The sequence below is a fragment of the Cognatishimia sp. 1_MG-2023 genome, assembly GCF_030548175.1.
GTDB lineage: Bacteria > Pseudomonadota > Alphaproteobacteria > Rhodobacterales > Rhodobacteraceae > Cognatishimia.
In genome coordinates this window covers 1-57,671 of the sequence record NZ_JAUORX010000012.1, presented here as the reverse complement: position 1 = coordinate 57,671, position 57,671 = coordinate 1, and the positions used below count along the sequence as shown (strand labels likewise).

The window sequence follows — 57,671 nt, the reverse complement described above, 5'->3', positions numbered from 1 at the left end:
GCCTTGACCCGCGACGTGCAAAAAGCTGCCGCGACCGGTATGTGCCCAACGCAATGCGCCCGGGCGGGCTTTGATATCTTCGGCTAATTCATTGGCCGTTTGATATGGGCTATTCGCAGGAACAAAGAGCCCCGGTACCAGATTGCCGATTTGGCTAACCGTTTGAAAGCTATCGAATGGATTCACATCTGCTTTGCGCAAAGTCGACGCCATAAGGAATGAGCCGGCAGAGGTGATCATGATTGTATTGCCGTCTGGGCGCGCCGATGCGGCCTCTTGTGCGCCAACCAAGCCTGCAGAGCCGGGGCGATTTACAATAACGACAGGTACAGGAAGCAGTTTTTCTGCTGCAGCCGCAAAGGCACGCGCAAAGGAATCAACCCCACCGCCCGCGCTGTATGGAACGATGACATTTAGAGGGCGACGTGGCTTCCAATCAGCCAGAGCCGCAGTACCAAGCGACAGCGATGCTGTTGCAACCGCAAACGTATTAAGAAAAGTCCGTCTATGCATTGTGTCCTCCCAACATAGGTTCACAAGCCTCGCCGCTTGCTGATGTCACGCTACTCGACAACCACAAATAAAAAAAATAGAATTAATCTATCACAGTATCAGGATTTTCAAAGATGAACCTCAAAAGTTTACGCGCGTTTCTTTTTGTGATGGATGAGGGATCGTTGATTGCCGCTTCCCAGAAGATGAACTTAAGCCAACCAGCGGTTAGTCGTTTGATCCAACTGCTGGAGGAGGAGTTTAAGGTCCAACTGTTCTACAGAGACCGCAAAAGTTTGCAGCCCACTCCCGAGGCCGAGCGGTTTTACTCCGAAGCATTTCGCGTTGTCTCTGCCGTTAATGAATTTCCAAATGTCTTTGCACAGCTCAAAACCAATGCTGACTATCCGTTGCGCATTATCTGCCATCCGCGCATGGTGAATGGCCTTGTTGTCCCAGCCATCAATCGCCTGCTCGAAAAGACACCAGATATTCAAATTAAACTCGATGTGCACCCGCGCCGCGAACTAGGGCGGCGGATTGTGAATGACGGGTTTGATGTAGGCGTTTTCACCGTTCCGATTCATGTTGATCAGGTTGAACTGGTGTCTATGCACCGCACAAAGTTATGCGCCTTTGTGTCTAAACAACATCCGTTGGCCAGCCAAGATGTAGTGCGCGCCGATGATTTGCGACAGTTCCCTTATATTGCGCTGAATCGTGAGCTGATTATTCGGCAATCCATTGATCGACTCTTGATGCAACATGGTGATCATCTGAATGTGTCACACGAAGTGTCATCAGCCAGCGCGGCGCACCGTATGGCCCTAAGTGGTATGGGATTTACGCTGACAGATACCTTAGCAATGGAAGTTGAATTGCTGGATCAAGGACGATTGATCCCATTATCCCCCGTCGCCGAAATTGATGCCGGTTTTTATGTGCCGCAAAATGCGACCAAAGATGAACGTGCAGTGGCTTACCTTGAAGCACTGCGGGAAATCTGTGAGGAAAAAATTTAACACATCATCAGATTTTCCGAACTTACGATCTATTAATTCTATTTTCATTAATACATCGACGCAAGCTAATGTGCCTTTAGCTGCGTATTCGCGGCATCTGGAGGCATAGATGACACGAAATTCGATCAACCAACTTTTGATCATGACTGACGAACACACCCGTAAGGTCTTGGGTTGTTATGGAAATCATCTTGTCAAAACACCAAACTTGGATCGACTCGCAGCGCGAGGCACATTGTTTACTGATGCCTACTGTAACGTCCCGATCTGCGTGCCCTCACGTGCAAGTTTTGCGACAGGCCGATACGGCCACCAAACGCGGCATTGGGATAATGCAACGCCATATTGCGGCACGCCCAATTCATGGGCACATGAATTGCAAGGTGCCGGAATTTCGGTTGGTTCGATTGGAAAACTTCATTATCGAAATGAAAGCGACTCTGTTGGTTTAGATTTTCAACAAATCCCAATGCACATAGTAAACGGCGTTGGTGACGTGTTGGGCTGCGTAAGAGAACCGCTTCCCAAACGCTGGAAATCCCGAAACATGGCCGAAAAAATTGGCCCAGGAGAAACCAGCTATACGTCATACGATCGTGACATTTCCACCCGAGCTGCGGAATGGATCACATCTCAACAAGATGAGACAGACCCTTGGGTTTTATTCGTCTCTATGATTGCGCCGCATTTCCCATTGATCGCCCCACAAGAATTCTACGATCAATATGCCGAGGCTGGACTGATGCCGACAAAGGCACGTCCTAATCCAGAGCACCCGTGGCATGCGGCGATGCGCGAGTGCATCGTGATGGACAATTTCACCCCAGAACGCACCCGCATCGCATTGGCATCCTATTACGCCTTGGTCACGTTTATCGACAGTCGCATCGGCCTGATCTTAGATGCGTTGGATGACGCCGGCCTACAAGATCGGACACAGGTCATCTACGTGAGTGACCATGGGGATCAAGTAGGTGAACGGGACCTATGGGGAAAGTCCAATATGTTTGAAGAATCCGTTGGTATTCCCTGCATCATTGCAGGACCCAATGTGCCAAAAGGCAAGGTTTGCCGTACACCTGTCAGCCTAGTTGATGTGGCCCCGACAGTGTTGCAAACAGCTGGTATTGCGGGAACTATCGGAGATCGCCCTGGCCAGTCTTTGGTTGATATGGCCAATGCCGAAGATGATCTCGACCGGGTGGTTTTTGCCGAGTACCAAGCCATGGGCGCCATCGCAGGCGCCTTTATGATCCGCAAAGGACGTTGGAAATACGTGCATTATTTGGGCATGAACCCAGAACTGTATGACCTGTATGCTGACCCAGATGAATTGAACAATTTGGGGGTAGACCCCGCCTATTCCAAAATTTGCTTGGAACTAGAACAAGAGTTGCGCCAGATCTGCACACCAGAGCAAGTGGATCAACATGCCCGCGAAGATCAGGCGCGAATTATTGCGACGCACGGCGGACAAGAATTTATTGTGTCAAAGGGGGGGTTTGGTGCAACCCCGCCACCGGGCGAAGCCGTTCAATATGGAAAATCCTAATACGCTTGTATGAACGTATTAGGAAATTCGGAAAATCTTGGGTTTGCTAAGGTGTTCAATCAAAATCAAATTGATCATCTTTTCGGACCAACTTTAGTTAAGCAAGTTAGGTTAACGCATATCTTTTTTCGATCTGCCTGAAGGCCAAACTGATAACAGCGACAATCGCCATGTATAGAAACGCGACCGTGATAAAGCCTTCAAAGGTTACGTAGTATTGTGAGTTTAGACGACGCCCTGCCCCCAATAAATCAACAATTGTGATTGTAGAGGCGATCACGCTCCCATGGAGCATAAAGATAACTTCGTTGCTATAGGCAAAAATCGATCTACGACATGCAATCGGTAAAGCAATACGACGAATGACTTTCCACCGCGTCATACCGCAAGCATATGCGGTTTCAATCAACCCCTTCGGCAAATTAACGATTGCACCGCGCAGAATTTCACTCGCGTATGCAGCGCTGTTCAAAGAGAAACCCAGAAGCGCGCAGAAATAGGGGTCTTTTAGCAAAACCCAAAATACAGAATTCCGTACACTTTCGAACTGCCCAAGGCCGTAATAAATAATGTAAACTTGGACAAGCAGGGGTGTGCCGCGCAAGGCATAAGAATACCACAACGATAGCTTGCCAAAATATGGAACATTGTAAGCTTGGCTTAGTGCGAGTGGGACTGCCAGAATACCGCCAATAATCAACGCAAGACTCACCAACCAGACAGTGTTTCCTAGGCCTGTTAGGAACAATTCCCAGTTGTCGAAAATGAGAGAAAAATCCATGTTTTAGTTCTCCCGAATGGCGTAGACACGCCCAATTTTGCGCAGCCCGATGTCTGAAAGTAGGGTTAGGCCCAAGAAGATAAAAAATGTGAGCACCAGAAAAGTAAGCGGTTCCTGAGACGTCCGCCCAGCCTGGTTTGCATTGTACACAACATCTTGGAGGCCAATAATTGAAACCAACGCCGTGGTCTTCATCAGGACAAGCCAGTTATTTGTAAAGTTTGGAAGCGCGTGAGGGACCATTTGTGGCCAAACGACGCGGAGAAGATAACGACGCGGAGCAAGGCCAACAGCCTTTGCAGCTTCGATTTGGCCATTTGGCACTGCCAAAAAGGCGCCCCGAAAGGTTTCAGTCATATAAGCGCCGAAAATGAAGCCGATGGATAAGCTACCAGCCCAAAACGGGCTAACCTCGACGTATGTCCAGAGACCGGTTTTATCGCCAATGGAATTGATTAGAATTTGACCTCCGAAGAACACCAACAGCATTAAGACGAGATCAGGAATACCGCGGACAACAGTTGTATATGTCCCTCCCAAAATGCGTAGGATGCCTACCGAAGAGAGCTTCATTGCTGCGCCGATAAGACCGCAAACAATTGCAACGACAACTGACGTAAGCGCCAAGCTAATTGTCAGAGTGACCCCACTTAAAACAAGCGGCAAAAATTCTAGCATGGTTTCCAAGTGCTGCCTCCCCGGCAAAGTTTGCGGATTAGAGCCTCAGCCCTAATCCGCGGTTCTATTATTCCATGCCGATGTAGAACGGGACGTACTTCTCATTGAGCGCTCTAAACGTGCCATTTTCATAAATTGCTTTGATGGCACCGTTCACCTTTTCACGCAGCTCAACATCCGCCTTGCGGAAGCCGACACCAATGCCTGAACCTGTGACAGCTGGATCAATGTAAGACTTACCGAATAAACCAAAACCTTCGCCGTTCTCAGTTCCCAAGAAACCTTCTTGAGCGGCGATTTGGTTCACAAAGCTTGCATCAATACGACCAGCTGTAAGGTCCAACCAGACTTCATCCTGTGTCGGGTATTCCCGTACAGTCACATCCGGGCGCTCGTTGATGATAAAGCTAGCGTGGGTGCTACCACGTAGAACACCAATGGTCTTACCTGCAAGGGTCTCGTCGTCGTTCAGTCCCATATCAAGCTTGCCAACAAAACCAGCAGGTGTTGCATAATATGGGTCAGAGAATTCAATCACACGACGACGTTCTTCTGTGATCGTCATAGAGGACAGAATACCGTCATAACGCTTGCCTAGAAGGCCTGGGATAATGCCGTCCCAGTCTTGCTCAACCCATTCGCACTTTGCTTGTAGCTCTTCACAAATTGCGTTGCCGATTTCGACATCAAGGCCAGTCAATTCGCCTTCAGATGTTTTATAGATAAAGGGACGGTACCCTGCTTCAGTACCCCACCGAATAACAAGATCCTCTGCCGCCGCGCTTGTCGCTGTCGCGAGCACCAATGCGCTGATGACCATTTTTACACTTTTCATAACTCTCTCCCAAGGTTGGTATATTTTAGTCGCGTGTGTTCGAAAGAAACTCTGCCCAACGATCTGAGTATTCATTGGGGTTCTTGAAGATTGGGTCAGGGGCGCTATCGACTTCAATTTCGCCTTTATTCAGGAAAATCACCCGAGAGCTGACATCACGTGCAAAACCCATCTCGTGCGTTACTACGAGCATCGTTCGACCCTCTTCAGCCAAGCCTTTCATAACTTTCAAAACTTCGCCTACCAGTTCTGGGTCCAATGCAGACGTTGGTTCGTCAAATAGCATGACCTCAGGTTCCATTGCCAAAGTACGAGCAATCGCTGCCCGTTGCTGTTGGCCGCCGGATAACTGGGAGGGGGTGTAATCTTTGCGTTCGAACATGCCTACACGATGGAGGTATGCCTCTGCGCGTTCGATGGCTTCTTTCTTAGAGATACCACTGACGTGAATGGGCGCTTCGATCACGTTTTCTAAAACAGTCAAATGGGGCCAAAGGTTGAAACCTTGAAAGACCATGCCAATTTTTGACCTAAAGCGTGTCAGCTGTTTGGAATCTGCGGAATGCAGCTGCCCATCTTTCTTGCGCTTAAGAAGAAGCTCTTCTCCGTCTAGGGCAATCGAACCTTCGGTTGGTGCTTCAAGTAAATTGATGCAACGCAGAAAAGTGCTTTTCCCAGAACCTGAAGACCCTAGTAGCGCCACGACCTCTCCCGCATTTGCTTCAAGTGAAATGCCTTTAAGCACTTCGAGCGAACCGAAAGATTTATGAATATCTGTCACGTTGAGTAACGCGTTTGAATGTTTCAAGCGTTTATCCCCCTTACCTCAAGTTTATTAATCTGAAATGGGGGCAAACAGCATTTCGAATTTAAGAAGTGCGGTTTAGATAAATTTAATCTTGGAAGCGCCTTAGCCACGTTTCCTGACTTAGCGGTGATCAACATAATATAGGCCGCTGCTTATTAGATACCTTCAAAGCAGCGGCAGTCGCACGATAAGAATATGGCCTCAGGGAATCCCCCAAACTATTTAGCTTTGTGATATCTCGCGTCGTTTTTTCCAGATACCGTATAGACTAATAAAGACCCAAAAAATCTCGATCAGGAACGCGGACAAATTGAATTTGAAGTAAAGGGAAAACAGAATTAGCGACGCGCCAATAAAGTTTAAAATTGAATACCAAATTTGATCACTGCGGACCCGGTCCATTTGCAGCAACATGTAAGTGGCGACAATAATCGCAGCGCCGAGTGATCCTAAGATGTCAGGGGTAGTGATGCTGTTCATTTTTCATCCTTGATGAGATCCCGATTTTCAGAAAGCGCCCCATTAGGGGCATTTAAGGCAGTCATTCTGCGTTGCGGTATAGTGAGAGCAGATTGACGAGAGCCGACAAAGGCCTCGACCGATGTTTTTCCCGGCGCAGCGCGAGTAAAAATTTCCCGGTTCTAATTGTACCGGGTGCGTTAATTTCAGTAAGTAGCCCCCGCTCGATCCAAGGACGGGCGGTATGATCCGGAAGGTATCCAAAGTACTTTTGGGTTCTTAAGAGTAAAATCAACCCTTCCATGTGGCGTGCTGTTGCACCAACGTCAAAGCCCTCGGGTGGCTCCAGCCCCTCGATAAGATCAACATATTCTCGTCCAACGTAGGGATGCTTTTTGAGGTCTTCAATACTGACACTTCCGTCTGCCAGCGGGTGTTTAACAGAGCAATAAAGCCGGTGTTCCTCCTCAAAGAGCGGTAGGTACTCTAAGCTGTCAATGCGATGTGGAAACAGGCCAACAGCCCCGTCCAAACGCCCATCCAAGACCCTGATTTCCAGCTCTAATGCGCCCGCTGTATACACCGACAATCCAACACCCGGTGCGAGCTCCTGTAACTCAGACAAAGCGCGAATAAGACGTTGATCTGGGTGTGTTACGCTGTTTTCCAGAATACCAATGGACAACTGACCCGAGATTTCTGCCTTTTTGCTCGCCAGATTTGTGGAGAATTTCTCCATTGCGGCAAACAAGATGGAAATTTCGGAAAATAGGCTTTCGCCATCTTCAGTTAGACTAAAGCCAGCATGGCCGCGATTGCACAAGCGCATGCCAACACGTGTTTCAAGTTGGGAAATAGAGGTGCTCAAACTTGACTGGCTGATGTTCAGACTCACTTGAGCCTGCTGAAAACCGCCCGCCCGCGTAAGTTCGAAAAATACACGAAACAGTTTGATGTCTTTATCTTGGACCCAAGATCTAACCATTTTACTTTCCTACCTACCCGGTGAATCTGCACTAAACTCTATCTTCACATTGAGTCAGCACGCGATACGAAATCATTTGAAGCTTTGCTCTACAAGAAGACCATCACTTCTCAAAGACGCCACCGAGCTCCCCTTGAAAATCACTACCAGCCTAAACTCTAGCAGCATATTTCAAAGTACTGATGCTAACTTTGGCGAATGAAAATGGACGGACGGGCCTCTCTCAGCAAAATAGGCGCGATACAGATACAAAAGCGCAAATAGAAAAGCTTGGAGGGAACTGTGAAAACAACAATACCTGAGGGGGCACGTGCGCCCCATTTTTGGGAAGCGATGATCTCGCTTATGTCACTGGTGATAGGGATTTCGATTTCTATCGTATTTTACGGACTGGATCCGCACATTCCCATGTTGCTGGGCGTTTTCGTCGCCTCACTTGTAGCAATGCGATGCGGCTTTACCTGGCAGAACATTCAAAACGGAATGGTTAGAGGCATTACCAACGCCCTGCCCGCAACCATTATTTTGATTGTCGTTGGTATCTTGATCGGCGTGTGGATTTTGGCCGGTGTTGTTCCGACGCTTATCTATTATGGCTTATCGTTCATTTCGACATCTGTTTTCCTACCGGCAACATTGCTGATTTGCGCAGTAACGTCACTTGCGACAGGCACAAGCTGGGGAACCACCGGGACCATTGGTGTCGCTCTGATGGGTGTCGGTGCAGGCCTGGGCTTTCCTCTTCCAATCGTTGCAGGCGCCGTAATTTCTGGCGCCTATTTCGGTGATAAGATGTCACCTTTGTCGGATACAACAAACATGGCACCAGCTCTTGCTGGCACGGATTTGTTTACACACATCCGCCACATGTCATACACAACTGGCGTCTCCTTCGGCCTGACACTGATCATCGAAATTGTACTGGGTTTACAATATGGTGGCGGTGAAGGCGATATTGAGCGGATTGCGACAATGCTTAAAATCCTAGACGAGAACTTTACGATTAACATCGTAATGTTGATGCCACCACTTGTGGTTCTATTCGTTTCTTATCGCAAGATGCCTGCGATTCCCGGGATCACTCTGGGCGTTGTCGCCGCTGCTTTGATTGCAGTCGGTTTGCAGGGCGCTGATTATGATGCTTTGGCAAACGTTGCCTTTGGTGGCTATGCCGCTGAAACTGGCAATGCTGACGTTGACGACCTGCTGTCTCGTGGTGGCATGGACTCCATGATGTACACGATCTCGCTTGTGATCGTCGCGATGATGTTTGGTGGGGTAATGGAGCGCACGAACCAGCTCAAGGCTCTAGCCGATAAAATCCTGTCCATGGTTAAATCTGACGGCGGCCTTATCGCAGCGACTGCCTTTACGGGTATCGGTTCGAATATGGTTCTTTGCGATCAGTACATGTCGATTGTTATGGGCGCTCGCACATATTCTGCAGCGTATCGTGAACGTGGCCTCGCCCCGGAAAACCTATCTCGTGCAGTTGAAGATTCCGCAACGGTTACCGCGAATTTGGTTCCATGGAACTCAGGTGGTGCATATCAGACAGCGACATTAGGTGTTATGACGCTAGCGTATTTGCCATTCGCGTTCTTCTGCTGGCTGTCCCCGATTGTTACAATCCTATTTGGCTATATGGGATGGACAATCAACCGCATTGAGCCACAGACAGAACAGCAAACGGCTGCGACGGCTCCGGCTGAATAAATAAAACTCTAGGGCTTTTGAAACCATAGCGTGTTCTATAGCGACTGCATTTCAGAGGCCCTAGAAACAACAAGACGATACAACAAAAATGGAGACCCCACGATGGCGGGTGAAAAGAATTTAGATATCCTACTGTCCTCGATGACAGGTGCGTTGGTAGACGGAGTATATGTCTTTGCCACTTTAAAGGATCAATCATTGCCGAGCGATATTCGGCCCCGCATGATGTTCGAAGAGGCCGAAGGCACGACTTATATCCTACTTAAAGAAGATGCGGATGCCGCAGGCATTTCGTATGAATTTCCCAGCCGTATGATCACCTTAGAAATCCATTCCTCACTAGATGCGGTTGGATTCATGGCACGTATTGCAACGGATCTGGCCAAAGAAAACATGGGTGTTAACCCTGTTTCAGCGTTCTTTCACGATCACATCTTTATTCCAGACGGTCGTGAAGATGATGCATTGCGTGTTCTTAAAGAAATCGCAGCCTCAGTTTCAGCACAAGTTTAAGGTTGGCCGGCAAGCCACTTAGAAACAAGCCTCAAGCCGTTTCTGAGGACATCTGGGGAATTGGCAAAACCAATCCGGATGTAACCTTCCATGTCAAATGCAGAGCCTGGCGTGAACATCACGCCAGTCTCTTCAATGAGCTTTACACAAAGATCTCGTGAAGCCATCGGTAGATCATATTTCAGCAACGTTGTTGTGCCTGATAGAGACCAGAAATTGCGTTCAACAACCGTTTCGAACCGCGGATTTCGCCGTAGGTTAGCTTCATCTCGGTCAGATCCGAGATATAGCCGGTGTCCTTCTCTGCAAGCTGTAACAGCTCACCAATTGTCAGACTTTCAACACAGGTTTCTGCAAGATTTGATTCACACTTTAACTCCCATTCATTCATCCAAATTTCGACGGCGAATGGGTGGATATGCATGAGACGTCCCTTACAAGGTTTGGTGTTGCGTATGGCGACCCCCTGTTCAGGGATCGCCAAAGCTGACCTTTATGCGATCAGACAGTGCATGCTACGGGGTGCATGCTGGTATTCACAAGATGTTATTCGCTTGTGTTATCCGGAAGCATAGAAGGATAACGATAATCCGTTGCCGGATCATATGTTTCCTTAATAGTCCGCGGTGTGACCCAACGAATAAGATTCCACATGCTGCCGGCTTTATCGTTTGTACCGCTAGCACGCCCGCCGCCAAAAGGCTGCTGACCAACCACCGCACCTGTCGGCTTGTCGTTTACATAGAAATTTCCAGCGGAATGCTTCAAGCGCTCAGTAAGCTCACAAATCGTGGTCCGATCTGTCGCAAAAATCGCCCCTGTTAGGCCGTATGGCGTCGCAGTATCACACGCAGTTAACGCTTCATCCAACTTATCATCATCATATTTATGAATTGTCAGAACTGGCCCGAAAATTTCTTCGGTCATTAGCTTTGTGTTCGGTTTATGCGCAATCACGACTGTAGGCTGAACAAAATAACCCTCTGAGTCATCGTATGTCCCACCTACCAGAATGTCATGATCTTCTGAATTCTTCGCATGGTCGATATATGAGGCGATGTTGGCAAATGAACGGTCATCAATAACCGCCGACATAAAGTTGGAAAAGTCAGTGACAGCGCCGATTTTTATCGATTCAACCTGAGACTTTAACTTAGTAACGACTTCGTCCCACAAGCTTGCGGGAACATATGCACGGCTCGCTGCCGAACATTTCTGCCCCTGATATTCAAACGCGCCACGCACCATAGATGTAACCAACGCATCAACATGTGCCGAGGAATGGGCAAATATGAAATCTTTCCCACCTGTTTCCCCAACAATGCGTGGATAGTTGCGGTAGTTTCCGATGTTTTCGCTGATTTGCTGCCACAACAGTTGGAAAACACGGGTACTACCTGTGAAATGCAGACCAGCAAAGTCAGGATGAGAGAGCAGCACATTACTGATAGGCTCTGGAACATCAGAAGGGATCATATTGATCACCCCCGGTGGAAGACCTGCCTCTTCGAAGAGATCCATAAGGAGGTTTGCACTGTACACCGCACGTTCAGACGGCTTCCAAACGATTGTATTTCCCATAATCGCAGGCGCGACACAGAGGTTCCCGGCAATTGCTGTAAAATTGAACGGTGTTAGGGCAAAAATGAACCCTTCAAGAGCGCGATATTCTGAGCGGTTTTGACAACCCGGACCTGAGATCGGCTGATTTGCGTAGATATCCCGCGCGAATTGAACATTGAAGCGCAGAAAATCAATCAGTTCACAGGCGGAGTCGATCTCTGCCTGATGCGCTGTTTTACCCTGCCCCAACATTGTTGCTGCATTTAGCTTTGCCCGCCAAGGTCCGGCGAGTAGATCAGCGGCTTTCAGAAACACACGAGCGCGATCTTCTAGCGGCATCTTGCTCCAGATAGGATGGGCCTTTGCAGCGGCTTCAACTGCGGAAGTCGCATGTTCCGCGTCTGCGCAATGAAACTGCCCCAGGACATGAGAATGGTTGTGGGGCATCACGCAATTATATGTGCGCTTTGAACTAACACGCTCTCCGCCGATGCGAAGTGGGATGTCCACTTTAAGTTGTTTCAGTTCCTCAATCGCGCGCTGCAAGTCTTGGCGTTCAGGAGAGCCTGGCCGGTATTCAAATATAGGTTCATTTATAACAGGCTGCATCTTGTGTCCTTTTGGGCATACAAAGTTCTGAGTTCCGGTGTTGCCGCAAACTCTTTCGCATGATCATCGGACCCCATGGGCCTGCTGTAAATTTAGAAGCTATGATGTGAACTTTTGTATAAACAAAAGCCACCTGTGGTGAACGCGCTCAAGCCTGGCTAAACGCAAAGCCAATGCGCCAGTTTCTTAATCCTGAGTTTCGCCGGTTCTCGCCAAATCAATAAACGCGCGTAAACGCCGTGCCATCAGTTTTTTGCTGCGATAATTGAGGGAATACCGCGGCAGCGCCATCAAATGCTCTGCCAATACTTCGGTTACGCTACCATTCTGGATATAAGGCGCTGCGATTTCTGCATACACATATGCAAGCCCTAGCCCATGCTGTGCGTAATTAAGCAACGAGCGCATGTCATTTGCGACCATCCGCGGCTTGGGCTGAATGGTGAATGCCCCTTCTGCACCCGTAAATCCCCAAGGCGCGATTTTGTCACCACGACCAAAGGCATAGCAAATCGTATCATGATGTAAGATGTCGCGGGGTACCAAAGGTGTTCCCTTAGCCTGAAGATAGTCCTGAGATGCGACAACGCACATATTCAGTTCAGGGCCCACAGGAATGGCATGCGTGTCTGGTTCAAGAAAAGAGCTAGACCGAATTGCAGCATCAATACCAGAGTTCAGTAAATCCACTTTTTTGTCGTCGAAAATCACTTCGACATCCACGTTGGTATGTTGCGATGCAAATCGTGCCACCAGTTCATCAAGAAAAAATGGGCCAGCGCTATAAGGTGCGGACAGTCTTAAAACGCCAGACACTTGATCTTTCTGATCATCGATATCGCGCATGGCCAACTCTAAATCTTTGACAGCCGGTAAGCTCTTTTCAAAGAAGGATTCACCAAGGGGTGTTAGGACGACAGAGCGTGTAGAGCGTTCAAATAACCTAACATCTAAACGATCTTCAAACCGCTGAACCGCCTCACTGACAGAGGCCGGCGCCATTTTCAAATGCTCCGCGGCCGCGCGAAATCCACCCAAGCGGGCGACTTCAACAAAGATCTTAATGTCTCCGAAGTGGTTGCGACTCATTGTTCGTGTTTTCGATCAGTGTGAACGGAATTTGTTGGCTTATCCTTACGATAGCATTGCCATATTGTTAAGGCAAGCCGCAACCGAGGAAATGCCAATGTCCAAAATCTCAGAAATATTCGTCCTGAAAATGAAAGATACTGATCAACTTGATGCCATCCGCGAGACGGCGCGCAAAGATTTCGTCAGCATCGAAGGCGTGTCCTCTTGGGAAACCCTGGTTTCCACGGATACGTCACGCCCAACACTATATACGGAAATCTTTACTTTCCCGGACCACGCCACGGCCAAGAAAGTAACGCCAATGTTTGCAGAACGACCTGCAACACAAGCCTTCCTAGGCCAGATTGATGAAATCATCGTCGGCCAGTTTTTTACCACTCACACTCCAAAAGTAGAGGAATAAGATCATGACAGAACGTGCAGAAATTGAAGCAATTATTCAAGCTTGGACCAGCGGCCTAGACGGTGGCGACATCGAACAGATGGTCAGCACTTGCCACGCTGATGTGGTCACAGTGAACGAACGTCAGCCTGTAACAGTCGGCGCGCAGTCCATTCGCGATAAATACATCCCACGGATTGCAGCTGCCGAAATTACATCTGGCTTCGACATTGAACAACTACAGTTCTTTGGCGACACCGCCGTGGTCTGTGGCCGTTTTTATGGCACCATGAAAATGCGCGACACAGGCGATGTACGCACACCAGAGGGTCGATTGGTTCTCGTTTACAAGCGCGATGAAAACGGTGCTTGGAAGATGATCCTAGACATGGACAACAACGGCCCTGCCTAAGGCCTGAATGGCCGTGTATTTTGCACGGCCACCCACCTTGCTGGCAAAGCATCCCAGAAATTGGAGACCGACATGACGACCTTGGAACGTGTCACGAACGAAATCGTGGATCTGCACGACTTTTTCACCGAATGGTTTAATGGAAGCGTTAATCGCGATCAGTTGGAGCCGCGCTTTTTATCCCGATTGCACAAAGATCTTCAGTTTATTCCGCCAGAAGGCTTTGTCATGTCTGGCAGCGCACTAAAGAACGGCTTTGAACAAGGTTATGGGTCAAATCCAGATTTTCGCATCCAAATCCGCGATGTCGATATCCGGCACGAACGGGACGGCTTGGTGCTTGCCACCTATACGGAATGGCAGACCGGAGCAGCCCTGTCAGCACATGCCAACAACGCGCGCGTGACCACCGTGTTGATGGAAATGACCTCGCCTATCACCTGGCTGCACCTTCAAGAAACATGGTTACCAGAAGCGGTCCGCGCAGCCGGTTCCTTCGATTTCTAAAACTCTAAAACCCCTAATCTAAGACGAGGCTGAAATGACCAAACGAATAGCTCACCAACCCCGAGAAATCGCCGATTGCGTCGGTGCATATTTGCAAGAAGGTGATCTGGACGGCATTACATCTATGTTCCACCCAGATTGTCACATTTTCTTTCCTCCTGAAGAGCCACCTTTCGTCGGGATCGAAGGCGCGCGCGCAACCTTTGAAGGGTTCTTGGCATTACGCCCAGAGATCAAAAGCGAAGTCTTCAGCGAAGTTATTGTTGGCGACATTGCCCTCATTCGTGCAAATTGGAGCGTTATCGCGCCGGACGGCAGCGTCATGGCAGAAGGTCAATCGACCGAAGTGGCCAAAAAGCTGGAAAATGGTGGTTGGGGGTATCTAATTGATTGCCCGAACGGTCTACCAAACCTGACATAAGCACTGCCCAAACGGGGAGTTCCACATAAATGTCATGCATGCTCACAAGCGCGCATTAAAACGGCATGATCAACCTAGGCATTGCGCACAGGTTGATCATGCGGACCTCCCCGACATTTTGGTCGTTTACCACCCTGTAGGAATGCTAGGCCAAACCGCTGCCCCTGATGATCTCAGCCTGCGCGAATTTCAGAGACTGACTGCCTGATTGTGTCAATTTGCGATGCAATATCTTTGGCGCCAACAAAACCTTCCGCCAACAACGTCGCCTCAGCGGCTTCAAGCCAACAATCGAAATATTGCAAATCAATCTCTTCGTTGGTTAACGGTTCCCGCTTGTCCTGTTGAGTTTTTAACGTCGTCGCAAGCCGTTCCTGAAACGATAACCAAGGGATTTTTCCATTGTGTACCAGTGTCACGATCAAGGTAAAAACACGCGCATGCCACGCCCGACGAAAGAGCGGTTCACCCTCATCACGTTGGGGTAAAGTTGCTTCGGCCATGCACCGAACTTGGGGGCTGATCTCAGGCGCGCTCAAGGTAGGCCTCCGCTAAATCAAGATAGATAACATCGTCCGGGGCTTCTGCATCTTCGCCCCATAAATCGGTGGCTTTAAATAAAACCAAATAGCAATGCTGCGGTGCTGGGCCCTCCCCTTTTGCAACTGCATCCGCAAATTGAAAAACGTCCTCAACGTTGCAAACCGTTCCGATTTTACCACGCACATAACGGGGCACGCGGGTGTGACCGCTTGGGCAATTGCTAAGCACGCGCACAGTGTCATTCACCTGAAATGCAGCCACACGACTCTCAGCTGGAAAAGTGTAGTCCCCACCCACTTTCATAGCATTAACCAAATCATCCGGGCGAACAGCTGGATGCTTTGTCAGGTCAACCGCAAAGCTTTTAACCCCAGTTGCCAACTCATTCGCATCGACCAAACCCGCGTCTTTCATCAACTCAGAAGTCGCGACAGTCCATTTCTCGAAATAATCCATCTGCAAGTAATCAACGGCAGAGAGCTGCTCGATCTTATGACGGTGCATATCCGCACAAAATGGCGTGTTACCTGCAAGCGATTGGGTCAAACCAAAGGCACGGCGTTGCCATTCATGTTTGAACGTATAGCCCTCGCTTTCAATCGGAACCGGACCAAAGCCATGCATCCCGCCCAAATCATGAATGTTATCCATTCCCTGCCCCTCTCTCGGCTTGCTGCTGTCAATCAGACGACTGCTGTCCCAATCATACCGTCACGCGTGACCATATCTGCCAACTCAGCCTCGCTCAGCCCCTCGGTGTTTTCTGGGCGTCGCGGTAATACCATAAACCGGATTTCAGCCGTGCTATCCCACACCTGCACTTTCATATCCTGAGATAGGGTTAGCCCAAACTCCGCCAAAACCGCACGCGGTTCACGTACAACGCGCGACCGATAGGCCGGGCCTTTATACCAAGCCGGCGGTAATCCTAGCACTGGCCAAGGATAACAAGAGCATAGGGTACACACGATAACATTATGAACATCCGCGGTGTTCTCGACCACCCGCATATGCTCGCCCTGATACCCTTTGAATCCCATCGAATGGATCGCAGCCGTTCCGTCTTTGAGCAGCCATGCCTTAAACTCTGGATCGACCCAAGCCTTTGCCACAACGCTCGCACCATTTCGGGGACCGGTTTCACGCTCATAGTATTCAACGACACTGTCTAAAGCCGCCGGATCAACAAGCCCTTTGGCAATGACCAGTTCTTCGAGGGCCCGCACCCGCAACGCCGCACCGTCTTCGACAGGATCATGCGTATGCCCGTGCGTGTGATCTTTATGATGATTATGGTCGCTCATACATGTCCCCTTTTGACATCAGTTTGATCTGACGGACCCGGCGCTCAATGCTTGTGTCTCCATGATCGAAGGGTAGTCGATTTGTACAGAAAACACCTGCTGTAATTCCTGCGCAAGCGCCAATAAATCAGCATCGCTGTGCAACCGTCCGACCAACTGCACGTTTACCGAGCGACCATCGTCCAATATCACCGCTGGCATTGAAACAACCGGATGGCCGGTTTGATTGAACAATGCAGTGTACCGAATAGTTGCTTCTAATTTAGTAACGGTGTTTCCATCCAAATCAAATGTCACGGCATCCCGTAATGGAGCATCAATTGGCATAACGGGAACAAGGATGGCATCAACATCTTCCAACGCTTGGTCGACCTGCGCCTGCGCCTTGGCTCTAAGGCGCTCGGCCGTTTCATAGTCTGCTGGGCGAACCCCCTGCCCTTTTTTAACGGTTGCACGCGCTAAGTCTGGATAGGATGACCAATGTTCTGGATAAGCCTGCAGGTGAAAATCAGCGGCTTCTTTTGGCAGGTTCACCATGTGAAATTTCATCACGGCATCGGGCTCGGGCAAGGTCACGCCACGTAACTCGATTTGCCCCGCGTCTAAGACCTCTAACACCTGAGCCATCGCACGCGCGATTTCAATCTCTGCATCCCCAAAATAATCATGCGCAACGCCAAGGCTGACCTTCTTATTAACAGATCCCTCGACCTCGGTTGCCAAATTCGGGTCCAGCACGGATTGAAGGATTTGCAAATCTTCAACGCAACGGGCCAATGACCCCACATGGTCCAACGAATGGGCCAATGGCATTACGCCTCTTGCACTAATTCTGCCCCAAGTCGGTTTAAATCCGTATGTGGAACAACACGCTGCAGGAATACGCACACTACCACCGGTGTCCGTACCAATCGCGCCAAAGGCCATGCCCGCTGCAACAGACGCACCAGACCCGCCGCTCGACCCACCAACACTGCGGTGGGTATCCAGTGGATTAATGACCTGTGGCGTATCCGTAGAAAACGCACCCGGATCAGTTTCGGTGACACCCAAAATCACAGCACCCGCTGCTCTTAATCGCTGCACCACAGGCGCATCTTGTTGCGGGCGATATGTCGCCCGATGCTCAAGCCCCGCCTTACAAACTGCGGGTGTCGTATCGATCAAATCCTTGACCGCAATGGGGATCCCATCCAATGGCCCCAACACAGCGTTTTCCTCCCGACGCCGATCTGATGCCGCGGCCTCTGCCATGGCTGTTTGCGCGGTCACATCACTGAACGCGTTAATGGCTGGGTTCAAACGCGCGATACGATCCAGCATATGGGCACATAAATCACGCGCACGGCTTTCACCGCGTGCCAACTTGGCCGCCATTGCTGCAAGAGTGTCAAAGTCCGACATTTACGGGGCCTCCCGCTTGGAAACGGCGCGGCGCAATACGCCCAGATTTCGTAATGAATCGAGTACATCAGACACATTTTCCAAAGGTCGGCTCATACGAACCCGTCGGTATGAAAAACATCGGTTTATCATGTCGTGAGATACTTTCATCGAGATGTGACTATGGCGATCACTGGCAACGGCCAGATCATAAAACGGTTGTTTTGGCAGGGTATTTGGGTGCTAGACCGTCAACTTTTTGACGTTACTTTCCTCAGCAAGTTTGCCCCTGTTCCTGCGATCCCTTTCGGCAGAAGCAGCACAAACAAAATCAATATGATGCCAATTAACGTGTTCTGAACATCACCCCAGCCCTTGGCGATCTCGACCACGACCATCATCAAAGCGGCACCTAAAACAGGACCCCAAGTCGTTTTCAGACCACCCACAACAATCATCGCAAGGATGAAAACCAGATTGGAAAACTCAAACAAACTTGGCCCCGCAAATCGAAAATGTGCGGCATACACAGCCCCCGTCAGACCGGTGAAAAACGCAGTAATCACAAATGCGATGATGTGAAACTGAGTGCGGTTGATGCCCCGTGCAGCGGCATAAATCCGACTGTCTCCTAACGAGCGGAACGCAAGACCAAGCCGCCCATGGATGACCAAGATAGATGCACATAAAGACACCGCAAGAACCGCCAAAACGACAAAGTAGTTCCCCAAGATCCATTTGCCTTTTAGCATCTTGCGAAAGCCAAGATCATCAAACCCAGAAAACCCATTGCCGCCACCGAATAGCGGGGTACACAGCCCGCCCTCGGTTAGAAAACATTCAGCATCCGTGCTAATCAATGAACTGACCATAAAGACAATCGCAAAAGTGAGCAGCGCCACATAAGCGGTTTCTAGGCGCAAGCAAGCCAGACCAATCACCAATGCTGCCACGGCTGCAATAACTGCCCCGATCGGCATAGACATCCAGGGCGACATATCCAAAAAGACACCCATCATGCCCACGGCATAGGCTCCAATCGCAAAGAACAACATCTGCCCCAGCGAAAAGACTCCCGCGTGCCCCAACAATACATTCCATTGCACGGCAACAGAGGCCCAGATCATGAACAAAACGATTTCGCCCAGAAAATAGCGCTGGGTCACGAACAGCGGCAGCATGGCAATCGCTGACAGCACTGCAACCAAGATCAACAGGTTCTTTTGTAGATCGGTAAGACGGCTCATGCGCGGACCACTCCTTGTTTTCCGAACAATCCTGCCGGTTTGAAAATCAACACCAAGATCACCAGCCCCAGCATGACCGGAAAGCCGTATCGCACACCAAAGTAATACCCGATCGCAGCTTCCATCACCCCAAGGGCAATCGCTGCCAAACCCGCACCCGTCACGCTGCCCAATCCGGCAACAACACAGATCACAAACGCTCGGATCAAAGGATTGGTGCCCATCGCAGGGGAAAGGCTGGCTAAAGACGAAATCAAAATACCAGCCGCCGCCGCCAAAGTGCCTGCAATAATCATGACCTGCAGATAGGTCAGCTCTGTTTTAACACCCATCAGTTTGGCCGCATCTTGGTTCATCGCGGTAGCGCGGATGGCCAAACCAAACCGTGTCTTGGTTAACAGCCAAGCCATGGCACTGATCAACACAGCCGCCGTCGCCATAATGGCAAGGGATTGATACGTCACAACCGTATTGCCGATCCGATACAGCCCCTCAATCTGCGCGGGCTGTTTAAACGGATAGGCACCGAATTGCTTTAATATCAAATCTTGGAACAAGATCGCGACACCGGCCGTTGCCACCATGATTGTTGTTTGAAAGTCTTCACGGTGCAGCATGAACCGCACAATAAACAGATGCATTGACGCACCGATAAATCCGCCAGCCATAACGCCCAACAAGATGGCAAAAGGCAATGGCACACCCCAAAGCGTGGCCGCAGTATAAGAGGCATAGGCGCCAAAGGTCATAAAGACGCCATGTGCCATATTAAACATGCCCATCGTGCCATATGTCAGAGCAAGCCCGACAGAGCCCAAGGCATACATCGACCCCAGCGTCAGGCCAGTGATCACTATTTGTAAGATTGCATCCACTGCCCTAGCCCCCCAGATATGTTTTTAGAATGTCACCTGAACCCGCCAAGGCGTCGGCATCTCCTGACCAAGTAAACCGGCCACCATCCATCAGATGGAAAGTGCTGGCGACATTGGCGACGCGGCTTGGGTTCTCTTCGACAACCATGATAGACCGCGACCCCGTGGCAAGAACGTTCAAAGCCTCGTAGATTTGCTCAATGATCAATGGCGCTAAACCTAGGGATGGCTCATCAATCATCATTAACTTGCCATTCGCCATCATGCCGCGCCCGATACCAACCATGCGCCGCTCTCCGCCAGAAAGGCTTTCGGCGCGTTGCGTACGCCGCTCTAAAAGACGCGGGAATAGCGTGTATACCTCTTCTAGGCTGGCTTTGATCGCACCAGAATCCTTACGGGCAAATGCGCCCATCATCAGATTTTCCTCAACCGTCATCCCCATGAACAGTTGATCGCCCTGTGGCACCAATACCAATCCTCTGCGCGCGCGTTCGGGCGCACCATTTGGCATGGCCTCACCGTCAAAAACGGTTTCACCTGACCAGCTCGGCAGCAACCCCGAAATCGCTTTGAGTAAAGTGGACTTACCATGGCCGTTAGGCCCGATGATGGCCGATACACTGCCTTGCGGAACCTCGAGATCAATTTCATGCAAGACCCGTTGTTGCCGATAGCCAGAACTTAGGCCTGTCACAGAAAGCAAAGCTGTCATGCTGCACCTCCTGCAATCGCGTCAGCTTCGGATCCTAAGTAAACAGATTTCACTGTTGGATCGCTGGCGATACCCTGCGGTGTCCCATCATAAATCAGCTTACCTTGATGCATGATCAGCGCCCTGTCTGCGACCGTCATAAGAAAGCGCATCACATGCTCGATAAACACAATTGAAATGCCACGCTTGCGTAGGCTGAACATTAGCTCGATAAATTCATCAATTTCTGCGGGCACCAAACCACCCACTGGTTCGTCCAGCAGCAATATCTGCGGATCATGCACCACTGCAGTCGCGACCATCAGCTTTTTGCGATCCAAAGCAGATATATCTGATACCAGATCCCCTGCTAAATGTGCCAGATTGTAATCTTCTAGAACGGCCATCGACTTATCACGGTGGGCCCGGGTCAATCGCAAACCGGGTCGCGATTTTCCACTGCCATTTACGACAGAGGCCATAATATTTTGCAAAACCGTCAGGCTGCCGAAACCGTCAGTCACCTGAAAGGTTCGCGCCATGCCCATATGAAACAACTTATGTGGCGGCACGCCCGTAATGCTCTTACCGTTGTATAGAACCTGACCACCACTAACGGCGGTCAAGCCTGATATCAGATCAAAAAAGGTCGTTTTTCCCGCCCCGTTTGGTCCTCCAATGCCGATGGTTTCACCAGCGGATACTTTGAGGTCAATGCCATCAACAGCAGCCAACGCACCGTAGCGCCGTTCAACCTGTCGACATTCAAGGATATGTGGGGCGGGATTGTCCATTTTTAGTCTTTCACCCGTATTATGACTTAATCCATTTGGGCGTCCGGAACTCGGTCACACCATATGGCGTAGGTGAAATGATCTTGCCGTTTTCTTCCTTTTTCTCGATCTGGCTAAAGATATGAGACATGCCCAAAGACGGGTCATTCGTTTCAACCGGATAGGAATATGCCTGCTGGGTTTCCGGGTTAAACCGGATTGTTCCCGTTGGGCCACGATAGATCATAGTCCGCAAACGATCAGCGATTTTCTTGTTCTGCACATCATCATATGCTTCACCAACACCGCCGGCCATTGCCGCAGCCTGGGCAAACATATGCAGCGCTTCATAGGTTTGCGCCCCACCATTTGCCGATGCTTTTTCACCATATTTCGCAAGATACCGTGCGGTGAAATCAGTGCCAACATCACCAGACAAAACACCGATGTTTGTCGCATACAGCACATCTTCCGAAGCCTCTTCGGCGATGTCACGGAACGCCGCCAAAGACGCACCGTATTGCAAATAGACCAAAGAGTTGGTCGGATTTGTCAGGAACTGCTTCATGAATTGCGCTTGGTCGCCAGGGAAGAAGTGCGTAATCACAATAAAGCCCGGCTCATCTTCGCGAATTTTCGCCAGAGTTGGGCCCCAATCATTTGTTGGTGCCTCAACTGTCTCGTACAACGAAATTTCATACCCATACTTCGCCGCTTCTTCTTTGATCGAATTGGCAATGTTGATGGAGTACTGAATCGGACCTGTCACCAAAGCGATCTTTTTATTCGCACCGGTAAATTGGCCTGTTTCTTCGAGGTTCTTGATAAAGTTCAAATAGGCAAAGCCATAGAACACTTCGGATGGGCAATACATGAACGACGACCAGTATTTTTCTGGGTCGCCACCAACCAGCGATGTATGCGCACGTGCGGTGTCAGCATGCATATAGATAACGGACGCGTCCGCCGCCACGTTCTGCAACGCCACCTGAGAGCCAAAGTTATAACCCGTGATCAAGGCGCTTGCGCCGTCGCGGTCAATCAGGCGTTGGCCTGCACTGGTGATTTTGTCGTCGCCGCCAGATTCCGTATCAGCCACAACGATCTTAACAGGACGCCCCAAAATACCGCCAGCCGCATTGATTTCCTCAGCCGCCATCTCAAGGCCTTGCTTAAATTCGATGCCATCCGCAGCACCGCCACCAGTCATCTGAATAGGGCCACCGATAACAATCGGCTCACCCGACTGAGCAGAAGCCGCAGTACCCAAACTTGCAGCCGCAACGCCACCAATAGACCCTAATCCTGCAGTTTTCAGGAATCCACGGCGCGAAGCCAATTTATTAGTTTTTGAATTTTCCGTCATATTCATACTCCCATGTATGCAGACCTCGAAGTCTGTTTTCATTGACGCGGCAGTTAACGCTGCTCCGACTTATTCTTTCGGATGCAGCTTCCGACACACCGACACAGATCGGCGCCGCTTGTCTCAAAGATTGGCAGACAAACTATGATCGAAATATCTAAATATAATAATATTTAATTAGATAATTATCTATGTAATGAGCAGAAGCGTATATTAATTAGCCATTGCCTTGCAGAATGGCACTTTACCTATCGCATTGTGCTTGGATCACCCGTCACCAGGTCCAACTCGCGGGACTCCAACATAAGCAATTCATGAAACTTCTTCTCAGCAGGGGTCCGTGCTGCCGACTTTCGGCGGATGATTTCATAACAAGACACATAACCATATTCTTCGGTCATAAGCGCGCGCACTTTGCCCTGCTCCACAAATGTTTCTGCATAGTGAATAGGCAAAAAGGCAAGATATTGGCCCGATAATACCAGATGCGCCAAACCTTCAATGTTGGGCGCTCTGGCCGAATATGTAAAAGACCGCTCGTTCTCAGGAAGCTGGTCAAATGACACATATCCACGCTGTGCATGCGGATACATTTCAACATCTTGCACCGTGATGTCTTTGCCCTCTTTTTCAAACAAGGGATGCCCTTGCCCGCAGAACAATCGCATTTCGGACATATAAAGCGGTTCGTAATCCAGCTGCGAAATACGCCGCGGAAAATAACCCACCCCAATATGCGCCTGACCGCTGAGAACCATAGTTTCCAACTGATTGGGCGGGCCCACATGTACGGTAATATCAACCTGATGATCCAGTTCACCAAAGCGTTTTATCACATTGCCAAGCTGAAATCGGGGATGAAAAACAGAATTGTCGATCATTGCAATCTGCAACTCCCCAACCAGTTGCTCATATCCTAAAACAAGGCTGCGAAAATCCTCGATGTGATTAAACAAAGCATTTGACGCATCATAAACCCGCTGACCATCTTCGGTCAGAGCAAATCCACTTCGTCCACGTTGACACAGCGTCAGACCCAATCTGGTCTCTAAGTTTTTAACATGGATACTGATTGTCGCTTGGCTGACGTTCAACTCAGCCTGCGCCAAAGAAAAACCGCCGCACCGCGCAATCGTCCGAAACACGTCCAGCAATTTCAAATCTACGTTGTTGATGGATGGAAGTGCCATGTCGTTCCCACTTTGATTAATCTCTAACTAAAGATTGTTACATCAAAATACCTTTCTACGTCACCCTTTGTTACTCCTGAGATAAGCAGGGGCCAATTTCAATTGGCCAAAAGACATTGCAACGGGAGTTATCATGCCTTCGAAAAAATCCAATACGCTTGAAATCAACATGGATCGGCTTTGGGAAACACTGATGGTTTCGGCGTCAATTGGTCCGGGCAAAACTGTTGGCCTTAGCCGGTTGACCCTAAGCGATGATGACAAAGAAATGCGCGATCAGTTCATACGCTGGAGCCAAGACGCTAGGTGTACAGTTACGACCGACCCAGTCGGCAATATCTTTGCCAGACGCGAAGGCACCGATCCCACGCTTGCGCCCATTCTTGTCGGCAGCCATCTTGATACCCAGATTGCAGGCGGAAAGTATGACGGCATTTTAGGCGTGTTATCCGGCTTAGAAGTCATTCGCACCCTGAATGATCATGGCATTGAAACCAGACGCTCAATCGAGGCCGTCTGCTGGACCAACGAAGAAGGTGTTCGGTTTCAACCCCCAATGATGGGCGCCGGCGCCTTTGCAGGAATCCACCCAATTGACTGGGTGCTGGCCCAAACCGATAAAAACGGTGCCCTTTTTGGCGAGGAACTGCAGCGGATTGGATATGCAGGCACCGCAGATCGAAAGAACAAAGAGATTGATGCCTATTTCGAACTGCACATTGAACAAGGTTCCATTTTAGACGCTGAGGGAATTCATGTTGGTGTGGTCACAGGCGGCTTTACCTCCTTTGGGGCGCAGGTTGTGATCAAAGGCGAACATGCCCATTCTGGCCCAACCCCAATGAAGAAGCGCAAAGATGCACTTGTTGGAGCTGCGGTCATCATTGCCAAAGTGAATGAAATCGGCTGGGACTATGAACCAGACGGCCGCACTACCTGTGCGCGCATTGACGTTTCGCCAAACGAATACGGCATCATCGCGGATCATGCCGAAGTCACAATTGATGTCCGTCACCCAAATGCGGCCAAAGCCGCAGAGATGTATCAAAAAGCACTCGGCCTCATTCCGATTGCCGCAAAACAAGCCAATGTCGACATCGAAGTTCTCAAGGAATGGTCATTTGGGGATGTGGCCTTTGACCCGGAATTGATCCACCTTATCCGGTCCACCGCAGTTGATCTGGGCATTTCCCACCAAGACATCCTAAGCGCCGCAGGCCATGACGCATATCATCTGGCAACCATCGCGCCGACAGCAATGATCTTTACCCCTTGCAAAGACGGCATCACCCACAACGAAAATGAACACATTGAACCGGGATATACGATGCCCGGCGTGAATGTGCTTTTGAACGCAGTGCTACAACGCGCAAACGCTTAAAGGCACCACAGGCACAGTCTGACGAAAGAAGGCGGGTCGCAATTCCATTACGACCCGCCTTACTTACATTTGGGCATTCTCAAGCAGCCTCATTGTATCGGCATACTTTATCGAACCGCTTCGGCACGTCCCAACAGGCCATTCGGACGTAGAACCAATATGGTGATGATGATCGACAAAGAAATCGCATCACGGAACGGCAGTAACTCGCTTGGCAGCATCGCACGCAGCAATACTTCAAGAAATCCAAGTAAAAAGCCGCCCAATACTGCGCCCGGCAGGCTACCAAGCCCTCCCAGAACAACCGCGATAAAGGCTTTGAGAACCGGTACAAACCCCATCAAAGGATCAACAGATCCACGTTGAGCGACCCACAGAAACCCAGAGAGCCCCGCCAATAGGCCCGAAATCGCAAAGGCGGTCACAATCACCCGGTTCGCAGGGATCCCCATCAACCGCGTGATCGAAAAATCCTGAGCCGCCGCACGCATCGCCAACCCTGTGATGGAGAACCGTAAAAACACCGTCAATCCAATCAAGGCCACAACAGTGACCCCCAATGAAATACATTGCAGCATCCCAATCCGCAGCCCAGAAAACTGCGCTGTCGAAGTCAGCCAGTCAGGGATGGCCACAGCAATCGGACGCGGTGAGATAAAGTTCTGGAACACAACGTGTAAAATTGAACTGATCGCAAAAGTGGTCAGCAACATCGTTGTCAAAGAGGCCCCCCGCACAGGCCGAAACGCGACACGTTCGATCAAGGCAGCGCTTGCCGCAGCCACCGCAAAAGCCGCAAAAACAGCCAAAAAGAAAGGCCAACCCAAAGTGGCGGACAGAAAGATCAAAGCGTATCCCGTAAAGGTCATCAACTCGCCATGAGCAAAGTTGATCATCCCTAATACGGAAAACACCATAGCCAGCCCCAAGCCCAACAAGGCATAGACACCGCCCAAAGCCAAGGCATTCAGGACTTGCTGCGCAACGAGTTCGCTCATGCGTTTTCTCCAAAAAACATCTCTTTGAGATTTGCGTTTGTCAGTAATTCGTTAGACGTACCCGTCATCTGAATTTCACCATGGCTCATGACATAACCGCGATCCGACACCTCAAGGGCGCGTTCGATATCTTGCTCAACCAACAACACCGAAATTTTCCAAGTGCGCAGTTGCTCAATCGTTTCAAATATCGTGTCCACGATCTTCGGCGCCAATCCCAGCGACGGCTCATCCAACAGCACAATGGATGGGTTTGACATCAACGCACGGGCAATCGCCAACATCTGCTGTTCGCCACCCGATAGCGTACCCGCTTGCTGCCCATAACGCGCCCGCAATTTCGGAAAGGCATCCAGCAATCGCTCTTCGGTTTCACCCGCCGTCTTCCGTGCCGTTGCACCACCCAAACGCAAGTTTTCAGCGACGCTGAGATTGCCGAAAATGCGCCGGCCTTCAGGACTCAGGGTCAATCCCTTACGGACCAATTGTTCTGTCGAGGCATTTGAAACATCCTCGCCATACATCAATACGGCTCCCCCCCGAGGGGCCAACCCCACCGTTCCCATCAGCGTAGAACTTTTTCCCGCGCCGTTGGGTCCGATAAGCGTAACAATCTCTCCAGCTCCGACTGTTAAATCCACAGACCGCGCAGCACGGATAGCTCCGTAACTGATGGTGACCCCGCGCAATTCAAGCGCGGGATCGGTCGTGTGTTTTTCTGACGCGGACACTTATTTGCTTTCCGGCAAAAGGTCGCTTGCAATCACACGTGTATCCACATGCGTGATTGCACCACCCGTGATCCGGTTCAGCGAAACAGAGCGTGCAGGTACGCGATTTCGATCAAGATAGCTGATCTCACCGGTTGAAACTTCCAACCCATCTGTGTTGGCAATCGCATCACGCAACGCGGCACCGTCTGTTCCACCCGCAACGCGGATCGCTTCGGAAATCACCAGCATCATGTCATATCCGGTTGCCGCAAAGCTGTTGGACAACGGTCTGTCATAATGTGCGGCATAAGCATCAAAAAACGCAGCCAGGCGCGTACCTTCAACCGGGAAACCCGCGTTTGTGAACACAACACCTTCAGACACATCACCCAGTCCAGATGTTGTCGGGCTGTCGATCCCATCACTTCCGTATACCGCAGCTGTCACACCCGCAGCCCGCAGTTGGCGAAGAAACGCAGGAAAGTCCGGCTCGTAAGCAGAGGTCATAATCACATCAGGCTGTGGGTTCAGCGATGCAATCTGCGTCACTTCAGCAGAGAAATCCTGCTGACCAAATGAATAGGTCCCTGTGTCCACAACAGAGCCGCCCAGCGTTTCAAAAACTTCCCCAAAGTACAGAGGCAGATTGCCGGTATATGTCGTTTCAGGCGACACTAGGAGGTACGCATTAGACAGCCCCTCTTCACGTGCAAACTGCGCCAATGTCGCGCCCTGCACGATGTCGGCCACATAGTTCACAAAGTAAAAATCACCGATCGCCGCTGTCAAACTTGCGTTCGTCGCGCAGGTCGAAAACATCGGAATACCTGCGTCCTGAGCAACCAATCCGCCCGCAATCGCCGGATCATCATCACACGGCAGCACAATCACATCTGCGCCGGCATCAATCAGTTCCTGAACCACAATTGAGGTTTGAACCGTGTCAGAGCGCACGTCGCGCACCATAGCTTCAATCGCAAACTGACCAGCCGCACCGCCATTTTCATTCAGTTCTTTAATGGCAATCTGCGCGCCTTCCACCGTTGGCGTATCATATGGCGCAAGGTATCCGGTCAGAGAAACCGCAAAGCCGATCTTCAAATCGTTATCCTGCGCCAAAGCAGGCGTACCGATCATTGCAACAGTCGCAAGAGCAGCGGCCGCCCTATTGTTCTTTTGGAAAAGTTTCATTGCATTAAGTCTCCACAGTTGTTGGTTGGAATTCCGGAGTCTGATTGTCCGCCCCGGTATTTCTTCGCTCCCCAAAATAAGCTTGCGCCACTTCTGGGTTTCGCTTGATCTCTTCTGGCGTTTCGACGGCGATCAACCGCCCTTCGTTCAAGACAGCGATCCTGTCCGACAGCTTCAGGATCATGGGCAAATCGTGGTCAACGATCAGAATCCCCAGCCCTTCGATGTTCCGCAGCGATGCAATAATCCCAGCAAGCTCCGCTGTTTCCGTGTCGTTCATCCCCGCCGCCGGCTCGTCCAACAGCAAAAACGCAGGATCAATGGCCAGAGCCCGGGCAATCTCTAGCCGCCGTTGCTGGCCATAAGACAGGGTATCCGCCGTGCGGGTCGCCAGATCCTCTAGGTTCACCCGAGCCAGCACCTCATGCACCTGACGCGCACGATTGCTTGGAACAGCGGCCATGGCAGCAGCCACGTTTTCTTCAACGCTCAGACGGCCAAACAAGCGGATGTTCTGAAACGTGCGCCCTACCCCTGCATGGGCAAAGGCATTCGGTTTGGCCTGAGGCATGGTTTTGTCACCAATAGCAACCTCGCCACGATCAAACCGTTGCACACCAGAGGCACAGGATAAAAAGGTCGATTTCCCTGATCCGTTCGGACCAATAAGCCCCAAAATCTCACCGCGTTTTAACTCTAACGTGGCATCACTTACCGCAGTCACACCACCATAGGTCTTGGTCAGGTTACGCACCGCCAGCGCGCCTTCGGTCGCCTTCGTAACCTCTGACGCAGGATAGGTTTGCGCAACGCGGTGTTTTTTGAACGGTAAAACATCATCCAACTCGCTGGCGCCGAATAAACCCTCAGGGCGCAGATACAACGTCGCAATCAACGCCAGACTTGTCCCAATGGTCGTCAAGCCAAACAAGGCTGGCACGCTGATGCCGCCCAGCTCAAACCCCGGTTCCACCCGACGTAAAACTTCGGTCAACAAAGTGATCAACAATGCGCCAGAAACCGCGCCCGTCGTGCTGTTGGCCCCACCGACAATCAACATCGCAAGCAATGAGAACGTAATTCCGAAATAAAACTCTGACGGGGAAAAGACGCCAATTTGCAAGGCAAACAAACCGCCGCCCAAAGCCATGACAAATGTACTGACCGAAAAGGCAAGTGTCCTGCTCAGAAAAATCGAAATGCCCGAGGCAGAGGCAGCCGCCTCATCCTCGCGCCCTGCCCGTGCCAACAGTCCCCATTTGCTGAATTTGAACCAATTGGCCAGAATAATCACAGCCGTCGCCGCAAGCGCGGCATAAAAGGGCGTGACCACTTTCGGCACACCATAAACAGCCTGCGCCCCGCGGGTAAATGTCGTGCCGCCAACCATAAGGCTATGCACAACAATCAAAACACCCAATGTCGCGATAGTTGCAGAGGCCCCGTTGAGCCGAGACAAAGCCATGCCAAGTATCAAACCGACAAGCCCCACAAAGACAGCGGCCACCAAAAGCCCCACCAGCGGATGCAAACTAATGCCTGCTAAGACATCTGGCAGGTTCGGAAACAATGCCCCTTTGCGGGCGTCTGGCATCACCAGAATGGCGGTGAGATAGGCACCAATGCCCATAAAACTGGGGTGTCCAAAGCTGACAATACCCGTGTTCCCCACATAAATGCCAAGACCGGTAACCAGCACCACAACAATCAAGAAGTAACTGATTGTATTCGCAACCGCAGGTGCTCCAACAATTGCAGCCAAGCCAGCCGCCCCTAAGCACAACAGTGCTAATATGACCAAACCACCCCTCATGACGAAACTCTTTCGATAGCACCCAACCGGACGCGCAGCTCTTTGATAAGATCAAGCCCCCCGGGATTGTCAGAATGGACGCAAATGGATTGGGCATTCACTGGCACCAAAGAGCCATCTATTGCAGGTGTAGTGCCTGTTTTAATCGCGTTTATCGCGCGGGTCGCTGCACTCTTGGCATTAATGGAAGCCGGGTTTTTCACAATCGCCAGATGGCCATTCGGCTGATACTCAAGATCAGCAAAAAACTCTCCGACAAAAGAAACTCCTGCCTCAACATAGGTTTTTTCTTGCAAAGTATTGGGAAGGCCCAGAACCGGCAGATCAAATTGCTTTGCCACATCTGCAATGACTTGCGCCACGTCGGCGTCACGGCACGCCATGCCATAAAGCGCGCCATGTGGTTTGAGGTGCGATAAAGAAACCCCATAGGGGATCAACATACCTGCCAACGCACCAACCTGATAACAGATCATCGCAAATAAATCAGAGGCCGGTATTTTCATCTCGCGACGCCCAAACCCCTGAAGGTCTGGCAAAGACGGATGCGCACCGATAGCGACACCGTGATCGGCCGCCATTGCAACTGTATCGCGCATGATGACAGGGTCTGACGCATGAAAACCACAGGCAATGTTCGCCTGATCAATCAGCGGCATAATTGAAGCATCGTCTGCTATTCGATACTTCCCAAAGCCCTCGCCCATATCGCAGTTAATCTTCACACGCACAGCTTTCCCCCGGCTATTTGCACACCATTGGCGGCTTGCAATCAGGCTAGCTTTGACTTCTACCTAATTTCAAATTTATTATACTCTAAGCCACAGTTGAGAAAATCTTATGTCTTTCACACTCCGACAATTACGCTATTTCGTCAGCGCAGCTGAAACCGGCAAGCTGTCGACCGCGGCAACAGATTGTAATGTGACGCAGTCAGCCATCACGCTCGCGATCAAAGGATTAGAAGACCAAATTGGCTTTGAATTGTTTGAACGCACCTCAAGCGGGGTCATTCTAAGTTTAGAAGGCCAACGGTTTCTTGCCAAAGCCCGCGAGATTTTATCGCTGGTGTCTTCTGCCACCAAAGAGCCCTTAGGCCCGGCCGTCGGAGAGAACTTTTCAGGTACGATCAGGGTTGCGGCAACAGATACGGTCATGGGGTATTTTCTGATGCCCCACCTTGCACGTTTCAAACATCGCTATCCCGGCATTCAAGTCGAAACCGTTGAAATGGCACGCCCAAAAATCGAAGCACGCCTGATCGACGGATCATTAGATATTGCTGTTTTACTGGTCTCTAACATGCAACGCACAGGCGAATTGGCCTCGTCAATTCTGCTGCCATCCCAACGTCGACTTTGGCTGCCATCTCGTCACCCCCTGCTCGCCCGCCAAAGCATCAGGCTGCGCGATATTGCAAAAGAACCATTGATTATGCTGACCGTTGATGAAGCTGCAGACACCGCAGTCAACTATTGGCAGCACTCAGATTTGCAGCCAAACATTGTTATGAAAAGCGCCAATGTTGAAGCGGTCCGCACCGCCGTAGCCAGCGGTTTAGGTATCACAATTCTATCCGACATGGTCTACAGAACGTGGTCGCTAGAAGGGGACCGGATCGAAATGCGCGACATCAAAGACCCTGTACCTTCGATGGATATTGGGCTTGCTTGGCGCCTAGGCCTGACGATGCCGCCGATCCTCCGCGAGTTCCACACCTTCTTGCAAAGCGCATATCGCAGCGGGGCGCGGTGACCTTTGGCATAAGTATTTTTTATGCAATGACCTAAGAAGTTTGAATTTGTCATAGCATCCCCAAGTGAGGTCAACTTGCTCCGAAATCAGAAATCGGAGATGCTCTTATGACTGCCTACAAAACGTACAAACCCGAAGGGGTATCTGATCCCTATGGCACCTATGTTCACGGGATTGAACCGCCAGCAGGCTCTCGTATGGTTTTCCTTTCCGGTCAGATTCCGGTTGCCCTTGACGGAACGGTCCCAACCACAATGGAAGAACAGGCCACAATCTGTTGGCAAAACATCGAAGGTATTCTGAAATCAGCCGGTCTTGGTATTGAGCACCTTGTGCGCACAACCCAATATCTAACAGATGCCTCCATGTATCCAGATGCAAATGCCGTGCGCGCCAAGTTTTTGGGCGATCACCGCACCGCATCCGTGGCGATCACTGTGCCTGCATTGATTGAACCATCTTGGCTCATCGAGATTGACGCAATCGCAATGGCACCCGCCTAAACTCAGGGGATTTTTCACATGCCTACAGTACCTTCCGTTAGCCAACGCGAATTTAACTTTGAGTGGGAAAACACTGCCCTGATCATCGTTGATATGCAGCGCGACTTTGTTGAAACCAATGGCGCATGCGGCGCTGGTGGTTTGAATGTCGATCCACTTCAGGATGTCATTCCACGCATCCAGTCAACATTGGCTCTATTCCGCCAGAACAATGCAGCCGTGGTTCATACCCGCTATGGTTTCAAACCGGATATGTCCGATCTGTCGGCCCCCATGCGCCAACAAAGCCGCGAAGCAGGTGGTGAATACGGGACACCCGGACCCTTGGGCCGTATCCTCACACAGGGCGAACCCGGTTTTCAGATTATCCCTGAACTAGAGCCTAAAACAGGCGAAACCATCATTGATAAGTCCACCTTTGGAGCCTTTACCTACACTGAGCTGGATACCATCCTGCGCGGCAAAGGGATTACGCATGTTGTCGTTTGTGGTGTGACCACACAATGCTGCGTCGAAGGCACCCTGCGCGAAGCCGTGGATCGCGGCTATTATGTGCTGACACTTGCAGATTGCTGTGGTGCGTTCGAAGAGCACTTGCACCAGGGCACATTGACCGCCATCCAAAGTGAAGCCCATCTGTTTGGCTGGATCGCAGACAGCGATGCCCTGATCCAATCCTCGGCAGAGGCCACAGCCTAGGCCAAAACCACTCATACTTTCGGGGCTGGCGGTGATCACACATGGCCAGCCTCAAACAGATACGCTGCTAAACTTTCTCAATATCTGGAAACCGATGTTTCACCTCGGCCAAAAGCCAATTCCGAAAGGTCATCGTTGGCGAATTTTGGTCGACGTTATCCTGGGTGGCAACGCTATACCAAGTACAGCGGCTGGTCCGATGATCAATCGGCTTCAGTAACCCGTTTTCTAATTCACGCTTGCAAATAATTTTATCCGCTAAAAACACACCTTCACCATCAACAGCAGCATCAATGGTCAGGGCCAAATCAGATAAAACCTTGCCATCGCTCCATTTATCTACACCATCGGCATATTCTGTCAGCCATTGGTGCCAAATATGACGGCCATTGTCGTGTATGATGGGTAACTTCAGAAAATCATTCGGTCCGTTTGAAAAGTCGATTTTATCATACAGACTAGGCGCGCACGCGGGAAACCCATCAATCGGAAACAAATGCGTTTTCTCTGCCTGCATCCGTTGAATGCGCTCGTCAAAATGAATCACAATATCAACTTTATCTTCGACAATATCAGGCACCTGCCAATCTGAACGCAGGAAGCATTCAATTTTTGGAAACTGCTCACTGAACTTAGTGATTTTTCGGCGCAGCCATCGCGAAGCAAAAGCAGGCTCGGCACTGATCATTACAGTGCCAACCTGCGACGCTTGCAGCAAACTTTCGCAGGCATCGCTGAGAATTTGCAAGCCATGCGCAACTTGGCTTTCGAAACGCCGCCCCTCATCCGTTAACTCAATCCGATTCCCAGAACGGATGAACAGTTTCAAGCCAAACCATGCTTCTAAATTGCGCACATGCTGACTAACAACACTATGGCTTACGTTTAGGTCAGCTGCTGCTTTGGAAATGCTGGAATGACGTGCCGCGGCTTCAAAGGCACGTAACGCATTAAGATGACGAAGAGAACTATGCATACCGCCAGCGTAGGCAAAACCGTCGCTGAGGGCAATATAAACCTAATATTTTTACAGCTTTCCAACTGTTACTCATGAGACAACTAAGAACTCTCCCCGAGTTCAAACAATAGCCGTATAGTTGCTGGCTTAGCGACCCGGCTGAAACAAACAGGGAAAGAGACCACCATGAAAACAACGATCCCCGAAGGGGCAAGAAGACCCCATTTATGGGAAGCGATCATTTCGCTGCTCTCATTAGTCACTGGTATTTTTATCTCCATCGTCCTCTACGGTTTGGACGCGCATATTCCCATGCTACTGGGTGTCTGTATTGCCAGTCTTGTTGCTCTGCGTTGCGGTTTTACTTGGACAAATATCCAAAACGGCATGGTACGCGGCATCACTGCCGCCATCCCAGCGACAATCATTTTGCTTGTTGTGGGTATCTTGATTGGCGTCTGGATTTTGGCGGGTGTCGTCCCGACATTAATTTACTATGGCCTGCAAATTATTTCCCCATCGGTCTTTTTGCCAACAACTCTGATCATCTGCGCGATTACGTCCCTCGCAACTGGCACAAGCTGGGGCACCACAGGTACAATTGGTGTCGCTCTAATGGGCATCGGTGCTGGGCTTGGCTTTCCTGCTCCTCTTGTCGCTGGCGCAGTTCTGTCAGGTGCGTATTTCGGTGACAAGTTATCGCCACTCTCTGACACAACTAACATGGCACCTGCTATGGTTGGTACAGATGTATTCACACACATCAAACACATGTCTTATACGACCTCAGTGTCTTTTGGTTTAACCATGGTGATCGAAATCATCATCGGCATGAAATATGCGGCGACCGAAGGTAACCTAGAGCGCATCGACACTATTCTTCGCACGCTCGAGGCAAACTTTACGTTAAACCCAGTCTTGTTGTTGCCAATTTTGGTTGTCTTGGTTGTGTCTTATAAAAAGGTTCCGGCCATTCCGGGTATCACCATGGGTGCCATCGCTGGTGTGATCTGTGCTGTTGGTATGCAAGGCGCAAACTTTGAAACCATTTCCTCTGTCGCAATGTGGGGTTTTGAATCCTCCACCGGTGTCGAAGATGTAGATTCTCTACTGTCTCGCGGCGGCTTGAATTCAATGATGTACACAATTGCACTGATCTTTGCCGGCATGATGTTTGGCGGCGTGATGGAGCGCACCAACCAATTGAAAGTCGTAGCAGAGAAAATCCTAAGCTACGCAAAGTCTACCGGCTCGTTAATTTTGTCCACAGTCCTGACCTCAATCATGGCAAATATTGTTCTAGCCGACCAATATATGGCGATTGTTATGGGCGCACGTAGCTTTGCGCCAGCTTTCCGCGAACGTGGATTGGCCCCTGAAAACCTCAGCCGTGCTGTCGAAGATTCAGCAACTGTGACTGCCAACCTAGTTCCTTGGAACGCAGGTGGTGCATATCAATTCGCAACCTTGGGCGTGCCTACAATTCTGTATCTACCGTTCAACTTCTTCTGCTGGTTGTCGCCTTTAGTCACAATCCTGTTCGGATACATGGGATGGACAATCACCCCACTCCGAGAGGACGACAAAGCTCCGCAAACGGCACAACAAGCAGCCGCTGAATAATCAACGATGCCCCCTTCATGGGGGCATCATGGCCTTGACTGGAAATCTCTGTGCCCCTCAACCGTCCTTTGTTTGCCTGTATTTTGGCTCTTTTCGCATCAGCGATCCTGAGCTTTACAGACAATTTCGTACATGCCGTGCAACAAACCGCAGGGTTATGGCAATTTCAATTGGTCAAAGCGTCGATCGCTTTGCCCATTTTGTTGGCCGCTGCCTACTGGAAAAACATTTCTTGTCGCCCAGTCCATGTAGGTCGCTGGGCAATTCGCAGCGTTACGATCGCAGTTAGCTTTCTCATCTACTTCGCAACTTTGGGCTTTTTGCCCGTCGCTCAAGCCGGTGCAGGTCTATACAGCGCCCCTATTTGGATCATGTTATTTTCCGTAATTTTTCTCGGAAAACACATCGGAATTCGGCGTATTCTTGCAATGATTATTGGGTTTTCCGGCGTTTTGGCGTTGTTACAACCGGATATAAATAATCTCACTCTACTTTCCGCTATCCCGCTGCTCGCTGGCGCATTTTATGGGCTCGGCGGCATCGCAACAAAATTGCTGTGCCAAGATGAAAACCCAGTGGTTTTGGCCATCGGCGTATTTACCGCAATTGCTGTCATTGCAGCCGGGTTGCTGCTGTATTTTACACTATTTCCGTCACCAGCTGAATCTGTCGCCTTTCATTCTCGTGGCTGGGAAGACCTCAGCGCACGCTTCTTATGGCTCACCTTAGGCCAAGCTATCGGAGCTGCCCTAGCCATCGCGCTATTGGCCAATGCCTATCGATTTGGCGAACCCGATTTCGTGTCGGTTTGCGAATACTCCTTCCTCATATTTGCTGCGATTTGGGCGCTGGTTCTTTGGAGCATCCCCACCAACCTCATGGCCCAATTTGGCATTCTCACCATCATTTTGTCAGGCGTTTGGATGTATTTCCTTGACCGCCAGCCAGAACCCTCACGTTCTAAACACTCATGAAAGGTCCAGAAATGGAATTAAAGTTTTCTGCCAACGCATATGTGCCGTTTGTCTCTGTCGAGAATATGATCCGTCTCGTCAAACATATCGGCCCACGCAAGTTCATGGCCGAACTCGCCGACATCATCGAAGCTGACTTCAAACGTTGGGAGCTATTTGATAAAACCCCGCGCCTCGCAAGTCATTCTGACGTTGGTGTTATTGAACTGATGCCAACATCAGACGGCGAAAGCTATGGGTTCAAATATGTGAACGGCCATCCAAAAAACGCAAACGAAGGATTACAGACGGTAACCGCCTTTGGCCTTTTGGCACGCGTTGATACTGGCTACCCCATTCTATTGACAGAAATGACATTGCTGACGGCGCTGCGCACCGCCGCCATGTCTGGCCTTGTTGGTCGTCATTTGGCCCCAAAAGGCGCGGACACCATGGCTATGATCGGCAATGGCGCACAATCAGAGTTTCAATGTCTAGCATTTGCTGAAATTTGCGGCATCAAAAACGTACGCCTTTACGATACGGATCCTGAAGCAACAAAAAAATGCGCGCAAAACCTGATCAAAGCGGGCATCAACGTTGTGTCTTGCACCTCACCCGAAGAAAGCATGGAAGGTGCGCAAATCATCACCACTTGCACCGCTGACAAACGGAATGCCACAATTTTAACCGGCAACATGGTCGGCGACGGCGTTCATATCAACGCGATTGGCGGCGATTGCCCTGGTAAAACCGAAATCAGCACCGATGTTATCAAACGTTCAGACGTCTTTGTGGAATTCCCACCACAGACACGTATTGAAGGCGACATTCAACAATTGCCCGACGATTACCCTATCACCGAATTATGGCAAGTCATGCGCGGCGACGCTCCCGGCCGGACAAGCGATAGTCAAATTACAATGTTTGACAGTGTGGGTTTTGCAGTCGAAGACTTCAGTGCTTTGAACTATGTTCATGCCAAAATTAAAGACACTGATTTCTACGACAATCTCGACATGCTTGCGGACCCATCCAATCCGCGCAACCTATATGGCATGTTCAAGTACTAAGGACGAAACTCGATGACAATTGCATTACTTGGCCTGCCCCAAGATAACAACGCCAGCTATCTTTCAGGTCCCGCCCTGGCGCCTCAACGCATCCGAGAGGCCCTGTGGAGTGATAGCGCCAATATGTTCACCGAAACAGGTCTTGATCTGGGGGATCCCACGATCTGGACCGATAGCGGGAACGTAGCGCTAGAGGGCCTGACAGGGCAGTCGGCTTATGATGCAATTTATTCGGCGGTGACACAGCGTATTGCACAAGGTCACCGTCTCGTCAGCTTGGGAGGCGATCATTCGATTGCCTTCCCAGTCATTCATGCCCACGCGAATGCCTATGAAGGTTTGAACATATTACACATAGATGCCCACCCTGACCTCTATGATAATATGCTGGATAACAAGTTCAGCCACGCCTCGCCCTTTGCGCGCCTAATGGAAACCGGCAAAATCGCGCGTCTGGTCCAAGTCGGCATTCGCACCCAAAACGCCCATCAAAAGGCGCAAGCTGAGAAATTTGGTGTCGAAACCCATGAAATGCGCGATCTTAGCAAACTGGCTGATCTGCAATTTGAAGGCCCCGTTTACCTAAGCTTTGACCTAGATGCCTTAGATCCGGCCTTTGCCCCAGGCGTTTCACATTTTGAACCAGGCGGGCTTAGCACCAGACAGGGCTTGGACATCATCCAAAACTTCAAGGGTCAATTGGTCGGAGCTGATGTGGTTGAACTAAACCCGCTGCGCGATGCAAACGGTATGACAGCAATGGTTGCTGCCAAATTAGCCAAAGAATTGATCGCACGTCTTGTTGCCGATCAAGACGCCTCAGACCGTTAATTCCATTCCAGCTCCTATCTTTAGGGTCCAAATATCTGAAAAGGACTTTTCATGCTAACCAACTCTGACATCGCAACACTAACGGAGTTGCGGCGTACATTACACAAACGCCCTGAAGTGTCTGGTGAAGAAGCGGAAACAGCCAAGACCATTGTCAACGCGCTAACACCTCTTGCCCCAACTAAAATCATGACAGGTCTCGGCGGTCATGGCGTTGCGGCAGTATTTGACAGCGGCGAGGCCGGCCCAACAGTGCTGTTTCGTGCAGAATTAGACGCCCTACCCATCCAAGAAATTTCCGATAATCCATGGAAATCTGAAATCGACGGTAAGGGTCATCTCTGCGGCCATGATGGACATATGATGTTCTTAATGGGCTTAGGTCATATCCTATCACGCGCTCCCGTGAACAAAGGCCGCGTGATTTTAATGTTTCAACCTGCCGAAGAAGACGGCAGCGGCGCACGCGCAGTTGTGGCCGATCCGGCCTTTGCAGACATTCGCCCAGACTGGGCATTTGCCATTCACATCGAACCCGGCCGTCCGTGGTCCTATGTGTCAACACGTTCAGGATTGATAAACTGCGCCTCACAAGGGCTACGCATTAAATTAACCGGTAAAACCGCCCATGCCGCTGATCCCGAAGATGGTATTTCACCGGCTCAAGCAGTGGCCGAACTCATTCCCGTACTGGATGCGTTGGGCAATGGGGGCAAACTTGACAACGATTTCCGGCTGGTCACCGTCACCCATGTGCATGTCGGTGAACCAACATTTGGCATCGCGCCGGGAGATGGTGTTATCTACGCCACTCTTCGAACAGCCCACGATGAAGCGATGGAAGGCATCGCCTCCGACGCCCGCATGTTGGCCACTGAAGCCGCCGCGAAACATGGGTTGGCGGTGGAATTCGACGTGTTTGATGACTTTGCTGCCTCCATAAACGATACCGAAGCTACAGATCTGGCCACAACCGCCATGAATACATTAGGCATCCCAAACGGTGACTTTGGCTTGCCCATGCGCGCGTCCGAAGATTTCGGCGTGTTTGGCTGGGGCGCAAAAGCCGCAATGTTATGCATGGGTCCAGGAGAAGACTATGCCGCTTTGCATAATCCGGATTACGATTTCCCAGATGATCTGATCCCAGTCGGCGTTTCAATCTTTGAACAAATCACACGCGATATCTTAGGCCCAGCCAAGACCTGATCTCGGCATGTAACATCAATCGGCGACCCAATAACCTTGGTCGCCGATTAGACACTAAGTACGGCTCTCACTCGCCTTATCTTGTACAATTTATCAAAGCATTTTCACAATCTCAGCGTACCCTTTTGAAACGCTACGCACACCGGCACCCTCCTTTATCCTCATATGTAAACGACCCATCACCACCGGGTCACTTTTACAAACAGGACGATCCGTGACACAATTTTTAGATGGCACAGAAATCAATCAACAACTCGATTGGCCAAGCCTTATCGCGCAATTAAAAGACTGGTTTACCGCTTCAAAGGTTCAGGCCCCCGAGCGACAAATCTGCACGATTGAACAACCAGATGGATCAACGGCCTCTCTCTTAATCATGCCTGCATGGATCCCTGGACAGGCCATCGGGGTAAAAGTCGTTACCTTTTTTCCGCAAAATGCATCACAGGGATTATCGACCATTAATGCTGGCTATCTGAGCTTTGACGGTCAAACAGGACAGCTGCGCGCTGTTATGGAAGGTGACGCATTAACGGAACAGCGCACCGCTGCCGCATCAGCCCTTGCGGCCAGTTACCTAGCCCGCAAAAACGCAAAACGACTTTTGGTCGTTGGCACCGGGCAACTGGCGCGCAGCGTCGCAACGGCTCATGCCGCAGTACGGTCCTATGACTCTATTCACATATGGGGACGCACAAGTAGCAAAGCCCAAACTGTTGCCGAAGATTTACAAGCCCTTGGGTTGCCCGCAGCCGCAACCACCGACTTACAAACCGCATGTAGAGGTGCAGATGTCATCAGTACAGTGACCGCATCAACTCGCCCGATTATTCACGGAGAATGGCTAAAACCAGGCACCCACCTGGATTTGATTGGTGCCTTTCAACCCAACATGCGCGAAAGCGACACAAAGGCGATCACGCAAGCCAATCTCTTTGTTGATAACCCAGTTGGCGCGCTACAAGCAGGCGACCTTGCAACCCCGCTTACCGAGGGTGCCATCCAAGAAAGCCACATTTCAGCGACCTTAACCGATCTCTGCCAAGGTTCCTCAAAAGGTCGAAAATCAAATACCGAATACACGGTTTTCAAATCGGTTGGCATGGCGCTTGAGGATCTGGCGGCCGCCTCTCTGATCCGCGTTCCATAAAAGCTGTGACCTAGATTTCAGGCTCAACATTACAGAAACCTTGCGTGCCAAAGCGCTTCACTGACCGTCTGTACGGGCAGATTTTTTACGTTTTTCTTGCACAAAAAACCTTATTTCACAGGGGAATTGTTCAAGCGGTGCCAAAAACGAACGCTGAGCAACGCTTTAAGGAAATAACGCAAATCCACTGAAAGCCATAGCATCAATCAAAGCTGGAAGCAGTTCTAACAACGCGCCGAAGCGTGGCTTCAGCAGCTCAGAAACGCTTCGAGGACAAAAGAGCCGACTTCGAAACAGACGTTGGCCATCAACAAAAATGGGGAACTTCATGAAAGACAATCTCGCAAAACTGTTGGATGCCATCGACAGCGGAGAATTTACGCGCCGTGGTTTTCTTGGTGGGACAGCCGCATTCGGGGCTGCCGTCGCAGTTGGAACATCTATTTCCAGCACCGCTGCCTTCGCACAGGAACCCAAAAAGGGTGGTGTACTTAAGCTAGGTATTGGCGGTGGTGAAACCACTGATACGCTGGACCCAGCATTGGCAGACAACTCTGCGCAGTTTATGGCCACCCGACTTTGGGGCGACTCCTTGTTGGGAGTTACGCCAGACGGTCAGATCGAAAACCGTATTGCCGAAACACATTCATCGAATCCAGACGCCACGGTTTGGACTTTCAAAATTCGCGAAGGTGTAAAGTTCCATGACGGTTCGGAAATGACCGTTGAAGACGTGATTGCCACTTTCAAACGCCATTCTGATGAAAATTCAAAATCAGGCGCATTGGGCAGCCTCAAAGGCATCTCTAGCATCGTCGCCGACGGTCAGAACGTCATCTTTACACTAGAAAGCGGCAATGCCGATTTGCCGTTCCTATTGTCAGGCTACAACCTATTGATCCAACCGAACGGTGGCTTTGATGCACCAGCCGCAGGTGTCGGCACTGGCGCCTACAAGGTCGTGTCATCTGACCCGGGCGTGCGTTACGTCTTTGAAAAGAATGCAGACTACTGGGACACAACACGCGGTCACTATGACAGCATCGAAATGATTGTGATCAACGACGCCACCGCGCGGAACTCTGCGTTGCAAGCTGGTCAAGTGCATATGATCAACAGGGTCTCTCCTAAAGTTGCGGACCTATTGGGCAGATCGCCAAACGTAACCGTGCGCAATACATCCGGTCGGGCACACTATGAATTCGTGATGCTCGTAGACACAGCACCCTTTGATAATAAAGATCTGCGTCTGGCGTTGAAATATGCGATCAACCGCCAAGAAATGGTCGAGAAAATTCTGAACGGCTATGGCAGCGTCGGTAACGATATTCCGATTAACGCGGCTTACCCGTTGTTTGATGAGTCGTTGCCACAGCGCGACTTTGATCTAGAAAAAGCAGCCGAACATTACAAAAAATCTGGCCATGATGGCAGCCCTATCGAGCTAATCGTAGCCGAAGCCGCCTTCCCTGGTGCAACAGATGCCGCCGCGCTTTGGCAGCAAACCTGTCAGCAAGCAGGCATTCCACTGACCGTTAAAAAGGTTCCGGATGATGGTTATTGGGACAACGTATGGCAGAAAATGCCATTCTGCGCCAACTACTGGAGTGGCCGTCCTGTCCAGGATCAAATGTATTCCACAGCTTACACATCCTCTAGTGCTTGGAACGACACACATTTCTACAACGAAGAATTTGACGCACTTATCGTCCAAGCGCGTGCCGAGTTGGACCAAGAAAAACGCGCAGAGCTTTATTCAAAAATCGCTCATCTGTTGTGGGAAGAAGGCGGGGCCGTTGTTCCGATGTTCAACGATCTGATCGACGCGCATACCGATGCCATCGCGGGTTGGGAGCCAGATCCAAACTTTGAACTGATGGCTGGTTACGCCCCACTCAAAACTTGGATGGCCTAATTTAATCGGCTCAAATCATGCATTCAGCCTCTTCACTCGTGGACTGGCTGAATGCAGGGCGGTCACATGTCACATGCAGAAAGCGTGTTTATGCACCCTGTTGTTCTACTAATTTCGCAACGGCTTACTATCGGAATGTTGCTGCTTTTTGCAGTTTCGATTCTGATTTTTGTTGGCACAGAGATGCTGCCCGGTGACGTTGCCCAAGCCATTCTTGGTCAGGCGGCAACCCCGCAAGCAGTCGCAAACCTTCGTTTGGAAATGGGCCTAAACGAACCAGCTTTGTCTCGTTATCTAAGCTGGCTTTGGGGCATCTTACACGGCGATCTCGGCACGTCACTGACAACTCAAAAAGATATTGCAACGGCCATTTCAGGTCGGTTGTATAACACATTATTCTTGGCCTTTTGGGCTGCCATTATCGCGGTTCCTCTTGCGATTGGCTTAGGCTTAATCGCTGTGCGCTACTGTGATCGTTGGCCCGATAAATTGATCTCAGGTGTGACACTGGCCACCATTTCACTGCCAGAGTTCGTGATCGGCTATATTCTGACTTATCTACTGACCGTGAAACTACAGCTGTTCTCACCTGTTTCCCTGATGTTTGACGGAATGTCCCTTGCCCAAAAACTGAATACCATCGCGCTACCAGTCATGGTTTTGGTGATGGTCGTGCTTGCGCATATGATGCGCATGACCCGCGCGGCAATCCTAAATGTCATGGAATCCGCCTATATCGAAACGGCGGTTCTAAAAGGGATGTCGCCCCTTGCCGTTATCACCAAACACGCAGTGCCTAACGCAATCGCACCTGTGGTGAATGTAGTCATGCTGAATTTGGCCTATCTCGTCGTTGGCGTAGTCGTTGTCGAGGTGGTCTTTGTCTATCCCGGTATGGGCCAATATTTGGTTGACCACGTGTCCAAGCGTGATGTGCCGGTTGTACAAGCTTGCGGGCTTGTTTTTGCAGCTGTCTATATTGGCGTCAACATTATTGCCGACGTCATTTCGATCCTTGCAAATCCCAAGTTAAGGCATCCAAAATGACCCGACCGTCCTTTGCCACGCTTGTTGGCATGATCATCACAAGCCTGTTCATACTAGCGGCAATCTTTGCCAACGTTTTAGCGCCCTATGGCCTTGCCGAAATTGTAGGTGACGCATGGGAGCCTTCATCATCAGAGTTTCTGTTAGGAACAGATTCCATCGGGCGAGATCTGTTAAGCCGTATGATCTACGGAGGACGCACGACAATCCTCGTCGCCGCCGCCGCGACGGCCGTTAGCTTTTTAACAGGCTCTATATTGGGCTTTACAGCTGCAGTGGTCGGCGGTTGGTTTGATCAAATCCTATCTCGTTTCGTCGATTTAGTGATGTCTATCCCGCCTTTGATCTTAGCCCTTGTGATCCTTTCGGTGATGCCAACCACAATCGTCGTGCTCATCGTTGTCATGGGTTTACTTGATTCAACCAGAGTCTTCCGCCTGTCTCGCGCTGTCGCAGTAGACATCACCGTTATGGATTATGTCGAAGCAGCGAGACTTAGAGGAGAAGGCACTGTTTGGATCGTTTTCCGCGAAATCCTTCCAAACGCATTATCACTGTTAATCGCCGAGCTTGGCCTGCGTTTCATCTTTGCCGTTCTCTTTATTTCCACGCTGTCATTCTTAGGCTTAGGTGTTCAGCCCCCAGCCGCAGATTGGGGTGGAATCGTCAAAGAAAACAAAGATGGACTTGTCTACGGTATCTCAGCTGCGTTGATGCCAACCATCGCCATAGCCGTCTTGGCCATTTCCGTAAATCTGGTCGCAGATTGGGCGCTCAATCGCACTTCCAGCTTGAAAGGAGGTCGTGGTGCTTGATCAAACAACGACACCAGTATTGTCCGTCAAGAACCTGAAAATTCAGGCGACCAGCTATCCGCCCGGTGAAAAACCAAAAGACATCACCATTGTTGAGGACGTGTCTTTCACGGTGCAAAGGGGCAAAGTTCTAGGCCTAATCGGCGAGTCCGGCGCCGGAAAGTCTACGATTGGTTTGACCTCGATGGCCTTTGGCCGAGGTGGCGTGCGTATAACGGGCGGCGAAATCTTAGTGAATGGTCGTGACATTCTAAAGGATTCTCAAAGCCAACTGCGCTCCCTTCGGGGACAAGATGTCACCTATGTTTCGCAGTCTGCCGCAGCCTCTTTCAATCCAAGCAAGCGTTTGATGGACCAGGTCATCGAAGCAACCCTGCGCCACGGTATTCTTTCCAAAAACGAAGCCAAGACCCGTGCGATCGAGCTCTTTCGAAAACTCGGCCTGCCCTCACCTGAAACCATTGGTGACCGCTACCCACATCAAGTTTCTGGTGGCCAATTGCAACGCGTCATGACGGCGATGGCCCTTTGCCCTAAGCCTTCTTTGGTGGTCTTTGACGAACCAACAACAGCCTTAGATGTAACCACTCAAATCGACGTGCTGAAAGCCATCAAGGAAGCAATCCGTGAAACCGGTGTCGCCGCGCTTTATATCACGCACGACCTGGCAGTTGTGGCTCAGGTCAGCGATGACATCATGGTGCTGCGTCACGGCAAAATGGTGGAGTACGGCGCAACGTCGCAAATCATCACCGCCCCTGCCCAAGCATATACGCAAGATTTGGTTAACATCCGTTCCGAATTGCACTCGGAAAAACAAGAAAACGGGACCCCGATCCTCAAGATCGAGAACGTCACTGCGCGTTATAAATCAGTACCCATTAACGTGTTAAAAGACATCTCTGTCACGCTTGAGGCCGGCCATACATTAGCGGTTGTTGGCGAAAGCGGCTCTGGAAAATCGACACTCGCCCGCGCAATCACCGGATTATTGCCCCCCATTGCAGGTCAGATCAGTTTCAATGACCAGCCTCTTCCCCCTGCGATGCAAGATCGCAGCAAAGATGAATTACGTGATCTCCAAATGATCTTTCAAATGGCGGATGTTGCGATGAACCCGCGGCAAACCGTCGGCCAGATTATTGGGCGACCACTAACCTTTTACTTCGGACTACGCGGCAGCGCACGTAAAGCCCGCATTCGCGAATTGCTCGATCAAATCGAAATGGGCCGCGGTTTCGAGGATCGGTATCCTGCTGAACTATCAGGTGGGCAAAAGCAACGTGTCTGCATCGCCCGAGCGTTAGCCGCAAAGCCCAAATTAATCATATGTGACGAGGTCACTTCCGCACTCGATCCATTGGTCGCAGATGGTATCCTGCGTCTCTTGCTTGACCTTCAGGCCCAAGAAAACGTGGCCTATCTGTTTATCACACATGACTTAGCAACTGTGCGCGCTATCGCTGACAAAATCGCCGTGATGCACAAGGGAAAAATCGTGCGCTACGGCCCGAAATCCCAAGTCCTCACCCCTCCCTTCGATGATTACACCGATCTGCTTTTGTCATCGGTCCCAGAGATGCGTTTGGGATGGCTCGAAGAAGTCATCGCAAATGCGAAAATGCAGGCAGCCGGAAACTAACCCAACTCATAACAAAAGCGGCCCAAGCCGCTGAACCAACAAGGAGAGTAAAATGACTAAATACAAACTCAACGAACCCGACTTTGAGAGCATGAGCCTCGAAGATCGCCAAAAAGCACTCGGCATGGTGTCCAAAGGGGCAACACGGCGAGACGTCATGTCATGGATGATGGGTCTTGGCGCAACCGCTATCGCATCCGGATCCGTTTTTGGATCAGCCACAGCGGCCTGGGCCAATACCCCGAAAAAAGGCGGACGGCTGGTCATTGCAGACGACCAACATGGTCCTGCAGATACCCTTGACCCAGCGCTTTACGCATCTTCCAACGACTATTTCCGTGGCCGTATGTTCTTTGGCTCTCTGACGCGCCTAACGAACGACCTAAGCTACGAACCAGAACTGGCCGAAGAAGTCATTTCCAACGCCGACGCAACCGAATGGACATTCAAAATCCGCCGCGGTGTCGAATTCCACGATGGCAAAACGCTTACTGCAGATGACGTCATCTATTCTATGAACCGTCACCTCGGCGAAAACACCGTTTCAAAAGCAAAATCGCTGGTTGATATGGTGTCTGAGTGGGTCAAAGTAAACGACTACGAAGTCAAGGCGGTCCTAAGCTCACCCAATGCCGACCTTCCGATCGCTTTGGGAACGTTCCACTTTAAAATCGTCCAAGACGGCGCAACCGACTTCTCTAACCCAGTCGGTACCGGTCCTTATAAAGTGGCTGAATTTACGCCAGGCGTACGCACAATCGGTGTCCGCAATGAAAACTATTGGACCGATGGTGCCTATCTGGATGAGATCGAGCACTTTGGCATCGGCGACTCTGTTGCGCGTCTAAACGCGTTTCTAAACGGCGATGTGGACGTCATGGCCAATCTGCCACCTAAAGCAATCGCCAAAGTCCAAGCCGCAGCTGGCAAAGAAGTTTGGTCTGTCAAATCTGGTGCCTATATCAACTTAGCCTGCCGCATGGATCTTGCAGAATCCAACAACCGCGACATGATCATGGCAATGAAACACCTGATGGATCGTGAACGTATCGTCAAAGGTGTCTTCAAAGGCGAAGGCTCATTGGGCAACGACCATCCAATCGGCCCGGCATATTTTGACCATTGCCCTGATATACCACAACGCGAATTGGACCCAGACAAAGCGGCCTATCACTTTAAGAAATCCGGCATCGGCAGCACAACGATTCCAATCGTTGCGTCCGAAATTGGGCCAGGCTGCGTTGAACAGTGTCTATTCTTGCAACGTGAAGCCAAGAAAATCGGTATGAACATCGACGTACAAAAGGTCACAACCGATGGCTGGTTCAGCACCGTTTGGATGAAAGCCCCAATCAGTGCGCAAAGCTGGAACATGCGTCCGACAGCAAACATCATGATGTCACTTGCGTTTAAATCTGACGCAGCATGGAACGAAACATTCCATCAAGACCCAGAGTTCGACAAAATTCTTGTTGAAGTGCGCGGCGTAACGGATCCTGCGAAACGCAAAGAAATGTACTGCACTCTGCAAGAAAAAATTCACAACGAAAACGGCTGTGTTGCTCCAGCACACCGCAACTATGTGGATGCGAATGCGTCTTACGTCAAAGGTTTGGCTCATGTGCCAATCAACAACTTTGGCGGATCTGAATGCGCGCCAACTCTGTGGCGTGACGACGCCTAAATAGCCGACTTCTTTGTCCCCGTGTCATCTGTACGCGGGGGCAAATGATGCCACCACATAATGATCCGGAGGCTCGCCTTGCTGTCTTTAATCGCAAAACGTTTAGGAATTGGTTTGATCACGGTACTCGCCGTGTCGATCATCATCTTCCTAGGCACCAAAATCTTACCCGGCGATGCCGCTGAGCTACGGCTTGGTCAATCAGCATCTGCCGAAAACCTTGCCGTCCTCAGAGAGCGCTTGGGATTAGATAAACCATATTGGCAGCAATATCTTTCTTGGCTTGTAAATTTCGTCCAAGGCGACATGGGCAATTCCCTGTCTGGTGATACTCCAATTTCAGGGTTGATCGCTGATCGGTACCAAAACACCTTGATCGTCAGCGGGTTGACCGCTTTGATTGGTGTCCCAATTTCCGTAGCCCTTGGTGTGATGGCCGCCATGTTCCCTGGCAGCACCTATGATCGCGTACTCACCTTTACTTCGGTCACATTAGTAGCCGCCCCAGAATTTTTTACCGCAACATTACTCGTTCTGTTCTTTGTACTGTTCTTAGGCATGGGCAGCACAATTGTCTCCGGCAGCACCGACGGCATGGGGTTATTTGAACTGATCCAACATTTCGCGTTGCCTATCACCACGCTGTGCTTTGTGATCGCTTCGCAGCTCATCCGTATGAGCCGCGCAGCCGTGCTCAACGTCATGGCTTCGCCCTATATCGAGATGGCCATACTCAAGGGCATCCCCCGTCGCCGCATCATTCTACGTCACGCCTTACTGAATGCCATTGGGCCGATCGTAAACGTGATCGCCCTGAATTTGGCTTACCTAATCACAGGTGTGATCGTGGTCGAAATCTACTTTAGCTACCAAGGCCTTGCGACCCTAATCGTTCAAGGTGTGCAAACCCGCGATTTTGTATTGGTCCAGAGCTTAGGCATGATTTTTTGTGCAACGTATGTGGTGATCATGTTGATCGCCGACATTGCTGCCATCTTGGCCAACCCTCGTCAAAGGCATCCAAAATGACCCATCACTCCCGCCCCTCAACACAAGAACACTATGTTGCCCCCTTTGATGACGTCACCTCATTCGAGGAGCTGAAAGACGCCCCTCCCCCGGCGAAGTTTAAGTTAACGTTCATGGGCAAAATCGGAGCTGTCGTCGTTACCTTTTGGGTGTTAATCGCCCTCTTAGGTCCCTTCATCGCGCCCCTCGGCGAAAACGAATTGCCTTTCCCCGACGCCTATAGCGAATTCCAAGCGCCGCAACCCGGCGCGTGGCTGGGCACAGATGTAGACGATCGCGATGTACTGTCACGCCTCATGTTTGGCGCCAGCCGCACCCTAGGCATTGCTTTTGCAGCTACCATCATCGCTTACTTTTTTGGCGTAATTCTCGGCATCGGTGCCATTGTAGCTGGGCCGAAAGTCGACCTAGTGGTCAGCCGCATTAACGACGCGTTCATGAGCCTACCCACAATCATGCTTGGCCTTGTCGTGGTGGCCGCTGTTGGGTCATCTATTCCAATTCTGATCCTCACCGCAGGGTTCATCTATACAACGGTCGTATTCCGTTTGGCCCGTGGCATCGGTATGGACATCATCGTTATGGATTATGTCGAAGCCGCCAAAGTGCGCGGCGATGGCATCTGGTGGATCGTTACCCGCGAAATCTGGCCAAATGCCGCGATGCCATTGATCTCAGACTTTGGCCTGCGTTTAATCATCGTGATCTTATTCATCTCTAGCCTTGGCTTCCTTGGCCTTGGTGTGCAGCCCCCCCAGGCCGACTGGGGCAGTATGGTGCGCGAAAACCTCGGAGCGCTGCAATATGGCGAAAGCTATTTACCAGTAATTGCCCCAGCCGTTGCCATTGCAACGCTCACCGTCGGGATCAACTTGGTTGTTGATGACATCTCGTCCCACGCGGGTCGCAAACTATCAGGACGGATGTAACATGATGGACGACATCGTTTTCCAAGCAAAGAACCTACAAATCCACGCGATGCGCGATGATGGCAGCGAATTACCCATCGTCAAAGGTGTGGATTTCAAAGTGCACCGCGGCGAAGTCGTCGCACTGATCGGCGAATCTGGATCTGGCAAAACAACCATTTCGCTTTCGGCATTAGGGTATTGCAAACCCGGTCTAAAATTCGCCGGCGGACAGGCAGAGCTGTTAGGCCAAGATCTAACCAACATGACAACAGACGCCTTGCGTCCCTTGCGTGGGCAACGGGTTGCCTATCTTGCGCAAAGCGCGGCCGCTACATTTAACCCGGCCCTAAAGATCAATGAACAGGTAACCGAAGCCCCCGTAATCCATGGAACAAAAACCCAGAACGACGCAAATCTCCGGGCGTTGGAACTCTACCGCGCACTAGAATTACCAAACGCAGACACCATCGGAGACCGCTATCCACACCAAGTGTCAGGCGGGCAGCTACAGCGCTTGATGGCAGCAATGGCGCTTTGCGGAGATCCCGATTTATTGGTTTTAGATGAGCCCACAACAGCGCTGGATGTTACAACACAAATCGAGGTTCTAAAGGCGTTTAAAAAGGTCATTCGCGATGAAGGTGCCGCTGCCATCTATGTCACGCATGATTTGGCATTGGTCGCACAAATCGCAGATTACATTGTGGTTCTGTACAATGGCGAGATCAAAGAAAAAGGTCCCACTGATGTCATCATCAACAATCCACAACACCCTTATACCAAACGCTTGATCGCTGCGAGTCGCCTAGAACCGCAAACACAACACAGTGCCCAAGAACAACCTGCCGAAATAGAACCACCTGCGCTGACGACTACACAGATTGACGCCGGTTATGGCCCAACCAAAGATGGTCGCCCACTTGTACAAATTTTACATGATGTCGACCTAAGCGTTCAAAGGGGCCAAACAGTTGGAGTCATCGGTGAATCTGGCTCAGGAAAATCAACCCTTGCACGGGTTGTTGCCGGGCTATTGCCCCCGGCATCCGGTTCTGTGGTTTTGGCGGATGAAACCCTGCCCCCTGCCCTTGCTCAACGCAACCGCGATCAGCTGCGCCGCATTCAATTCGTGTATCAAATGGCAGATACCGCGCTCAATCCACGCCAACGCATCCGTGATATTCTTGGGCGTCCGTTAGAATTTTACACAGGCGTTTCCGGCCGCGAGAAAAAGGATAAAATCGACGAACTTCTGGAAATGGTTGATTTACCCAAATCCTTCGCAGGTCGATATCCACACGAATTATCCGGTGGCCAAAAACAGCGCGTAAATTTAGCACGCGCATTGGCCGCCAGCCCGGATGTCATCCTGTGCGACGAGGTTACCTCTGCACTTGACAGTATCGTCGGGGCGAATGTCATTGCACTGCTAAAAGATCTACGCGAACGTACAGGAATTGCCTCGGTCTTTATCAGCCATGATCTCTCAACTGTGGCATCCTATGCTGAACATCTCGTGGTTCTATATGCAGGGCGTGTTGTTGAAAGCGGCCTAACGCACCAAGTTTTATCCAATCCTCAGCATCCATATACCCGTTTGCTCATCGCTTCCGTGCCCGAAATGCGGATCGGTTGGTTAGAAGACGCTGCCAAAGCACGTATCACACCAACTGGAACGTCAGATAATAAATTTTCAACGGCCAGTGGTTGTCCATTTATGCCCAGATGCCCAATGGTCATCGACAATGTTTGTTCACGCGTGACACCACCACGTCGGCAGGCAAACCCGGGCTCTAACCACGGTTTTGCATGTCACCACGACGTTAACGCATTGGCCGTTGAAACAGTTTCACCAGAGTCACACCAAATCTAAGTCAAAAAGGAAATACAATGACGACGATTACCCGCAAAGAAGTCGGCCCACGCATGAGCCAAATCGTAACCCACGGCGACACAATTTACTTGTCCGGCCAAGTTGGTGCAGATGGCGAAAGCGTCACCAACCAAACCAAAGCAACTCTAGCAGAAATTGATCGCCTGCTTGCCGAAGCTGGCTCTGACAAAGAGCACATCCTTCAGGCCATCATCTGGATGGCAGACATGAAAGATTTTGACGAAATGAATGCTGTTTGGGACGCATGGGTTCCCGAAGGAAAAACGCCTGCCCGCGCCTGCGGTGAGGCAAAACTTGCACTACCGGTTCTGAGTGTAGAGATCACGATTATCGCTGCTAAAAAAGCCTAATCCTCACACCAGATGCGAACGCTCCGAACCTTCCTGTTGGGGCGTTCGCTTTAAGTGCGAAAACTGGAATGCCGGTCCCGCAAAGCCATTTTGATCAACCAGTTCTTTAACGCCTCAGCCGCTGACTGCGTGGATTTATCCGCAAGCTGACTGATGACATATTCGGTACATTTCGTTCCGCGTTCATCAATCCGAACCAAGCTGCCATTACGAAACTCAGACGCACAAATAATATCATCCGCAAGAATAATCCCCTCGCCGTCAACAGCCGCGCCAATCGCCAATGAGAAATCCGTATAGACCTTCCCCTCTTCCCAAAGATCACTGCCCGGGCGGTGCTGCGCAAACCAATTTTGCCAGATGCGGCGCCCATTGTCGTGCACCAAGGGTAACTGCTCAGCCAACGTGTCAAAGTCACAGTCGCTTTCCAGACCTTCTATCAGTTTAGGAGAACAGGCCGGATACCCCAAAACAGGAAACAGGCTTTCCTCGGCATTTTCAGCCCCCGGCAATCGGCCTGCAAAATGCACGGCCAAATCCGTTTTTGTACCCTCCGCCCCCTGTGGGCGCCAAGTGGGCAGCAAGTCGACTTCGACGTTCTTAACTTCGTCGCAATAGGCTGTAATTTGACGACGAAGCCACCGTGCGGCGACAGCCGGTTCGGCACTAACGGTTAAACTCACTTTATTGTTGCGCGTCCGAGCCGTGAACTTCTCGCTGGCATCCCTGAGCACCTGAAAGGGTTTACGAATTTCCGAAAACAACACATGGCCTTCTTCGCTCAACTCCACATGGTTGCCTGATCGGACAAAGAGATCCACTTCATACCAAAGCTCTAGGTTGCGAACATGACGGCTAATCACGCTATGGCTCACATTCAACTCACTCGAAGCGGCCGCAAAACTGACGTGACGCGCCGCCGCCTCAAATGCTCGCATTGCATTTAGATACTGTAAGTTGTTTTTCATTCGATCACCTCTGTATCTTGCTCAGTTTCTCAAAACAGCGAAGCAAAGGTGATACCCGTCTCACTATTTTGCTTTTGAACTGGCCAACGACAGACTTTCGATCTTCTGAACCCACCGATCAGGAAGTCGCCGTGTCCTTGGCCTTTCCTGATTGGGCAAAAACCAACAGACAGCCCGACACCACGATGATCCCAATGCCCAGCAATCCAACCAGATTGGTTGTCGTATTCCACAGCAAAAAGCTCCAGATGCACGCGAAAATCAGGAATGAATATTCAACCACCGCCACAAAGGCCGATTGCCCGATGCGGTAAGCTTGAGCAATGGCCATCACGGCGACAACCGCACCGATAGCCTGAAACAGCGTTAAACCCATGAACCGGCTAGTCGGTACAGTCCAACCTGCGGTCAAGAAAGTGGGTGACTCTACGGGCATCATTGAGAAATAGATCAACATAACCAGACTAATGCACCCAATGGACGCAAACACACCAATCGCCAACAGCGCCGGGCTTTCGTCCCCACACAATTGTGGCGTCAGCAACATGCCAAGCCCATAAAAAGCACCCGCCACCAACGGCAAAACGGACAGGGCTGTAAGCGTCGCTAAATCAGGCTGCAACAGCAGCAACACGCCGGTAAACCCAGCCCCAATCAAACTGAATTGCAGGGCTGTAATCCGAACACCGAATAAAACAGCTGAAAAGAGCAAAACCCAGATAGGCGCACTAAACAATCCAGCACCGGCCTGCGCGACCGGAAGCACACCCAAAGATGCAAAATACATTAGCAAGCCAATCGCAACGGTCACGCTGCGCATGGCAAGGTTTTTAAACTTCTTTGGTCGCAAACTTTGGCCAAACACGCGACCAATCAAGACTAAGATCGGAATGGCCATCAAGGCACGAAACACCTGAAACTGCCAAACCCCGGCCTCTTCCGCGACCAAAGCAACAAAATTATCAATGAAACTTAAAACGGCAGACGCCAGCAAAGCGAGTAGGGCCGAACGAACATCTGCCGATAGTGTCATCTTAACCTGCGTTTTTCATAGCTGTAACCGTTTCATCCAATGTGCGAACAGCACCTGTCTGCAAATATTCCACAGCCTTCAGCGCCGAATCGTGCGCCTCTTGACCGGAACCGGCAACACAGTCCTCAATCACACGGCAGAAATAGTCACCCTGGTGCGCATCAACGAATGTGTAATGCACACAGACATCAGTCAAACCGCCCACTAGGATTAGTGTTTCTGCCTTTAGGCCCTTCAAAAGGATTTCCAAATCAGTGCCATAAAACGCGGAATAACGGCGCTTTTGGATCACATAATCATCATCCCGAATGCCCAATTGCTCCACCGCCAAAGCAGTGTTCGGATTGCTATCCAGGCAATGTACATCCTCGTCGCCATCCAGCTCACGCCCGAAATCAATCAGGTTCGCACGGTGAATCTCCTGAATGAAGATCACAGGTATGTCGTTTTCACGCGCAGCGTCGATTGCCACTTTCGCCAAAGCCATACGATCTGCATAGCCCTGCATGTGATCAATCACACGCACCGCACTCTGATCAACAAACGTGCTTGCTTGAATATCAATCACGATCAAAGCGGCTTTGCCTTCGATCAGCGCACGGTCTTTCTTGTTGAAATTAGCCATTAAGAATTTCCTTATTTACTTTTGTCTGCGCCCAAAAGTTGGGGCAAGTTTCCAAAACGCGCGATCAATGAGAAAATCAGTATCGACGCTGAGATAAAGGTGATGGCACCAACAGCCATCGTAGGTGTGAAGCCGTTCCGCAGAGAGTTGAAAATCTGCACGGTCACCGTCGAATAAGCTGACGCTGAAACGAAAAAGACCACGATGAACTCATTGAAACTCAGCACCACGGCAAAGAAGAAGCCCGACGCGGTAAATGGCAGCATTTGCGGCAAGATAACCGTCCGAAAGGCTGTGCTTTCTGTGGCTCCCATCGTTGCGGCAGCATCAAGATGCGAGCGGTCAAGGCTTTGTAGCCCGATGGACAAGGTTGTCAGCGGCAAAGCAATGAACAGCGCGGCATGGCTCACGATACCTGACCAGATTTCCCCAAGAGAGCCGGAAAACCCCCAAAAGAAAACCAGACCAACACCAAAGATAATCGGCGGCAATGCAAATGGCATAGAGGCCAAACCCGCCAAAAGCTTCGAAAACCTATCGGCCTTCCGCCACAACCAATACGCAATCGGCCACGCCGCCAGCACAGCCAGCGATGCGCTGCCAAAGGCGATGATCAACGAGTTCTGCAAGGACCGAATCCAGATCTCTTCGGTGACGAAGAACTCAACAAACCGTTGCAACGTCGGATCTTCTGGAGGGAAAAACATAGTACGCCCGCCATTCAATGCAGCAGCGCAAACTACCAGAATTGGCAATGCGATCCACAAGGCCATCGTGCCCATGAATATCCGTGAAATAAGCTTACCCATTATTTGGTCCCCTCATCATTGCCCAAGGCAACCCGGCCCAAGACCAATACAATGGTCGCTGCAATCAACAGAATAACCGCCTGTGCCGATCCAAAGGGCGCATTCAACGTGGCCCCACGCACCGCTTCGTAAACTGATATGGAAAGTGTGTGTTTATCCGGCGCGGCAAAAACTGCGATGGTCACATAAGCTCCCAGCAGGAACACAAACAGCAACATGACTGTGCCAATCAGCGGTGTACGAACCATTGGCAAAACAACCGTACGCACAACCGTAATCGGCCCTGCGCCCATCGTGCGCGCTGCTTCTACCACCTCATTGTTGATTTTAGACAATGGTGGATACAATAGGATCACAGCATAAGGCCAAACCAGATAGGTCATGGTCAAAATCGTTGCAAATTCAGTCGGCTTAAACCGCACATTACGTGGGCTCGCCAATCCCCAGTCGCGCAAGACGTCCAACCAGCCTGTAACCTTCAGCCATTCCGTGACCCCGGTTTCCTTGAACAAAGCAGGCAAGCCAGAGCGGTTGGACAATAGGATATCCCAGCCCATGACTACAAAGACCTCTGAGAGAGTCAAACTGGCCAAAAAGAAGATCAACCAGCAAGTCTGCGCCCGGCGTGACAAACGCGTCATCAGCCAAACAAAAGGAAAACTTGTCGCGACTGCCAAAATCGATGCAACCATAGCGTAGTACAAAGAGTACCAAAGAAACTTTAGGTAGAGAAACGATGTGGTATTCGGATAATCAGCGCCAACGAAAAAGCGCTTGTAGTTATCCAGCTCAAATCCCCATACCCATGCCGCACCTTCGATCTTTTCGCCAAAGGAAATAGCAAAGACCAACAAAAATGGCGTGATGCATAGAATGAGAATGCCCGCGATATACGCCAATCGGGTTAAGCGCATCGGCAGTGGTTGTGATGAAAGAGTATCTGCCATTACGCCGCCTCTTCGCTTTCATGCGACCGCTCTGGCAGCAAGTGTAGGAAGCTCTCAGGCAACTCTGCGTGGAATGTATCACCGACCTTTACAGTCGCCTCAAATGAGCCGGGAATTTCTGCTGTCATCGCCCCGACTGGGGTTTCTAAGTGAATTTCTCGGGCTGGCCCTTCGTCACGTACAAACGTCACTGTCCCCGGTATCGAGTTTGGAACAGCCGTGTCTGTCAGCGAAACGACCTCTGGGCGACAGAACAATGTCGCCTGTTGCCCAGCTGTAAACCCACCTCGATCAACAACAGAGATTTCGGTATCGCCAAGGCGCACACCAGTATCCGTCGCTACGCCATCAAACAAATTCGCGTTGCCGATAAAGTTCGCCACAAAAGCGTTAGCTGGTTTATGGTAAATTTCCTGCGGCGTACCGATCTGCTCGATGCGCCCCTGTGACATAACCACGATTTGATCAGCCATTGTCATCGCTTCACGTTGATCGTGGGTCACAACAATAGTGGTAATGCCTAATTTCTGCTGCAACAGGCGCAACTGCATCTGCAAATCACCGCGCAACTGCGCATCCAGCGCAGACATTGGCTCATCTAACAGGAATACTTCGGGTTGCTGCGCCAAGGCGCGTGCAATGGCAACACGTTGGCGTTGACCACCGGACAGTTGCCCAATCTTACGCTCGCCTTTATCGCCAAGCTGCACAAGCTCTAGCAGCTCTTGCGCTTTGGCACGTCGCGTTGCGGCATCCACTCCAGCAATACGCAGCGAATACGACACGTTGCGCTGTACATTCAGATGCGGGAACAACGCGAAGCTTTGAAACACCATGCCGAACTTGCGTTGTTCTGCGCTTTGGGAGGCGATATTCTCGCCTCCCAAAATTATGTCTCCTTCAGTGGGCATCTCGAGCCCTGCAATCATACGAAGCAGAGTCGTTTTTCC

The 57,671-nt window shown here is 50.6% G+C and carries 59 protein-coding genes and 1 pseudogene (1 of these 60 running past the window's edge); 27 read left to right on the top strand and 33 right to left on the bottom strand.

Features of this window, described 5'->3' with window-relative positions; all coding sequences use genetic code 11:
- Nucleotides 1-513: the 5' portion of a tripartite tricarboxylate transporter substrate binding protein gene (locus Q4544_RS15040; protein WP_303507629.1), read on the bottom strand. It extends 453 nt beyond the left edge of the window; the window shows 513 of its 966 coding nt (coding positions 1-513); it begins with the start codon at nt 511-513; its stop codon lies off the left edge, out of view.
- Between the two features lie 113 nt (nt 514-626).
- On the opposite strand from Q4544_RS15040, the gene Q4544_RS15035 reads away from it, so the two are divergent.
- A complete protein-coding gene (locus tag Q4544_RS15035) occupies nt 627-1,514 on the top strand; it encodes a LysR family transcriptional regulator (protein WP_303507628.1) in 888 nt (295 codons plus the stop codon).
- Nucleotides 1,515-1,623: 109 nt separating this feature from the next.
- Nucleotides 1,624-3,066 carry a sulfatase-like hydrolase/transferase gene (locus Q4544_RS15030; RefSeq protein WP_303507626.1) on the top strand — a complete coding sequence of 481 codons (1,443 nt, stop codon included), beginning with the start codon at nt 1,624-1,626 and terminating at the stop codon, nt 3,064-3,066.
- Between the two features lie 106 nt (nt 3,067-3,172).
- Here the strand turns inward: Q4544_RS15030 and Q4544_RS15025 are convergent, their stop codons facing one another.
- The 6 genes from Q4544_RS15025 to Q4544_RS15000 form a co-directional block, all read right to left on the bottom strand.
- On the bottom strand, nt 3,173-3,847 hold the full coding sequence (locus tag Q4544_RS15025; RefSeq protein WP_303507625.1) for an ABC transporter permease: 675 nt from the start codon (nt 3,845-3,847) through the stop codon (nt 3,173-3,175).
- Between the two features lie 3 nt (nt 3,848-3,850).
- Nucleotides 3,851-4,525: an ABC transporter permease gene (locus Q4544_RS15020; protein WP_303507678.1), complete on the bottom strand. Its 675-nt coding sequence runs from the start codon at nt 4,523-4,525 to the stop codon at nt 3,851-3,853.
- A 67-nt stretch (nt 4,526-4,592) separates the two neighbouring features.
- Nucleotides 4,593-5,360, bottom strand: coding sequence for a transporter substrate-binding domain-containing protein (locus Q4544_RS15015; protein ID WP_303507623.1), 768 nt, complete (start codon nt 5,358-5,360; stop codon nt 4,593-4,595).
- Between the two features lie 25 nt (nt 5,361-5,385).
- Nucleotides 5,386-6,168, bottom strand: coding sequence for an ABC transporter ATP-binding protein (locus Q4544_RS15010; RefSeq protein WP_303507622.1), 783 nt, complete (start codon nt 6,166-6,168; stop codon nt 5,386-5,388).
- Nucleotides 6,169-6,390: 222 nt separating this feature from the next.
- Entirely contained in the window at nt 6,391-6,648 is a 258-nt protein-coding gene (locus Q4544_RS15005; RefSeq protein ID WP_303507621.1) for a hypothetical protein, read from the bottom strand.
- A 61-nt stretch (nt 6,649-6,709) separates the two neighbouring features.
- Nucleotides 6,710-7,612: a LysR substrate-binding domain-containing protein gene (locus tag Q4544_RS15000; protein ID WP_303507620.1), complete on the bottom strand. Its 903-nt coding sequence runs from the start codon at nt 7,610-7,612 to the stop codon at nt 6,710-6,712.
- Nucleotides 7,613-7,894: 282 nt separating this feature from the next.
- Here Q4544_RS15000 and nhaC (Q4544_RS14995) point away from each other — a divergent pair, with 282 nt between their 5' ends.
- Together nhaC (Q4544_RS14995) and Q4544_RS14990 are read left to right on the top strand one after the other, a co-directional pair.
- Nucleotides 7,895-9,328: a Na+/H+ antiporter NhaC gene (gene nhaC / locus Q4544_RS14995; RefSeq protein WP_303507619.1), complete on the top strand. Its 1,434-nt coding sequence runs from the start codon at nt 7,895-7,897 to the stop codon at nt 9,326-9,328.
- Between the two features lie 102 nt (nt 9,329-9,430).
- Complete coding sequence (locus Q4544_RS14990) at nt 9,431-9,841, top strand: ACT domain-containing protein (RefSeq protein WP_303507618.1); 411 nt, start codon at nt 9,431-9,433, stop codon at nt 9,839-9,841.
- A 181-nt stretch (nt 9,842-10,022) separates the two neighbouring features.
- On the opposite strand, the gene Q4544_RS14985 is transcribed toward Q4544_RS14990, so the two are convergent.
- The 3 genes from Q4544_RS14985 to Q4544_RS14975 form a co-directional block, all read right to left on the bottom strand.
- Nucleotides 10,023-10,265 (bottom strand): hypothetical protein, encoded by a 243-nt coding sequence (locus tag Q4544_RS14985; RefSeq protein ID WP_303507617.1) that lies wholly within the window; start codon nt 10,263-10,265, stop codon nt 10,023-10,025.
- A 122-nt stretch (nt 10,266-10,387) separates the two neighbouring features.
- Complete coding sequence (gene pruA / locus Q4544_RS14980) at nt 10,388-12,013, bottom strand: L-glutamate gamma-semialdehyde dehydrogenase (RefSeq protein WP_303507616.1); 1,626 nt, start codon at nt 12,011-12,013, stop codon at nt 10,388-10,390.
- A 186-nt stretch (nt 12,014-12,199) separates the two neighbouring features.
- Nucleotides 12,200-13,102 carry a LysR family transcriptional regulator gene (locus tag Q4544_RS14975; RefSeq protein WP_303507615.1) on the bottom strand — a complete coding sequence of 301 codons (903 nt, stop codon included), beginning with the start codon at nt 13,100-13,102 and terminating at the stop codon, nt 12,200-12,202.
- A gap of 97 nt (nt 13,103-13,199) precedes the next feature.
- On the opposite strand from Q4544_RS14975, the gene Q4544_RS14970 reads away from it, so the two are divergent.
- The 4 genes from Q4544_RS14970 to Q4544_RS14955 all read left to right on the top strand — a co-directional run bounded on the left by Q4544_RS14970 (nt 13,200) and on the right by Q4544_RS14955 (nt 14,827).
- Nucleotides 13,200-13,508 carry a hypothetical protein gene (locus tag Q4544_RS14970; RefSeq protein WP_303507614.1) on the top strand — a complete coding sequence of 103 codons (309 nt, stop codon included), beginning with the start codon at nt 13,200-13,202 and terminating at the stop codon, nt 13,506-13,508.
- A gap of 4 nt (nt 13,509-13,512) precedes the next feature.
- Nucleotides 13,513-13,899, top strand: coding sequence for a DUF4440 domain-containing protein (locus tag Q4544_RS14965; RefSeq protein WP_303507612.1), 387 nt, complete (start codon nt 13,513-13,515; stop codon nt 13,897-13,899).
- Between the two features lie 72 nt (nt 13,900-13,971).
- A complete protein-coding gene (locus tag Q4544_RS14960) occupies nt 13,972-14,406 on the top strand; it encodes a hypothetical protein (RefSeq protein ID WP_303507610.1) in 435 nt (144 codons plus the stop codon).
- A 34-nt stretch (nt 14,407-14,440) separates the two neighbouring features.
- The gene (locus Q4544_RS14955; RefSeq protein ID WP_303507609.1) at nt 14,441-14,827 is read left to right on the top strand and encodes a nuclear transport factor 2 family protein; all 387 of its coding nucleotides are present in this window, start codon (nt 14,441-14,443) and stop codon (nt 14,825-14,827) included.
- A 173-nt stretch (nt 14,828-15,000) separates the two neighbouring features.
- Here the strand turns inward: Q4544_RS14955 and Q4544_RS14950 are convergent, their stop codons facing one another.
- From Q4544_RS14950 to Q4544_RS14905, 10 genes are all read right to left on the bottom strand, one after another.
- A complete protein-coding gene (locus tag Q4544_RS14950; RefSeq protein ID WP_303507607.1) occupies nt 15,001-15,366 on the bottom strand; it encodes a nitrile hydratase accessory protein in 366 nt (121 codons plus the stop codon).
- On the bottom strand, nt 15,353-16,021 hold the full coding sequence (gene nthB, locus Q4544_RS14945; protein ID WP_303507605.1) for a nitrile hydratase subunit beta: 669 nt from the start codon (nt 16,019-16,021) through the stop codon (nt 15,353-15,355). Before nthB ends, Q4544_RS14950 begins: the two co-directional genes overlap by 14 nt.
- 32 nt (nt 16,022-16,053) lie before the next feature.
- Nucleotides 16,054-16,674, bottom strand: coding sequence for a nitrile hydratase subunit alpha (gene nthA, locus Q4544_RS14940; protein ID WP_303507603.1), 621 nt, complete (start codon nt 16,672-16,674; stop codon nt 16,054-16,056).
- Nucleotides 16,675-16,692: 18 nt separating this feature from the next.
- Nucleotides 16,693-18,078, bottom strand: a complete 1,386-nt coding sequence (locus Q4544_RS14935) for an amidase (RefSeq protein WP_303507601.1) — start codon at nt 18,076-18,078, stop codon at nt 16,693-16,695.
- Nucleotides 18,079-18,308: 230 nt separating this feature from the next.
- Nucleotides 18,309-19,304 (bottom strand): branched-chain amino acid ABC transporter permease, encoded by a 996-nt coding sequence (locus Q4544_RS14930; RefSeq protein ID WP_303507599.1) that lies wholly within the window; start codon nt 19,302-19,304, stop codon nt 18,309-18,311.
- The gene (locus tag Q4544_RS14925) at nt 19,301-20,179 is read right to left on the bottom strand and encodes a branched-chain amino acid ABC transporter permease (protein WP_303507598.1); all 879 of its coding nucleotides are present in this window, start codon (nt 20,177-20,179) and stop codon (nt 19,301-19,303) included. The genes Q4544_RS14930 and Q4544_RS14925 overlap by 4 nt, the downstream gene beginning before the upstream one ends.
- A gap of 4 nt (nt 20,180-20,183) precedes the next feature.
- Entirely contained in the window at nt 20,184-20,894 is a 711-nt protein-coding gene (locus Q4544_RS14920; RefSeq protein WP_303507597.1) for an ABC transporter ATP-binding protein, read from the bottom strand.
- Complete coding sequence (locus Q4544_RS14915; RefSeq protein WP_303507596.1) at nt 20,891-21,667, bottom strand: ABC transporter ATP-binding protein; 777 nt, start codon at nt 21,665-21,667, stop codon at nt 20,891-20,893. Before Q4544_RS14915 ends, Q4544_RS14920 begins: the two co-directional genes overlap by 4 nt.
- Nucleotides 21,668-21,686: 19 nt before the next feature.
- Nucleotides 21,687-23,012: an ABC transporter substrate-binding protein gene (locus tag Q4544_RS14910; protein WP_303507594.1), complete on the bottom strand. Its 1,326-nt coding sequence runs from the start codon at nt 23,010-23,012 to the stop codon at nt 21,687-21,689.
- Between the two features lie 248 nt (nt 23,013-23,260).
- Nucleotides 23,261-24,202, bottom strand: coding sequence for a LysR family transcriptional regulator (locus Q4544_RS14905; protein WP_303507592.1), 942 nt, complete (start codon nt 24,200-24,202; stop codon nt 23,261-23,263).
- Nucleotides 24,203-24,335: 133 nt separating this feature from the next.
- Between Q4544_RS14905 and Q4544_RS14900 the strand changes: the two genes are divergently transcribed.
- On the top strand, nt 24,336-25,583 hold the full coding sequence (locus tag Q4544_RS14900) for a Zn-dependent hydrolase (RefSeq protein ID WP_303507590.1): 1,248 nt from the start codon (nt 24,336-24,338) through the stop codon (nt 25,581-25,583).
- A gap of 107 nt (nt 25,584-25,690) precedes the next feature.
- Here the strand turns inward: Q4544_RS14900 and Q4544_RS14895 are convergent, their stop codons facing one another.
- Genes Q4544_RS14895 through Q4544_RS14875 form a run of 5 tightly spaced genes read right to left on the bottom strand, consistent with a single transcriptional unit; the run spans nt 25,691 to nt 31,029 of the window.
- Nucleotides 25,691-26,581: a branched-chain amino acid ABC transporter permease gene (locus Q4544_RS14895; protein WP_303507588.1), complete on the bottom strand. Its 891-nt coding sequence runs from the start codon at nt 26,579-26,581 to the stop codon at nt 25,691-25,693.
- Nucleotides 26,578-27,312, bottom strand: a complete 735-nt coding sequence (locus Q4544_RS14890) for an ABC transporter ATP-binding protein (protein ID WP_303507587.1) — start codon at nt 27,310-27,312, stop codon at nt 26,578-26,580. Before Q4544_RS14890 ends, Q4544_RS14895 begins: the two co-directional genes overlap by 4 nt.
- The gene (locus Q4544_RS14885) at nt 27,313-28,485 is read right to left on the bottom strand and encodes an ABC transporter substrate-binding protein (protein WP_303507585.1); all 1,173 of its coding nucleotides are present in this window, start codon (nt 28,483-28,485) and stop codon (nt 27,313-27,315) included.
- A 4-nt stretch (nt 28,486-28,489) separates the two neighbouring features.
- Entirely contained in the window at nt 28,490-30,298 is a 1,809-nt protein-coding gene (locus Q4544_RS14880) for a branched-chain amino acid ABC transporter ATP-binding protein/permease (RefSeq protein WP_303507583.1), read from the bottom strand.
- Nucleotides 30,295-31,029: a 5-oxoprolinase subunit PxpA gene (locus Q4544_RS14875; protein WP_303507581.1), complete on the bottom strand. Its 735-nt coding sequence runs from the start codon at nt 31,027-31,029 to the stop codon at nt 30,295-30,297. Before Q4544_RS14875 ends, Q4544_RS14880 begins: the two co-directional genes overlap by 4 nt.
- A 109-nt stretch (nt 31,030-31,138) precedes the next feature.
- Between Q4544_RS14875 and Q4544_RS14870 the strand changes: the two genes are divergently transcribed.
- The 3 genes from Q4544_RS14870 (at nt 31,139) to Q4544_RS14860 (ending at nt 33,255) form a co-directional block, all read left to right on the top strand.
- Nucleotides 31,139-32,053, top strand: coding sequence for a LysR family transcriptional regulator (locus Q4544_RS14870; RefSeq protein ID WP_303507579.1), 915 nt, complete (start codon nt 31,139-31,141; stop codon nt 32,051-32,053).
- A gap of 107 nt (nt 32,054-32,160) precedes the next feature.
- Nucleotides 32,161-32,556: a RidA family protein gene (locus Q4544_RS14865; RefSeq protein ID WP_303507577.1), complete on the top strand. Its 396-nt coding sequence runs from the start codon at nt 32,161-32,163 to the stop codon at nt 32,554-32,556.
- An 18-nt stretch (nt 32,557-32,574) separates the two neighbouring features.
- Complete coding sequence (locus Q4544_RS14860) at nt 32,575-33,255, top strand: cysteine hydrolase family protein (protein WP_303507576.1); 681 nt, start codon at nt 32,575-32,577, stop codon at nt 33,253-33,255.
- A 67-nt stretch (nt 33,256-33,322) separates the two neighbouring features.
- Here Q4544_RS14860 and Q4544_RS14855 read toward each other — a convergent pair whose 3' ends face one another.
- Together Q4544_RS14855 and Q4544_RS15730 are read right to left on the bottom strand one after the other, a co-directional pair.
- Nucleotides 33,323-34,003: a LysR substrate-binding domain-containing protein gene (locus tag Q4544_RS14855; protein WP_303507575.1), complete on the bottom strand. Its 681-nt coding sequence runs from the start codon at nt 34,001-34,003 to the stop codon at nt 33,323-33,325.
- A gap of 39 nt (nt 34,004-34,042) precedes the next feature.
- Nucleotides 34,043-34,231: pseudogene (locus Q4544_RS15730) on the bottom strand (LysR family transcriptional regulator); the annotation flags it as partial.
- Nucleotides 34,232-34,399: 168 nt separating this feature from the next.
- Here Q4544_RS15730 and nhaC (Q4544_RS14850) point away from each other — a divergent pair.
- From nhaC (Q4544_RS14850) to Q4544_RS14780, 15 genes are all read left to right on the top strand, one after another.
- Nucleotides 34,400-35,836 carry a Na+/H+ antiporter NhaC gene (nhaC, locus tag Q4544_RS14850; protein ID WP_303507574.1) on the top strand — a complete coding sequence of 479 codons (1,437 nt, stop codon included), beginning with the start codon at nt 34,400-34,402 and terminating at the stop codon, nt 35,834-35,836.
- Nucleotides 35,837-35,886: 50 nt separating this feature from the next.
- On the top strand, nt 35,887-36,810 hold the full coding sequence (locus tag Q4544_RS14845) for a DMT family transporter (RefSeq protein WP_303507573.1): 924 nt from the start codon (nt 35,887-35,889) through the stop codon (nt 36,808-36,810).
- 11 nt (nt 36,811-36,821) lie between these two features.
- Nucleotides 36,822-37,862, top strand: coding sequence for an ornithine cyclodeaminase (locus Q4544_RS14840; protein ID WP_303507572.1), 1,041 nt, complete (start codon nt 36,822-36,824; stop codon nt 37,860-37,862).
- Nucleotides 37,863-37,874: 12 nt separating this feature from the next.
- Nucleotides 37,875-38,693 carry an agmatinase gene (speB, locus tag Q4544_RS14835; RefSeq protein WP_303507571.1) on the top strand — a complete coding sequence of 273 codons (819 nt, stop codon included), beginning with the start codon at nt 37,875-37,877 and terminating at the stop codon, nt 38,691-38,693.
- A gap of 51 nt (nt 38,694-38,744) precedes the next feature.
- Entirely contained in the window at nt 38,745-39,902 is a 1,158-nt protein-coding gene (locus Q4544_RS14830) for an amidohydrolase (protein WP_303507570.1), read from the top strand.
- Nucleotides 39,903-40,116: 214 nt separating this feature from the next.
- On the top strand, nt 40,117-41,052 hold the full coding sequence (locus Q4544_RS14825; protein WP_303507568.1) for an ornithine cyclodeaminase family protein: 936 nt from the start codon (nt 40,117-40,119) through the stop codon (nt 41,050-41,052).
- A 328-nt stretch (nt 41,053-41,380) separates the two neighbouring features.
- On the top strand, nt 41,381-42,967 hold the full coding sequence (locus Q4544_RS14820; RefSeq protein ID WP_303507566.1) for an ABC transporter substrate-binding protein: 1,587 nt from the start codon (nt 41,381-41,383) through the stop codon (nt 42,965-42,967).
- Nucleotides 42,968-43,057: 90 nt separating this feature from the next.
- Nucleotides 43,058-44,014 (top strand): ABC transporter permease, encoded by a 957-nt coding sequence (locus Q4544_RS14815; protein ID WP_303507676.1) that lies wholly within the window; start codon nt 43,058-43,060, stop codon nt 44,012-44,014.
- Complete coding sequence (locus Q4544_RS14810) at nt 44,011-44,829, top strand: ABC transporter permease (protein WP_303507564.1); 819 nt, start codon at nt 44,011-44,013, stop codon at nt 44,827-44,829. Before Q4544_RS14815 ends, Q4544_RS14810 begins: the two co-directional genes overlap by 4 nt.
- Nucleotides 44,822-46,471 (top strand): ABC transporter ATP-binding protein, encoded by a 1,650-nt coding sequence (locus tag Q4544_RS14805; protein ID WP_303507562.1) that lies wholly within the window; start codon nt 44,822-44,824, stop codon nt 46,469-46,471. The genes Q4544_RS14810 and Q4544_RS14805 overlap by 8 nt, the downstream gene beginning before the upstream one ends.
- 52 nt (nt 46,472-46,523) lie before the next feature.
- Nucleotides 46,524-48,155, top strand: a complete 1,632-nt coding sequence (locus tag Q4544_RS14800) for an ABC transporter substrate-binding protein (RefSeq protein WP_303507560.1) — start codon at nt 46,524-46,526, stop codon at nt 48,153-48,155.
- Between the two features lie 78 nt (nt 48,156-48,233).
- A complete protein-coding gene (locus tag Q4544_RS14795; protein ID WP_303507558.1) occupies nt 48,234-49,184 on the top strand; it encodes an ABC transporter permease in 951 nt (316 codons plus the stop codon).
- Nucleotides 49,181-50,113 carry an ABC transporter permease gene (locus tag Q4544_RS14790; protein WP_303507557.1) on the top strand — a complete coding sequence of 311 codons (933 nt, stop codon included), beginning with the start codon at nt 49,181-49,183 and terminating at the stop codon, nt 50,111-50,113. Before Q4544_RS14795 ends, Q4544_RS14790 begins: the two co-directional genes overlap by 4 nt.
- A gap of 4 nt (nt 50,114-50,117) precedes the next feature.
- Nucleotides 50,118-51,968, top strand: a complete 1,851-nt coding sequence (locus tag Q4544_RS14785) for an ABC transporter ATP-binding protein (RefSeq protein WP_303507556.1) — start codon at nt 50,118-50,120, stop codon at nt 51,966-51,968.
- A 17-nt stretch (nt 51,969-51,985) separates the two neighbouring features.
- Nucleotides 51,986-52,339: a RidA family protein gene (locus Q4544_RS14780; protein ID WP_303507555.1), complete on the top strand. Its 354-nt coding sequence runs from the start codon at nt 51,986-51,988 to the stop codon at nt 52,337-52,339.
- 50 nt (nt 52,340-52,389) lie between these two features.
- Here Q4544_RS14780 and Q4544_RS14775 read toward each other — a convergent pair whose 3' ends face one another.
- The 6 genes from Q4544_RS14775 to Q4544_RS14750 form a co-directional block, all read right to left on the bottom strand.
- A complete protein-coding gene (locus Q4544_RS14775; protein ID WP_303507552.1) occupies nt 52,390-53,307 on the bottom strand; it encodes a LysR family transcriptional regulator in 918 nt (305 codons plus the stop codon).
- Between the two features lie 118 nt (nt 53,308-53,425).
- Nucleotides 53,426-54,340 carry a DMT family transporter gene (locus Q4544_RS14770; protein WP_303507550.1) on the bottom strand — a complete coding sequence of 305 codons (915 nt, stop codon included), beginning with the start codon at nt 54,338-54,340 and terminating at the stop codon, nt 53,426-53,428.
- 1 nt (nt 54,341) lies between these two features.
- Complete coding sequence (locus Q4544_RS14765; protein WP_303507548.1) at nt 54,342-54,965, bottom strand: cysteine hydrolase family protein; 624 nt, start codon at nt 54,963-54,965, stop codon at nt 54,342-54,344.
- Nucleotides 54,966-54,976: 11 nt separating this feature from the next.
- Nucleotides 54,977-55,774, bottom strand: a complete 798-nt coding sequence (locus Q4544_RS14760) for an ABC transporter permease (RefSeq protein ID WP_303507547.1) — start codon at nt 55,772-55,774, stop codon at nt 54,977-54,979.
- Nucleotides 55,774-56,721: an ABC transporter permease gene (locus Q4544_RS14755; protein ID WP_303507546.1), complete on the bottom strand. Its 948-nt coding sequence runs from the start codon at nt 56,719-56,721 to the stop codon at nt 55,774-55,776. The genes Q4544_RS14760 and Q4544_RS14755 overlap by 1 nt, the downstream gene beginning before the upstream one ends.
- The coding region (locus Q4544_RS14750) for an ABC transporter ATP-binding protein (RefSeq protein ID WP_303507545.1) at nt 56,721-57,671 on the bottom strand (951 nt) is incomplete at its 5' end. The genes Q4544_RS14755 and Q4544_RS14750, both read right to left, overlap by 1 nt.

What these genes read in the sequence shown, in the direction of transcription:
- Q4544_RS15035 (WP_303507628.1), top strand. Translation starts at nt 627, where the DNA reads ATGAACCTCAAAAGTTTACGCGCGTTTCTTTTTGTGATGGATGAGGGA.
- Q4544_RS15030 (WP_303507626.1), top strand. Translation starts at nt 1,624, where the DNA reads ATGACACGAAATTCGATCAACCAACTTTTGATCATGACTGACGAACAC.
- Q4544_RS15025 (WP_303507625.1), bottom strand. Translation starts at nt 3,847, where the DNA reads ATGGATTTTTCTCTCATTTTCGACAACTGGGAATTGTTCCTAACAGGC.
- Q4544_RS15020 (WP_303507678.1), bottom strand. Translation starts at nt 4,525, where the DNA reads ATGCTAGAATTTTTGCCGCTTGTTTTAAGTGGGGTCACTCTGACAATT.
- Q4544_RS15015 (WP_303507623.1), bottom strand. Translation starts at nt 5,360, where the DNA reads ATGAAAAGTGTAAAAATGGTCATCAGCGCATTGGTGCTCGCGACAGCG.
- Q4544_RS15005 (WP_303507621.1), bottom strand. Translation starts at nt 6,648, where the DNA reads ATGAACAGCATCACTACCCCTGACATCTTAGGATCACTCGGCGCTGCG.
- Q4544_RS15000 (WP_303507620.1), bottom strand. Translation starts at nt 7,612, where the DNA reads ATGGTTAGATCTTGGGTCCAAGATAAAGACATCAAACTGTTTCGTGTA.
- Q4544_RS14990 (WP_303507618.1), top strand. Translation starts at nt 9,431, where the DNA reads ATGGCGGGTGAAAAGAATTTAGATATCCTACTGTCCTCGATGACAGGT.
- Q4544_RS14985 (WP_303507617.1), bottom strand. Translation starts at nt 10,265, where the DNA reads ATGCATATCCACCCATTCGCCGTCGAAATTTGGATGAATGAATGGGAG.
- pruA (WP_303507616.1), bottom strand. Translation starts at nt 12,013, where the DNA reads ATGCAGCCTGTTATAAATGAACCTATATTTGAATACCGGCCAGGCTCT.
- Q4544_RS14975 (WP_303507615.1), bottom strand. Translation starts at nt 13,102, where the DNA reads ATGAGTCGCAACCACTTCGGAGACATTAAGATCTTTGTTGAAGTCGCC.
- Q4544_RS14970 (WP_303507614.1), top strand. Translation starts at nt 13,200, where the DNA reads ATGTCCAAAATCTCAGAAATATTCGTCCTGAAAATGAAAGATACTGAT.
- Q4544_RS14965 (WP_303507612.1), top strand. Translation starts at nt 13,513, where the DNA reads ATGACAGAACGTGCAGAAATTGAAGCAATTATTCAAGCTTGGACCAGC.
- Q4544_RS14960 (WP_303507610.1), top strand. Translation starts at nt 13,972, where the DNA reads ATGACGACCTTGGAACGTGTCACGAACGAAATCGTGGATCTGCACGAC.
- Q4544_RS14955 (WP_303507609.1), top strand. Translation starts at nt 14,441, where the DNA reads ATGACCAAACGAATAGCTCACCAACCCCGAGAAATCGCCGATTGCGTC.
- nthB (WP_303507605.1), bottom strand. Translation starts at nt 16,021, where the DNA reads ATGGATAACATTCATGATTTGGGCGGGATGCATGGCTTTGGTCCGGTT.
- nthA (WP_303507603.1), bottom strand. Translation starts at nt 16,674, where the DNA reads ATGAGCGACCATAATCATCATAAAGATCACACGCACGGGCATACGCAT.
- Q4544_RS14935 (WP_303507601.1), bottom strand. Translation starts at nt 18,078, where the DNA reads ATGTCGGACTTTGACACTCTTGCAGCAATGGCGGCCAAGTTGGCACGC.
- Q4544_RS14930 (WP_303507599.1), bottom strand. Translation starts at nt 19,304, where the DNA reads ATGAGCCGTCTTACCGATCTACAAAAGAACCTGTTGATCTTGGTTGCA.
- Q4544_RS14920 (WP_303507597.1), bottom strand. Translation starts at nt 20,894, where the DNA reads ATGACAGCTTTGCTTTCTGTGACAGGCCTAAGTTCTGGCTATCGGCAA.
- Q4544_RS14915 (WP_303507596.1), bottom strand. Translation starts at nt 21,667, where the DNA reads ATGGACAATCCCGCCCCACATATCCTTGAATGTCGACAGGTTGAACGG.
- Q4544_RS14910 (WP_303507594.1), bottom strand. Translation starts at nt 23,012, where the DNA reads ATGACGGAAAATTCAAAAACTAATAAATTGGCTTCGCGCCGTGGATTC.
- Q4544_RS14905 (WP_303507592.1), bottom strand. Translation starts at nt 24,202, where the DNA reads ATGGCACTTCCATCCATCAACAACGTAGATTTGAAATTGCTGGACGTG.
- Q4544_RS14900 (WP_303507590.1), top strand. Translation starts at nt 24,336, where the DNA reads ATGCCTTCGAAAAAATCCAATACGCTTGAAATCAACATGGATCGGCTT.
- Q4544_RS14895 (WP_303507588.1), bottom strand. Translation starts at nt 26,581, where the DNA reads ATGAGCGAACTCGTTGCGCAGCAAGTCCTGAATGCCTTGGCTTTGGGC.
- Q4544_RS14885 (WP_303507585.1), bottom strand. Translation starts at nt 28,485, where the DNA reads ATGAAACTTTTCCAAAAGAACAATAGGGCGGCCGCTGCTCTTGCGACT.
- Q4544_RS14880 (WP_303507583.1), bottom strand. Translation starts at nt 30,298, where the DNA reads ATGAGGGGTGGTTTGGTCATATTAGCACTGTTGTGCTTAGGGGCGGCT.
- Q4544_RS14870 (WP_303507579.1), top strand. Translation starts at nt 31,139, where the DNA reads ATGTCTTTCACACTCCGACAATTACGCTATTTCGTCAGCGCAGCTGAA.
- Q4544_RS14865 (WP_303507577.1), top strand. Translation starts at nt 32,161, where the DNA reads ATGACTGCCTACAAAACGTACAAACCCGAAGGGGTATCTGATCCCTAT.
- Q4544_RS14860 (WP_303507576.1), top strand. Translation starts at nt 32,575, where the DNA reads ATGCCTACAGTACCTTCCGTTAGCCAACGCGAATTTAACTTTGAGTGG.
- nhaC (WP_303507574.1), top strand. Translation starts at nt 34,400, where the DNA reads ATGAAAACAACGATCCCCGAAGGGGCAAGAAGACCCCATTTATGGGAA.
- Q4544_RS14840 (WP_303507572.1), top strand. Translation starts at nt 36,822, where the DNA reads ATGGAATTAAAGTTTTCTGCCAACGCATATGTGCCGTTTGTCTCTGTC.
- speB (WP_303507571.1), top strand. Translation starts at nt 37,875, where the DNA reads ATGACAATTGCATTACTTGGCCTGCCCCAAGATAACAACGCCAGCTAT.
- Q4544_RS14830 (WP_303507570.1), top strand. Translation starts at nt 38,745, where the DNA reads ATGCTAACCAACTCTGACATCGCAACACTAACGGAGTTGCGGCGTACA.
- Q4544_RS14820 (WP_303507566.1), top strand. Translation starts at nt 41,381, where the DNA reads ATGAAAGACAATCTCGCAAAACTGTTGGATGCCATCGACAGCGGAGAA.
- Q4544_RS14815 (WP_303507676.1), top strand. Translation starts at nt 43,058, where the DNA reads ATGCACCCTGTTGTTCTACTAATTTCGCAACGGCTTACTATCGGAATG.
- Q4544_RS14810 (WP_303507564.1), top strand. Translation starts at nt 44,011, where the DNA reads ATGACCCGACCGTCCTTTGCCACGCTTGTTGGCATGATCATCACAAGC.
- Q4544_RS14800 (WP_303507560.1), top strand. Translation starts at nt 46,524, where the DNA reads ATGACTAAATACAAACTCAACGAACCCGACTTTGAGAGCATGAGCCTC.
- Q4544_RS14790 (WP_303507557.1), top strand. Translation starts at nt 49,181, where the DNA reads ATGACCCATCACTCCCGCCCCTCAACACAAGAACACTATGTTGCCCCC.
- Q4544_RS14785 (WP_303507556.1), top strand. Translation starts at nt 50,118, where the DNA reads ATGGACGACATCGTTTTCCAAGCAAAGAACCTACAAATCCACGCGATG.
- Q4544_RS14780 (WP_303507555.1), top strand. Translation starts at nt 51,986, where the DNA reads ATGACGACGATTACCCGCAAAGAAGTCGGCCCACGCATGAGCCAAATC.
- Q4544_RS14775 (WP_303507552.1), bottom strand. Translation starts at nt 53,307, where the DNA reads ATGAAAAACAACTTACAGTATCTAAATGCAATGCGAGCATTTGAGGCG.
- Q4544_RS14770 (WP_303507550.1), bottom strand. Translation starts at nt 54,340, where the DNA reads ATGACACTATCGGCAGATGTTCGTTCGGCCCTACTCGCTTTGCTGGCG.
- Q4544_RS14765 (WP_303507548.1), bottom strand. Translation starts at nt 54,965, where the DNA reads ATGGCTAATTTCAACAAGAAAGACCGTGCGCTGATCGAAGGCAAAGCC.
- Q4544_RS14760 (WP_303507547.1), bottom strand. Translation starts at nt 55,774, where the DNA reads ATGGGTAAGCTTATTTCACGGATATTCATGGGCACGATGGCCTTGTGG.
- Q4544_RS14755 (WP_303507546.1), bottom strand. Translation starts at nt 56,721, where the DNA reads ATGGCAGATACTCTTTCATCACAACCACTGCCGATGCGCTTAACCCGA.